The following is a 54495-nucleotide window of genomic DNA, read 5'->3' on the forward strand; positions in this document are numbered from 1 at the left end:
AGCTTCGGCTTGTCCACCCCGGCCGCGTCCAGCACGGCCCGCCGGGTGCAGCCGGGATTGCCGGTGAGCGCGGCGATGGTCCGGGCGTTGTGCCGCTTGGCCGGGGTGCTGCCGCGCAGCCGGTCGAGGCCGGCGGTCACCCGCGGCCCCGCTGCTGCGGCACCCGGGGCAGGCCGAAGAGCTGCTGCTGCTCCTCCAGCGCCGCCCAGCGCCGGGTGGTCTCCGGCGGCAGCGGCGGGACCGGGATCCCGGCGAGGGCGGCCCGGGCGGCGTCGGCGAGGGCGGCGGGAGCCTGCACCGCGTACGCCTCCGGGCCGCCGGGGACCTCCTCGGCGAGGCGGCGCAACAGGGCGGCGACCGTCGCGCCGCCGGCTTCGCGCATGGCGATGAATTCGGCTATCCGGACGATCGCCGCAAGCAGGTCGGCGGGCGGGTTGGCGACCCGGTTGGCCAGCGGCCAGGTCGAGAGCGTGAGCAGACCCCGGGCCGCGGTCAGGTCCGGCTGCAGCGCGGGACAGATCCGGTACGCGGCGCCGGCCTCGTGCCCCTTCTTCTCGGACCGCACCAGCGCGACCAGCGCCGCCACGGTCAGATCGCCGTCGAACAGGGCCCCGTGCACGTCCGCGACCAGCCGTAACGAGGCCGGCGCACCGATCAGCAGCAGGGCCCGGCGGGCCTGCTCACGGGTGCTCGGCAGCGTGCTGAGGCGGGTCATGACTGCGGCTTCCGTCCGGGGGCGTGGCGGATCGACTCTAGATCTTCGTACAGCACGCGGGCAATGTCCGGACGACTCACCACGTTTCACCCACGGGAGGCGAATAAACCGCGCGTATCGGACAGTCCCCGGGAGGCGCGCTACGTTCGGGGTATGCCGAAGGCCATCTGGAACGACGAGATCATCGCCGAGAGCGACGACACCGTGGTAGTCGAGGGCGTCTACTACTTCCCTCGCTCCTCGCTGCGTGAGGACGTGCTGCGCCCCTCGGACACCCACACCGTCTGCCCCTGGAAGGGCAAGGCGTCGTACTACACCCTGGAATCCGGTGAGAACGTCACGCCGGATGCGGTGTGGTTCTACCCGGAGCCGAAGCCCGACGCGAAGGCCGTGCGCGACCGGGTCGCGTTCTGGAAGGGCGTCAAGGTCGAGGTCTGAGACTCCCACCGGCGCGGACTCCGCGGAGTCCGCGCCGCCTACCCGATCCGCGGGTGGGCGTCCTCGATCGCGGTGACCTCCAGGTAGTCGAGCATGTCCCGCTGCTCCGCCTCGCCCAGCGCGTAGAACGCCTCGTACGCCGAGGACCGCGAGTGTGGCGTCTCCGCCGCCAGCAGCGCGATGATCGCCGACCACGCCAGCGACACCCGGTCGAAGAGCCGCGCGGTGCGCAGCGAGGTGAGCCGGCTCAGCATCGCCACCTTCGTCGCCGCGTCGTCGTCGGCCGCGATCCGGTCCGAAAGCTCGAACAGCGCCTTACCCCGGTACGGGTGCTCCGCCTCGACCAGCCGGGCCAGCTCGGCGTTGTCCATCCGGTCGACCGGCGGCGCGGGACCGCGGCGCGGCAGGCGCGGCCGGGAGTCGTCAGCGGGCACGGCTGTCCCGCCCGCTCTCGAAACCCACTCCCGGCACCTGGTGCGGCAGGGTGGGCCGGCTCTGGAAGGTGGGGAACGGCGGCGCCGGCATCACCGGGGCATCCGCCTGCCCGGAGCCGTCGTCGGCCTCGTCGGCCTCCGTGGCCACAGCGTCGACCTGATCGCGCACCTCTTCCCCCGAGTCCCTCGCGTCCTCCGCTTTCCGTCCCAGCACAGTTTGTCCTCCGTTGCCGACTTTCGCTGTGTTGGCGGTCCTATGAGATCACGCCGCGTCAACCCCGGCGAGCGCAGCGTCCGGTAACGCCCGGACATCACCCGACCCGGCGACCGCCGTAATGTTGCGGCAATACATTGATCGTTGCCGGTCGGCAAACACTGCCGACCCTGACCGAGGGTAGGTGTCCGTGGACGGGGGGACGAGCACCACCGGTGCGACATCCGAGTGGCGGTCGGCCATGGTCGACGTGTCCGGGCTGTCGCTGGCGGACCTCGCCGCCGGTCAACCTGCGGCGCCGGACGACACGGCCCTGGCCCACGCGCTGCGCCGGCTGGCCGACGACCTGGCCCGTCCCGGCGAGCCGATCGCCGGCTTCAACTCGGCGCTCTGACCCGCCCGATGACGGACACCGCGGATCCCCGGCAGGCGGTGCGGCCCACGGCCGGCGCCGGGCCGCTGCGGGTTCATTCGCTCAGCGACCCGGCCTTCGCCGCGCTCGGCGCCGGCCGGCCGGACGCCGCGGCCCTCGCCGAACTGCGCCGGGCCCAGCTCAGCCGGCACCTGCTGCTGCTCCGCGAGATCGTCACGACCGCACCGCTTCTCGGGTACGCCGAACTGGCCGCAGCCGAACGCGAGGAGCCGGAGCGGGTCCGGGCGCTGCTGGCCCGCCCGCTCGTCGGGGTCTGGGCCACGCGGTATCTGAGCGCCCTGCGGGCCGGGGCGACACCCGACGAGGCGAGCACCGGCTATCTGGCCCGGCTGGCCACCGAGGCCGGCCTGAGCCCCGAACCCGCACCGGCAGCCGCGGGTCGCGGCGGAGTGGCGGACCGCGGCGGCCGGGTACCCGGGCAGCGCAGCGGTTCGGTTGCCGGGGCGGCTCGGCGGCTCACCGCCGTCCACGGTGGGTTGTCGATCTCCGTACGCATCGAGGACCGGGATCCGCTGCGCGCCGGGCTCGGCCTGACCCCGGCGGCCACGCTGACCGACGCCGAGCTGGCCCGCTGGCAGGGCCTCCTCACCGAGGCCTGGCGCCTGCTCGTCGACCGCCTCCGCCCGGACGCCGAGGTGCTGGCCACGGTGCTGGACTGCATCGTCCCGGTGGAGCCGGACCCGGCCGCCCGCGGCATCAGCGCCACTTCGGTCGACGCGTTCGGCGCGGTGGCGATGTCCGAGCCCGCCGATGCCACCGCGCTCGCGGTCGGTCTGCTGCACGAGACCCAGCACAGCCTGCTCAACGCCGTGCAGTACCTCTTCGACCTGCACGAACAGCCGGACGCGCCGGGTTACTCACCGTGGCGGGACGACCCCCGGCCGGCCTCGGGAATCCTGCACGGCGCTTACGCCTACCTGACCGTCACCCGTTTCTGGCGGCAGACGGCCGGCGACCGGTTGGCGGCTTTCGAGTTTGCCCGGTGGCGCGCGGCCGTGCTGCACGCCGCCGAGGGGCTGCTTGCCGGGGGCACGCTCACCGCGGCCGGCACCCGCTTCGTGAGCGCGCTGCGGGCCGAGGTGCGACCGTGGCTGGACGAGCCGGTGCCGGCCGATGTCGCCCGGCTGGCCGCCGGCGCCAATGCCGATCATCACCTGCGCTGGCGGCTGCGCAACCTGCACGTCGACCCGCGGGACGCCGGGCTGCTGGCCGATGCCTGGCGGCAGCGGCGGCCCGCGCCCGGAGTCGTCGCCGAGCTGCGGCCGGCACCCCGTCGCGCGCTGGAGGCCAGCAGCCGGCTCGACCTCGTGCACGCCACGCTGGCCGGCCGGCCGGTGTCGGGCCGGGGCGCCGAGGGTGATCTTGATTACGTGCGGGGTGCCGAGGATGCGGCGCTGCGGGCGTACCGGAAAAGGGTTGTGCTCGATCCGGCGGACGACGCGGCCTGGGCCGGGCTCGCGCTGAGCGGCGGCGGGGCCGCGCTGCGCGGCACGCCGGAGGTGGTCGCCGCGCTGTATCGCACCCTGCGCGATCCCAGCGCCGACCCGCTGGCCCTGGCCCGCTGGATTTCCTCCTGACGGTTCGCTCAGGTCTGCCCGGCCCGCACCGATGAAGGTCCCTGTCGGAGGTGGGTCATGGGTCGGACCGGTAAGGCCATGGATCGAGTGCGTCGTGGTGTCGACGACATCATGATCTTCACGTCGCTGCTGCTGCTCGGGTGGCCGACGCTGTTCGACGACGCGGCCCGCGGTGACGCCGGCGTGCCCGGCCTGTTCGTCGGCATCGGCACCGTGCTGGTCCTGGGGCTGGGCGTGATCGTGCTGGCCCGGCGCTGGCCGCTCGTGCAGTACGCCCCGGTCGCCGCCGCCGTGCTCATGGCCGGCGTCTGGTCCGCCCGGTACGGCGAGATCGGCACCGAGCTGACCTGGCTCGTCATCGCCGTCGCCGCGATCATCCTGGTCCGCCAGTTCCTCGGCGCGCGCACCACCGAGGGCCTGGTCCGCGACCTGACCCGGCAGCGCGCCCAGCTCGCCCGGCAGGCGTTCCGTGACCCGCTGACCGAGCTCGGCAACCGCAAGCTGTTCATGGACCACGCCATCGACGCCCTCGCGGACGCCGACGACACGATGACCGCGGTGATCCTGTTCGACCTGGACGGGTTCAAGGAGGTCAACGACACGTACGGGCACGCCACCGGCGACGAGCTGCTGCGGACCGCCGCGGAACGGCTCAGCGCGAACGTGCGCACCAACGACACGGTGTCCCGCCTCGGCGGCGACGAGTTCGTGGTGCTGCTCCCCCGCCTGGTCGACGACCAGATCGCCGACACCGTGGCGAACCGGATCCTGCGCGACCTGTCCCAGCCGCTGATCGTCGGCGACACCGTGCTCACCATCCCGGCCAGCGCCGGCATCGCCATCACCCGCGGCAGCGGCATGGCCGTGGACGCCGTGATGCGCGAGGCCGACCTGGCGCTCTACCAGGCCAAGGCCGAGGGCAAGGGAGTGGCCCGGCGCTACGACCCGGCCCAGTTCGCCGCCGCCGAACAGCGCCGCCACGAGGAGTCGGACCTGCGCCGCGCCCTCGACGACGGCGAGTTCGAGGTGTTCTACCAGCCGATCGTCGACCTGGACGGCGAGCGCACGGTCGGCGTCGAGGCGCTGGTCCGCTGGAACCACCCGGAGCGCGGCATGCTGCCACCGGCGGCGTTCCTGGACATGGCCGAGACGCTCGGCCTGCTGCCCCGCCTCGGCGGCTGGGTGCTGGCGGAGGCCTGCCGGCAGGCCGCGGTGTGGCAGGCCCAGGAGCCCGGCTTCGAGCTGAACGTCAACCTGTCCGCCAGCCAGCTCGGCAACCCCGCGCTGATCGACGAGGTCCGCGCGGTGCTGGAGAGCACCGGCCTGCCGCCCGCGCTGCTGGTGCTGGAGCTGACCGAGTCGGTCGCGCTGCTCGACCTGGTCGAGTCGGCCCGGGTGCTGGGCGCGCTCAAGCAGCTCGGCGTGCGGATCGCGCTGGACGACTTCGGCACCGGCTTCTCGTCGCTGAGCCACCTGGGCACGCTGCCCGTCGACGTCGTGAAGATCGACAAGTCGTTTGTGCAGGCCATGCAGGAGGGCTCGGGCGCGTCGGTGGCCGAGGCCGTGCTGCAGATCGCCCGCACCTTCAACCTCTCCCCGGTCGCCGAGGGCGTCGAGGACGCGACCCAGGCCAGCCGGCTGCGCGAGCTGGACTGCGCGCAGGCGCAGGGTTACCACTTCGCCCGCCCGATGCCGGCCGGCGACCTGACCGCGCTGCTGACCCGCCAGTCCGCGCTGTCGAGCTGACCGGCGGCTACAGGGGCGGCGGCTCGATCTCCGTTTCGAGGCGCTCCCCGGCCAGGGCCCGGGCCAGCAACGGGTGCCCCTCGCCGTAGGCCTTCTGCAGCTCCTCGACCGCCAGGTGCATCGACGGCTCGTCGCCGACGTCCAGCGCGACGTTGAACGAGCAGGCCAGCGTGTCCGGATGCGAGGCGCCGCGCAGCGCCCGGGACCGCGACGCCGTGTCCAGGGCGACCTCCCGGGCCCGCTGCGCGTCGCCGGTGGCCAGCAGGTCGGCGGCCAGGCCGTTGGCGCAGCTCAGCGTGAACGGGTGGTCGGCGCCGACGCTGCGCCGCAGCCCGCCCAGCGCCTCGGCGTCGATCGTGCGGGCCTCGGCGAACCGGCCGGTGGCGCGGACCACCCCGGCCAGGTTCGCGGCCGCGGCCAGCGTGAACGGGTGCTCGTCGCCCAGCACCGCGTGGTAGCGGGCCACCGCACGCTCCAGCAGCCGGTGCGCCTCGTCCAGGTCACCGTCGTCCCGGGCGCAGTTGGCCAGCGACACCAACGCGCCGAGCGTCTCGACGTTCAGGTCGCCGAACTTCTGCCGGTACAGCTCCACGTTGGTCGCGGCCAGCGCGCGGGCCTGCGGCAGCCCGCGCCGCCGGGCCGCGATGGCCGCGAACCGGCCGGCCCACAACGCCATCGGATGGTCGGCGCCGAGCGAGTCGGCGTGCCCACCGGCCAGCAGCGCGCTGGCGCCCGCGTAGTCACCGAGGCCGACCAGGTCGAACGCCAGCCCGGCCCGCGAGGACAGCGTCTCGGGATGACCCTCCACGAAGATCATCTGCCGGTGCCGCAGCACCTGCTCGTCCAGCGCCCGGGCGCCCCGGAAGTCACCGAGCAGCCGCAGATCCACGGCCAGGTTGTTGGCGCAGCGCAGGGCGGTCGGGAAGCTCTCGCCGAACAGCCGGCGATAGCGCACCAGGTTGTCCGCGTCGAGCTGGCGGGCCTGGCCGAAGTGACCCTGCATCCGCAGGTCGGCGCCGACGCTGTTGGCGGTGGCCAGGGTGGTCTCGTCGTCGCCGCCGAGCACCTCGCGCTGGGTGCGCAGGGTCTGCGCGTTCAGGGCCCGGGCGTCCGCCGTCCGGCCGACCGCCCGCAACGCGTTGGCCAGGTGGAACGAGGCCAGCAGGGCCTGCTCGTCGGTCTCGCCGAGGCTGTCGCGCCAGCGCGCCACGGCCTGCGCCGCCAGGTCGCGGCTGGAGTCCCAGTCGCCGCGGGCGTACAGGAACCGGACGCAGTTGATGACGAGCTGGCGGATCTCCTCGGTGTCGCCGCCGAGCACGTCGGAGTGGACCAGGTGCGGGACGAGCGCCGCGTACCGGGGCCAGTGGGTGGGGTTGTCCGGGTCACCCGGGTCGGCCGCGGCGAGCATCGCCCGCACGGTCGCCAGCAGCGCGGCGTGCCGCTCCGAGCTGAGCTGCTGGCCGAGCATGCCCCGGACCAGCGGATGCACGACCACGCTGTCGCCGGGTGGGTCCAGGTCGGCGAGCCCGTGCCGGCCGATCAGCCGCAGCGCCGCCTTGAGCCGCCGTTCGATCCGGACGGTCCGGGCCAGCTCCGGCGACACCACGCCCCGGGCCGCCCAGAGCAGCTCCCACGACACCGGCGCGCTGGCCAGGAACGCACACAGCTCGAGCAGCTCGAACGCGGCCGGCGAGGCCTCGTTCAGGGCGTCGGCGGCGAGCCCCCAGGCCACCCGGATCGGGGTCGGGAAAGCCAGCTCGGCGGCCCGCTCGTCGTAACGGCGCAGGTATTCGGCGACGCTCCAGCCGGTCGCGCCCCGGACGGCGGCGGCCTGCTCCAGCGCGATCGGCACGTCACCGAGCCGCTCGGCGAGCCGCTCGGCGTCGGCCGTGGACAGCCCGGCGGCGGGCCGGCGCAGGAAGTCCACGCTGTCCGTGCGGTCGAACACCGGCACCGGCACCGCCTGCGCGACCTCGGCGGACCACCGCGGGTTCCGCGAGGTGACCAGCACGTGCCCGGCCCCGCTGGGCAGGTACGGCTTGATGTCCTCGGGCCGGTTCGCGTTCTCGAAGACGACCAGCCAGTTCCGGTACGGCTCGCCGCGGCTCAGCGCGTCCCGCACGGCGCCGAGCGTCCGGTTGATGTCGCGGGCCTCGGGCAGCTTGAGCTCACTGGCGAGCCCGACCAGCGCGGCGCGCATCCCGGCGGTCTGCTCGGCGGGGATCCACCAGACCAGGTCGTAGGTCTCCGCATACCGGTATGCGTACTCGACGGCGAGCTGGGTGCGCCCGGTCCCGCCGAGCTGATGCTCGGCGGTGGGCAGCAGCACGACCGGCCCGTTGCCGAGCAGCCCCCGCACCTCGCCGAGCAGGCCCTCCCGCCCGACAAAACGCGGATTACGCGGCGGCAACCCACCCCGGATCGGCACGCCGCCCTCCCCACTGGTGACTCGGCCATCTACTGTCGTTGTGCCGATTACCGTACGTGGAATCATCACCACAGCGGAAGCTTGGCCCGAACGGAAAGGCACCGGTGACCGACGAACCCGTAACCAGCCTCCACCGCTCCGCCGACGCCACCACCGTCCGCCTGCACGGGGAGATCGACGTCCTGAACGTCGACCAGGTGCGCGTCCGTCTGGTGGAGGCCCTGGAGAGCCGGCCCGGCACGATCGTCGTGGACCTGACGGAGCTGTCCTTCATCGACTCGACCGGGCTGGGTGCGATCATCTTCGGCTTCCAGCGGGCCCGGGACCAGGGCGTGGGGTTCCAGCTCGCCCACCCGAGCCGGGGGGTGCGGCAGATCCTGGTGCTGAGCGGGCTGCTGGAGGTCGTCGAGCTGACCGAATAGGTCGGAGCCGGGTGATCGGCAAGGTCCTTCCTGTCGGAGGTCCGGGGTACAGACCGTCGCTCATTGCTGAACCATGGCTGGTGTCCGGCCGTGAGGGGGTCGCCGATCCATGCCGAAGACTCAGCTCTTCACCCGCGCTCACCAAGATCGCAGCAGGAAGGCTCTCGGAGCTGCGATAAGCGCCGGTCCGGGTGATTTGGCGCTGGCCGTGGGTGGATGTTGTCGATGTCGGGTCAAGGTGTGGGGTCGGGTTTCCGCACCTGAGTCGATCGGTGATGTTCGATGGATAGGGGTAACGTGAAGGGGGACATGCAAGGAGGAAGGGTGCGTGACTGGCAGATCTTGTGGACTGGTGGTTCGGCTGGATCGTTTTAGCTCATCAAGGTCCGCCGGCGGCGACGTGGTGACCGATCTTGACGATCAACCCTCGCCGTTTCGCGCAGCCACAGCCGCTGGCCTTGCAGGATCAACGGGCTCCCCACTCGGACCCGCGACCTCGCCGACGGCCATCGAAACTCGTGAACAAGGCCCCTCCGCACCCACGCCCATCAAGATCCCGGCGATCGAAGGCGGCGGCCTATCAGGATCGGGCGCCAACCGCCGCTCTTCAAGATCGAAGAGCTGGCGCTCACCCGGCCGAGCACCCGCAAGACGGGTGCGGACCGCGGTCGCGGTCCGCACCCGGCAGGGACGATCGTCAGCCGACCCAGACGTACTCGCGGGCCGGAACCTCGGCCGCCGCCGCAGCCGCCGACCGGAAGTTGTTGTTCACCGTGGCCGTTTCGGTGGCGTTCGGGTTCGGGTTCCGGCACGAGACCGGCGCGCTGGATCCCGACATCAGGTCGGTGCACAGGCCGGTGCGGCGGTCCGGCAGCCCGAGCAGGTGGCCGAACTCGTGTGCCGCGATCCGGGGCTGGTAGTAGCCGTCGTTGACCGCCTCCCGGCCCATGTACCAGCGGCCGTTGCCCAGCGACGTCGTCTGCGCCCGCGGCCAGCCGTTGTCCGCGTACACCCGGATGTTGGGGGTGCGGCCGGCCGGGACCGGCTGGAGCTGGACGTTGGTGACCCGGCTGTTCCAGATCTGGGCGCCCTGGTTGACGACCGCGACGAACTCCTGCGCCTGGCTGGCGTCGTAGTACAGGATCCGGGGCGCCGCGGCGGCCGGGCCGGCGGTGATGACCTGCAGGCCGAACAGCGTCGCGACCGCGGCCAGCGCGGCGAACAGTCTCTTGCGCAGCATCGGGGGGACCTCCCTGGGGGTGGTGGGACGGGGTGTCCTCACGGTAGCCAGAGAGCGACGTCTATCGATGAGTTGCGGCCATACCTCTTCCTGCCTATGACCGTGTGATGACGGGGGCCGCGGCGGCCGGGAAGGCCAGCCCGATGCCGGGGCCCGCCGGGCCGACGTCCTTGTGGCGCTTGCCGAGCAGCAGCAGCAACGACAGCAGCGAGGCCGCCAGGGCCAGGGCGCCGGCGCCGTACCAGGCCGCGTCGTAGTCGCCGAGCCGGTCGCGGACCAGGCCCGCCGCGGTGGCCGCGAGCGCCGCGCCGAACTGGTGCGAGGCGAAGACCCAGCCGAAGACCACCGCGCCGCTCGCACCGAAGTACTCCCGGCACAGCGCCACCGTCGGCGGCACCGTGGCGACCCAGTCCAGGCCGTAGAACAGGATGAACACCACCATCGACGGGTGCGCGGCCGCGGCGAACAGCGACGGCAGCACCAGCAGGGACAGCCCGCGCAGCGCGTAGTAACCGGCCAGCAGCCAGCGGCTGTCGACCCGGTCGGTGAGCCAGCCGGAGGCGATGGTGCCGACGATGTCGAAGAGGCCGACCAGCGCCAGCAGGCTCGCGGCAGTGGTCTGCGCCATCCCGTGGTCGTGCGCGGCCGGGATGAAGTGCGTGCCGATCAGGCCGTTGGTGGTCGCGCCGCAGATCGCGAAGCCGCCCGCCAGCAGCCAGAACGGCCGGGTCCGGGCGGCCTGGCCGAGCGCGCGCAGCGCGGTGCGCACCGCGCCGCCGGGTGCCACCAGCGGCTGCGGGGCCACCTCGTCGGGTCCGGCGCCGTACGCGGTCACGCCGAGCTCGGCCGGCCGGTCCCGGAGCCGCCACCAGACCAGCGGCACCACCGAGAGCGCGACCGCCGCCACGGTGAGCGCCGCGACCCGCCAGCCGTGGTCGCCGGTGAGCCGGGCCAGCAGCGGCAGGAAGACCAGCTGCCCGGCCGCGCCGCCGGCGGTCAGCACGCCGACGACCAGCCCGCGCCGGGCCACGAACCAGCGGTTGGCCACGACCGCGACGAAGCCCAGCGCCATCGATCCGGTGCCCAGCCCGACCAGCACGCCCCAGCACAGGATCAGCTGCCAGCTCTGCTGCATGAACACGGTGAGCCCGCTGCCGGCCGAGACCAGCAGCAGCGCGCCGGCCACCACCCGGCGCATGCCGAGCTTCTCCATCAGCGCCGCGGCGAACGGGGCGGTGAGCCCGTACAGCAGCAGGTTGACCGAGACGGCCGCCGAGATCGTGCTGCGCGACCAGCCGAATTCGTCGTGCAGCGGCTGGAGCATGACCGAGGGGGTGGCGCGGAAGCCGGCCGCGCCGACGAGCGCGATGAAGGCGACGGCGGCGACGAGCCAGGCGGGATGCAGGCGGCGTGAGGTCACCTGATCATTGTGCGGAGCGGGAGCCGGACGGACGAGTGGCCGGGAGGCCATCATGCGCAAGAATCGAGCCATGGTGCATTCCGTGGCGATGCTCGCCCTCGACGGCGTGGTCGGCTTTGACCTCGGCGTCCCGCCCCAGGTCTTCGGCGCCGCCCGGGACGCCGGCAACGGCTTCCTCTACTCGGTGACCACCTGCGGCGACGGCCCCGGCCCGGTACGCCCCGAGCGCGGCGGCTTCCACGTCGTGCCGGACCACGACCTGGGCCCGCTGGCCACCGCCGACACCGTGCTGGTGCCGGGGGTGAGCGGCGGCAGCACGATGACCGACGGCCGGGTCTCCCCGGCGGTGGCCGAGGCGCTGCGGGCCGCCCACGCACGCGGCGCCCGGATCATCTCGATCTGCACCGGCGCCTCGGTGCTCGCCGCGGCCGGCCTGCTCGACGGGCGCACCGCGGCCAGCCACTGGGCCTGGGCCAAGCGGCTGCGCCGGCTCTACCCCCGGGTCGACTGGGACTTCGACGTGCTGTTCGTCGACGACGGCGACGTGCTCACCTCGGCCGGGGTGGCCGCCGGGGTCGACCTGTGCCTGCACGTGATCCGCCAGGACCACGGCAGCCTGGTGGCCAACCAGGCGGCCCGGCGCTGCGTGGTGGCGCCCTGGCGGGACGGCGGCCAGGCCCAGTACATCGAGCAGCCGGTGCCGGCGGCGGTGGGCGCCGGCACGGAACCGACCCGGGCCTGGGCGCTGAGCCGGCTCGCCGAGCAGGTGAGCCTGGAGCAGCTGGCCGGGCACGCGCGGATGAGCGTGCGCACGTTCACCCGCCGGTTCCGCGACGAGACCGGGCTGAGCCCGCGGCAGTGGCTGCTCCAGCAGCGGGTGGCGCACGCCCGGCTGCTGCTGGAGTCGACCGACCTGAGCGTCGACCTGGTCGCCCGGCGCTCCGGGCTGGGCAGCGCGACGGCCCTGCGCCAGCATCTGCAGGCGGCCATCGGGGTGCCGCCGTCGGCGTACCGGCGCACGTTCCGGCAGACGTAACCCACGTCACCAGGGGCTCAGGAACGGCCAGAAGTGTCCGATGGGACGGAGGTAGACCGAAAGGACGTCATGGATCAGACCTTCCGCCCGCTGCTCGACGCGCTCAAACAGCTCGGCATCGACCCGGTCGCGGTGGATGCCGCGGCCGACGAGGCCCAGCGCAGCGGCCGGTCCGTCCGGGCGGTCCTGATCAACGACCAGGTCGTCACCGAGGAACAGCTCACCGAGGCCGCCGCGGCCGCGTTCGGCATCAACACCCTGGACCTGGTCGGCTACTCTCCCGACCCGGTCGCGCTCAAGCGCATCCCGCTGTCGGTCGTGCTCCGGCACCGGGTGCTCGGGCTGGCGATCCACGACGGCGAGCTGGTCGTCGGCGTCACCGACCCCGGCGACGTGGTGGCGCTGGACGACATCCGCGCCTCCACCGGCATGACCATCCGCCCGGTCGTGGTCGCCCGCAGCGAGGTGCGCCGGATCATCGAACGGCTCCAGCGCGAGGACAGCGACCTGGGCGACCTGGCCGACAACTCGCTCGACGACCTGCCGGTGACGGCGCAGGCCAGCGGCGCGGACGACGCGCCGATCGTCCGGTACGTCAACAACCTGATCGAGCAGGCCGTCCAGAACCGCGCCTCCGACCTGCACCTGGAGCCCACCGAGGACGACATGCGGGTGCGCTACCGGATCGACGGCGTGCTGCACGAACTGGACACGGTGCCGCGCGGCGTGATGGCGGCGCTGACCTCGCGCTTGAAGATCATGTCCGGCGTTGACATCACCGAGCGGCGCATCCCGCAGAACGGCCGGATCACCGCCATCATCCGCGACCGGCAGGTGGACCTGCGGACGGCGACCCTGCCGACCGTCTGGGGCGAGAAGATCGTGCTGCGCGTGCTCGACACCGGCGGCATCGACCTCGATCTGGCGAAGCTCGGCTTCACCCAGCACAACCTGCAGCGCTTCTCCGAGTCGTTCAGCAAGCCGCACGGCATGCTCCTGGTCACCGGTCCCACCGGCTCCGGAAAATCCACCACCCTGTACGCGACCCTGGGCCGGATCAGCAAGCCGGAGATCAACGTGATCACCGTCGAGGACCCGGTCGAGTACCGCCTGCGCGGCGTCAACCAGGTGCAGGTCAACGCCAAGGCCGGCCTGACCTTCGCGGCGGTGCTCCCGGCGATCCTGCGGTCCGACCCGGACGTCGTGCTGATCGGTGAGATCCGGGACGGCAACACCGCCCAGATCGCCGTCGAGGCCTCGCTCACCGGCCACCTGGTGCTCTCCACCCTGCACACCAACGACGCACCGGGCGCGGTCACCCGGCTCACCGAGATGGGCATCGAGCCGTTCCTGGTCGGTTCGTCGCTGGACTGCGTGCTGGCCCAGCGGCTCGCCCGGCGGCTGTGCGACTGGTGCAAGGAGGCGTACCTGCCCGGCGCGGAGGAGCTGGAGGGCGCCCGCTGGCCGGTGCAGGACCTCAAGATCCCGGACGCGCTCTACCGGCCGGTGGGCTGCCGGAACTGCGCCAACACCGGCTACCGCGGCCGGATCGCGCTGCACGAGGTCATGCCGATCTCGCCGGAGATCGAGACGCTGACCATCCGCCGGGCCTCCTCCAACGAGATCCGCGAGGTCGCCCTCGACCAGGGCATGTACGAGCTGCGCGCGGACGGCCTGGCCAAGGCGGCGGGCGGGCTCACCTCCCTGCGCGAGGTCGCCCGGGTCGCCATCTGAGCCGGCGGAGCGCGCAGAGTACTCCGCCGCCGCGCCGCCCGCACATTTCCGCCCGAACAGGTCCTAAACCAGCCCGCCGCCGTGCCGAATTAGGGGGCGTCAGACTTCACGACGAGATTGTCGGTGCGGCTCATGTACACGCTCGACCACGAGGTACCGCTCCAGGCGGCACCGGTTGACCCGGCCGGATCCGGCCCGGGCGACCTGGCCGTGCTGGACCAGATGCTCATCACGCTCGTCGAGTCGCGCGGTTCCGACCTGCACCTGACCGTCGGCTCCCCGCCGATGATCCGCGTCGACGGCACGCTGCGGGCGCTGCCCGGCTACGGCAAGCTCAACTCCTCCGACACCGCGCTGCTGGCCCGCGCCGCCGTGAACCCCCAGCAGTGGGCGACGTTCCAGCGCGAGCAGGAGATGGACTTCGCGCACAGCATCACCGGCGTCTCCCGGTTCCGCGGCAACCTCTACATCCAGCGCAACTCCTGCGGCGCGGTCTTCCGGGCCATCCCGCACACCATCAAGCCGCTGGACGAGCTGGGCATGCCGGAGTCCGTCGCCCGCTTCGCCCACCTGCCCCGCGGGTTGGTGCTGGTCACCGGGCCGACCGGTTCCGGCAAGACCACCACCCTCGCCTCGGTGCTGGACCTGGCCAACCGCAGCCGCTCCGCGCACATCATCACCATCGAGGACCCGATCGAGTTCCTGCACCCGCACAAGCGCTGCCTGGTCAACCAGCGGGAGGTCGGCTCCGACACGGAGACCTTCCCGCAGGCGCTCAAGCACGCGCTGCGCCAGGATCCCGACATCATCCTGGTCGGCGAGCTGCGCGACCTGGAGACCACCGCCACCGCGCTGACCGCCGCGGAGACCGGTCACCTGGTGCTGGCCACCCTGCACACGCAGAGCGCCACCCAGACCATCGACCGGGTCATCGACATCTTCCCGCCGCACCAGCAGCTGCAGATCCGCGCCCAGCTGGCGGCCAGCCTGCAGGGCGTGGTCACCCAGGCGCTGGCGCCGCGCGCCGACGGCAAGGGCCGGACGGTGATCTGCGAGATCCTCACCGCCACGCCCGCCATCCGGAGCCTGATCCGCGAGGGCAAGTCGCACCAGATCCCGTCCTTCATGCAGGCCGGCGGCAACGACGGCATGTTGGCCTTCGACCAGCACCTGGCCGAGCGCGTCCGGGAGGGCCTGGTCTCGATGCAGGCCGCCCTGGAGATCTGCCACTCCCAAGAAGAGCTCAAGCGCCTGATCGGACGGATGTGACATGCCGGCGACGAAAACGTTCCACTACAACAGCATCGACGCCCAGGGTCGCAAGGCCAAGGGCACCGTGGAGGCCGCGAACGAGACCGCCGCGACGCACCTGCTGCGCCAGCGCGGCGAGGTCCCGCTCGAGCTCAGCCAGGCGGGTCAGGGGCTCAACCGGGACCTGAAGATCCCGGGCCTGGGCAACCGGACCAAGCTCAAGGACCTGGCGGTCTTCGCGCGGCAGTTCTCCACGATGACCGCCTCGGGCATGTCGCTGCTGCGCTCGCTGTCGATCCTGGAGGAGCAGACCACCGCCGCCTCGATCAAGAGGGCGACCGCGGAGGTCCGTACCGATGTGGCCGGCGGCGTGTCGCTCTCGGCGGCCATGGGCAAGCACGACAAGGTCTTCCCGCGCCTGATGATCGCGATGATCCGGGCCGGCGAGGCGGGCGGCATGATCGACCGCGCGCTGGAGCAGATCGCGGACAGCCTGGAGAAGGACACCGCGCTCCGCGGCAAGATCAAGAGTGCGCTGACCTACCCGGCGATCGTGCTGACCTTCACCTTCGTGCTGATCGCAGCCGTGTTGATCTTCATCGTCCCGGTCTTCGAGGCGATGTTCAAGAATCTCGGCGGCGAGCTGCCGGCGATCACCCAGTTCCTGGTGGACGCCAGCCACAACATGTGGTGGATCGGCCCGCTGGTGCTGACCGTGGGCATCACCTCGACCGTCGCCTACAAGCGCAAGGTCCGCCAGAGCCAGGACTTCCGGCTGGCCGTGGACAAGATCAAACTGCGCCTGCCGGTGTTCGGCCCGCTCTTCCGCAAGCTGGCGATGAGCCGCTTCTCCCGCAACCTCGGCCTGCTGCTCAACGTGGGCGTGCCCGTCATGCAGGCGCTGCACGTCGTCGGCGAGACCACGGGCAACGAGGTGATCAACTCGGCCATGCGCGACGTGCAGTCGGCCGTACGCGACGGGCAGCCCATGTCCTCCGCGCTGCGCAACCACAAAGTCTTCCCCGAGATGGTCACGCAGATGATCGAAGTGGGAGAAGAAAGCGGTCAAATCAGTCAGATGCTCGACAAGGTTGCCGACTTCTATGACAGGGAAGTCGACAGCGCCGCCGAATCCCTGACCGCTTCGATCGAACCGATCATGGTGCTCGTCATGGGAGCCGTGGTCGGCGGAATGGTGATCTGTCTGTACCTACCGATGTTCACCATCTACCAGAACATCCAGGGCAACTGACGCCCAGGAGCAGGACACGACCGGTCTCCGGTCGCGGAGTCGGGCACCCGAGCCCGGAACCACCCCATCCCCGCCCCACCCCTGACGCCACACTGGAGGCACCCCCAATGCAGGACACCATCGCCCGGCTGCGCGCCAAGAAGCAGGACGAGGGCTTCACCCTCATCGAGCTCCTGGTTGTCGTGGTCATCATCGGCGTGCTCGTCGCGATCGCCGTCCCCGTGTACCTGAACTACCGCCAGGGCGCGGCCGACAAGTCGGCGCAGTCCGACGTGCGCGGCGCGGTCAGCGCGATCGAGCAGTACTACACGGACAACGGCAACGCCTACGCCACCACGCCGACCGCGAAGCAGGTCGCCAGCTTCAACCTCGGCGCGGCCACCGGCACCACCTCGCTGGTGACGCTCTCGGACAAGACCGAGATGACCTACGTCGGCACCGTCAGCTCGTACAAGGTCTGCGCGACCAACACGGGCGGCAGCGGCAAGATCTACCTCTACGACAGCACCAAGGGCGGCTCGGTCACCGCGCCGACGCCGGCGATCAGCCTCACCACCTGCTCGTAAGCAATTTCCTCAGCGCCACTCGGGTGGTGCCGCCGTCGGGCGGCACCACCCGGCTCCCGCCCACGCCGACCAGACCGAGGAGGACCGACCATGCCGCAGCCGCTGCTGCTCAGCATCGTCGGCCTGCTCGGTCTCGCCGTCGGTTCGTTCCTGAACGTCGTGATCCACCGGGTGCCCCGGGGCGAGTCCCTGGTCCGACCCGGCTCGCACTGCCCGCACTGCGGCAACCAGGTGCGCAACCGGCACAACATCCCGGTGCTCGGCTGGCTGCTGCTGCGCGGCCGGTGCGCCGACTGCGCAGCCCCGATCAGCGTCCGCTACCCGCTGGTCGAGGCCGGCACCGCGGCGCTGTTCGTCGCCGTCGCGGCCAGGTTCGGCTGGTCCTGGGAGCTGCCCGCGTACCTGTATCTCGCCGCCGTCGCGATCGCGCTCGCCGCGATCGACCTGGACGTGCTGCGCCTGCCGGACCAGATCGTGCTGCCGTCCTACACCGTGGCGCTGGTGCTGTTCCTGCCCGCGATCATCGTCGAGGACCACTGGGGCGCCGCCACCCGGGCTCTGATCGCGGCCGCCGTGCTGTGGATCGTCTTCGAGATCATCAGCCTGTTCGGCATGGGCCGCGGCGACGTCAAGCTGGCGCCCCTGCTCGGGCTCTACCTCGGCTGGCTCGGCTGGAGCTGGGTGGCCATCGGCACGTTCGCCGCGTTCCTGCTCGGCGGGCTGGTCGGCGTGGTGCTGTTGCTGCTCAAGGTCGCCGGTCGCAAGAGCCGCATCCCGTTCGGCCCGTACATGCTGGCCGGCGCGTTCCTGGCCGTGTTCGCCGCGGCGCCGATCGCCGACTGGTACGCCGCCCTGCTCACCCCCACCGCCTGATCGAGGAAGGAAACCGATGGCTAGCGTCAATCCGATCGGGCTGGACATCGGCTCGTCGTCCATCCGCGCCGTGGAAGTGCGCCGCGCGAAGGACGACTACACCCTGACGAACTTCGGTCAGGTGCCGCTGCCGCCCGGCACCGTCCAGGCCGGCATCCTCACCGACCCGGTGGCCGTGACCTCGGCGCTCAAGCAGCTCTGGGCCGCCTGCAAGTTCGACACCAAGCAGGTGCTGCTCGGGGTCACCAACCCCCAGCTGGTGGTCCGCGAGATGGCGGTCTCCAACCTGCCCGCCAAGGAGATGCGCAAGTCGCTGCCGTTCCAGGTGCGCGACATGCTGCCGCTGGCGGTGGACCGCTCGCTGCTCGACTTCCGCCCGCTCGAGGAGCCGGGCGACAACCCGACCGTCCGCGGGCTGCTCATCGCCATGCCCAAGGACGCCGTCATGGCGCTCATCCAGGCGGTCGAGAAGGCCGGCCTGCACGTGGTGAACGTGGACCTGGCCTCCTTCGCCCTGCTGCGCGCCGCCTCCCGGCTGGACGCCCAGGTGGAGGCGATCGTCGACATCGGCGCCGAGGTGACCAGCGTGGTCGTGCACGCCGACGGCGAGCCGCTGATCGTCCGTACCGTCCCGCGCGGCGGCACCGAGATCACCGAGAGCATCGCCACCCGGCTCGGCATCACCGCGCCCGAGGCCGAGGCCCTCAAGTGCCGCTACGGCCTGCACGGCGACGGCCGCCCGGACTCCGACGCCGCCGCGGCCGACGCGATCCGCCCGCTGATCAACGAGCTGCGCAGCTCGTTCACATACCTCGCCTCGGGCGAACGGCAGAAGCAGGTCACCCGCGTCTCGCTGTGCGGCGGCTCGGCCCTGATGCCCGGCCTCGCCGAGCACATCCAGCAGCAACTCGGCGTCCAGGTGATGTACGCCGACAGCGCCGGCCGGCTGCGCGACACCCGCAAGGCCCGCCAGCGCGGCTTCGACAGTTTCCTGCCGTCGGCCGCGGTGTCGATCGGCCTCACCCTGGGAGCGGCAGCCTGATGGCGACCACCCTGATGCCCCTGGACCCGGCGGTCTCCCCGCAGCGGGTGACCCGGCTGCTGACCATCTCCGCGAGCCTGTTGCCGGACGAGATCATCGCCGCGCGCCGGGCCCGCCGTACCCGGGCCTGGGTGATCGTCGTGGTCATCCTGGTCGCCTGCCTGCTCGGCGGGTTCTTCTACCTGGTACGCCAGGACACCCGGGCCGCCGACGACGAGCTCACCGCGGCCACCGCCGAGGTGGCCGACCTGCAGCGCGCCCAGCGGGTCTACGGCGAGGTAGTCGACGTGCAGAACGACACCGCCACGCTGTCCCGGCAGCTCAAGACGGCCATGGCGAGCGACCTCGACTGGGCCTCGCTGCTGGAGCAGCTGCGCTCGATCGGCGAGACCGCCGGCGTGACGGTCGTCGGGATCAACGGCGCGCTGCAGGACGCCACCATGACGACGGCCGGCACCGCGTTGCCCAGCACCAGCGCCTCGGTGGCGATCGGCTCCGCGGTGGTGACCGGCACCGGACCGGACAAGGGCGCGGTGGCGGCCTACGTCGACGCGCTCGCCAAGCAGTCGGTGCTGGCCAACCCGTACCTGACCAACGTGACCTCGACCGAGGGCAGCGCGACCTCGACCGAGGAAAGCGTGACCTGGACGCTGCGGGTCGACATCACTCAGGCGGCGCTCTGCGGCCGGTTCGGCGACAAGTGCGAGACAGGGGGCAAGTGATGGGTGCCCGTCATGCCGACCGGCTCTGGATGATCGCCGGCGCCGCGGTCATCGTGCTGCTCGCCGTCGTCAGCTGGTTCCTGCTGATCAACCCGGAGAAGACCGAGACCGCCGACCTCAAGGCGCAGACGGAGACCGCGCGCGCCCAGGCGGTGGACATCCGCAAGCGGATCGCCACGCTGAAGAAGCAGAAGTCGAACCTGACCAAGCTCAAGGCCACCCTGGCCGGCTATCAGGACGCGCTGCCGTCGGACTCCGGCGTGCCGGCGTTCCTGCGCCAGCTGCAGGCCTCGGGCACGGACCTGAACGTGGACGTCAGCGGCGTCACGGTCAGCACCCCGGCCGAGCTGAAGGACCTGCCCGGCGTCTGGGCGCTGCCGATCCAGCTCACCGCGGAGGGCTCGGCCGACGATCTCGGCACGTTCCTGGACGAGCTGCAGGGCGCCGACCAGAAGCGCGCCGTGCTGATCGAGTCGGCCAATCTCACTTCCCCTCAAGAGGAGACCGAATCCGCCGATGGTGCCGAGAAGATGAGCGTCAGCCTCGCGGTGAAGGCCTTCGTGGCCCCGCCGGTCGGCTCCGGCGCGCCGACCGTCACCACCGACTGAGCGGACGTGGCCATGGCTGTTAGGAAAGACGACGGCTTCACGCTGGTGGAGGTGCTCACCTCGCTGGCGGTCATCGGCGTGGTGCTGAGCGCGGTCACGACGTTCTTCGTGCGCTCGATGGTGACCATCGACGTGCAGGGCGCCCGGCAGGCCGCCATCCAGGTCGCCGCCGACTCGATGGAGCAGCTGCGCCAGGTCGCGGCCGCGGACGTGGCCGGCTGGCTGAGTGCCCAGTCCGCCACGCCGACGGTCATCGTCAACTCGCTCACGTACAACCGGCTGTGGACCTCCGGGGTGACCGTCACCGACCTGCTCAACGTCACCGTGAAGATCACCTGGCGGGCCAAGAACTGCCCGAGCGCCGGCTGCACGTACGCCACCAGCACCCAGATCAGCACCGCCTCGCGCGAGCCCGTCTTCAACTCGGCGACCGGATCATGAGCCGCTCGCGGGCCGCCGGTGACGCCGGCTTCTCGCTGGCCGAGGTGCTGGTGAGCATGGCGGTGATGTCGATCGTGATGGCCATCGCCAGCTCCGGCTTCTACACCATGTTCCACACCAGCGACACCGCCGAGACCACCGCGGCGGCGCAGGCGGAGCTGCAGGCCACGTTCAACAAGCTGGACCGCGAGATCCGGTACGCCTCCCGGATCAGCGACGGCTACGCCGACAGCACCACCTTCTACATCGACTTCGTCTTCCTCGACGACGCCGGCGCCAACCAGTGCGTCCAGCTCAGCCTGCCGAAGGCCGGCGGCACCATGAAGCGCCGCCAGTGGCCGCTGCAGGGCACCCCGTCCGGGTCCGGCACGGCGGTCGCCAACAACCTCGTCTCGGCCCGGCTGGACACCAGCACCCCGAAGCAGGTGATCAACCCGTTCCTGCTGGCGGCCAGCGGTGACGGTGGCAGCGTGATGGACCGACTCAACCTGCGGGTCAACAGCGTGGTCGGCCAGGACGTCAGCAAGCAGGGCGTCCGCGAGTACGACCTGCAGTTCACCGCGATGAACACGCTGGCCCGCGCCACCTACCCGCTGGCCTGCACGCACTGATGGACGCCGGCAAGGTGGAAGGCGCGATGCAGACCCCGGACGGCGCGTGGCGGGTCGAGATCGTGCGCCGCCACCGCACCCGGTGGTACCGGATCGTGCACGGCGAGGACGTGCTCGACTGGCTCTCCATCGCCGCGGTCGAGCGCATCCTCGACGAGGCCGGCGTGGACCGGCACCTGCTGACCGAGGTCCGGATCGACCCGGGCCGCCTGACCCGGCCGCGGCGGGCAGGCTAGGGGATCTGCCAGACCGTCGTCGGGCCGGCGGTTGTCGGGCACGCCAGGTACTGGCCGCTCGCCGTGCAGCCGTACGGCGCCCCGGTCTGCATCGAGCCGACGGTGCGCGCCGTGCCGTCCCCCTCGTTCGCCACCGCCACCCAGGTCCGGCCCGGGGCGTCGCTGTCCTCGCGCAGCTCCAGCCGGCCGATCGTGAGCGTGCGGCCGAGCTTGCGCCGCACCGCGCCGGTCCGCGCGTCGAGGATCGCCGACTCCGGGACCTCCTGCTGGTCGTAGGCGAGCAGCAGGCCGTTGCCCCGGGCGAACGCGTTGCTCCAGGCCGGGTCGGACCAGCGCACCGAGCCGTCGCTCGGGTCCAGCCCGCTCACCCAGCGGGTGTCCGAGATGCAGAGCACCGGCCCGCAGTCGTGCACAAAACCGGTCGGGCCGCCCTCGGTGCGCCAGCGCCGGGTCAGTTCCGGCAGCCCGTACGCGGTCAGCGAGGCCACCCCCGCGTCCCGCCGCGACATGTAGAGCTGGTCGCCGGAGACGGTCACGCCGACGAAGCCCGCCTGGAACGAGCCGTCCAGCTGATCCGGCAGGTGCACCCCCAGCTCCCCCTCGCCCAGCACCGACCCGTCGGCGAACCGCACCGTGGTGACGTGCCCGTCGACCCCGAGCGCCACGATCCGGTCGGGGTCGGCGGTGAACAGGTCGTCGTTGAGGATCTCGCCGACCCCGTCGACCACCCGGCGCCAGATCGTCGCGCCGGTGCGGGCCGAGACCAGCCGCAGCTCGGTGCTCCCGTCCTCGGCGTCGGTCCGCAGCAGCGCCCTTCCCCGGCTCAGGGTGATCACCGTGGCGCCGGATTCCTCGAGGTGCCACAGCACCTTGCCGTCGGCGGCGTCGAGGAACGTCATCCGCGGGGCGGAGCCGGAGCGGGCCAGCAGCACCCCGCTGTCCAGCGTCAGGTTCTGTACGTTCTGCGGCAGCGAGGTGGCCCAGAGCTGCTCACCACCCGGCAGGGCGTACCGACGGATACCCGACTCGCTGTCCGGATTGGCGCCGAAGCCGGCGGTGTAGAGCGCGTCCGTCCCGAGGGTGAACGCCGCGGCGGCCGTGCCGCCGGCCGCCAGCACCGGCCGCATCGTCCGCGCCGGCGGCCCGGCCGCGGTGAGCGTGACCAGCACGGCGACCAGAACGGCGAGCACCAGGACCGGGCGCGGGGCGCCGAGCCGGGCCCGCCCGGCAGCCGCTCCCGGCGCCGCGCGCGGCGCCGCGTCAAGATCGATCAGGGGTACGGCGTCGGCCACGCGTTCAGCATGACGGGGGAAAGCGACCATGGGTACGGTCCGCTGCTCCTCATCACTGTGAGTAGGCTGCCGGTATGTCCTACACGGTGCCGCCGACGCGGACGGCCGCAGTCGTCCAACAGCTCCGTAACGAGATAGTCACCGGGGAGCTGCCGCCGGGCACGCTCATCAAGGACGCCGAGCTGGCCGCACGCCTGGGCGTCAGCATCACCCCGGTGCGCGAGGCCATCGCCCAGCTCTCGGTCGAGGGCCTGATCGACATCGCCCCGAACCGGACCCGGCACGTCACCCGGGTGACCCAGAAGAACGCACTTGAGCTGATCGATGTGATGGGCGTGCTGGCCTGCGCGGGCTTCGAGTGGGGCGTGGAAAACCTGACCGCCACCCACATCGACCTGATGCGCCAGCGGCAGAAGGAGTTCGTCGAGGGGCTGCGCACCGGCAACGTGCTGGCGGCCGGCGCGGCGGGCGCCGACTTCAGCACCATCGTCATCCTGGCCAGCGGCAACCGCGAGCTGCAGTCCATGGTCGACCTGGTGGTGGCGCGCACGCTGCGGATACTGGCGATGGGCGCGGAGAGCAACCTCTGGGAGGTCTGGATCACCGGCCACGACGAGGTGCTGGCGCAGATCGAGTCCGGCGACACGGTCGGCGCCGTGGAGCGCTACCGGCAGATCTACGCCGACTTCCGCACCCTGGTGGAGCAGTCCCTCTTCGCCGAGTAGCGGGTCACCCCTCCCGCAGCCGCGGCAGCAGCGGACCGAGCGCGTCCAGGCCGGCTCGCCGTACGGCATAGCGGGTGATCCCCCACCGCTCGCGGTGGGCGCGCACCGCCGCGACGATCTCGTCGGCCGTGCCCACCAGCACGAACGGCACCTGCCGCAGCTCGTCGACGCTCATCCCCAGCCGCCCGGCGTGCTCGGCGAGGACGGCGCCGGCATCGTCAGTGACCTCCACCAGCTGCACCAGCGCCTCCAGCGTCGCGTCGCCGCCCGCCCGCGCGAGCCCGGCCTGCGCGTCGATGTCGGCGAGCCGCCAGCGGGCCTCGTGCTGGTGCCCGTCGGACTTGGTGCGGCCGAACCCGGTCAGCCCGACGATGTCGGCGTGCTGGCCCGCCCAGCGCAGCAGCCGCGAGTTGGCCGTGCCGACCAGCAGCGGGATCCGCTCCTGCACCGGGCGCGGCTGCTCCAGCGCCGCGTTGAGCATGGTCAGCTCGGGGGTGGCGACGGTGACCCGCTCCCCCGCCAGCAGCCGGGTGGTCGCCGCCGCGACCGCGATGCACCGGTCGACCCGGCCGCGCACGCCGGGGCGGACCTGGCCGATCGCGTCCCACTCGGCGGGGGTGTGGCCGGCGCCGAGGCCGAGCAGCGCGCGGCCGCCGGAGACCACGTCCAGGGTCGCCACGTCGGCCGCCAGCAGGATCGGCTCGCGGACCGCGGCGTTGGCGACGTACGACCCGAGCCGGATGGTCGTGGTGACCGCGGCGGCCGCGGCCAGCGCCACGAACGGCGCCGCGCAGGAACCCGGGTGGTCCGCGGCGAGCAGGGTGTCGAAGCCGGCCGCCTCCGCACGCCGGGCAAGGTCGAGCCAGTCGGCGGCGTTGTCGGGCTGCGCCTGGAGCGCGAAGTCGGCCATGGCGCGATTCTGGCCCGGCCGCTCCGGCGACGACGGCCCGCGGCGGCGGGTTTCGCTGTCGGCGTACCCGCCGGATGGCGGGGAGTTCCCGCCGGTTGGCGCTCGTCGCCGGGGCCGGCACCGCCCATCCTGGTGACAGAGGTCACCCGCCGGTGATCTCCTCGACACCGGAAAGGCCTGCTCATGACGTTGTCCGTGGAGTTGACGCCCCCACCGTTCGACCCGGAGCTCGGCGCCGCCCTGCCGGCCATCACCGAGCTGCTCCCGGCCGCGCTGACCGCGGACCTGATCCCCGCACTGCGCTCGGCCGGCCCGCTCGGCAGCCCCACCGATGACGACCTGCGCCGCGACGGCCGGTTCACCGTGACGCAACGGCAGGTGCCGGGCCTGGACGGCGACCCGGACATCTCGCTGCTGATCCTCACGCCGACGGCCGCCACCGGCACTCTGGGCTGCGTCTACTTCACCCACGGCGGCGGCATGATCATCGGCGACAACCGCACCGGCGTGCTCGAGGCGCTGGACTGGGCCGAGGAGCTCGGGCTGGTGGTGGTCTCGGTGGAGTACCGGCTGGCCCCGGAGACCCCGCACCCCGGCCCGGTCAACGACTGCTACGCCGGGCTGCTCTGGACCGCCGGGCATGCGGCCGAGCTGGGCTACGAGCCGGGCCGGCTGATCGTGGCGGGCGGCAGCGCGGGCGGCGGTCTCGCGGCGGCGCTGGCGCTGATGGCCCGGGACCGGGGCGGACCCGCGCTGGCCGGGCAGCTGCTGATCTACCCGATGCTGGACGACCGCAATGACACGTTCTCGTCCCGGCAGATGGCCGGCCGGGGCATCTGGGACGCCACCGCCAACAACACCGGCTGGACGGCCCTGCTCGGGGAGGCGCGCGGCGGGCCGGATGTGTCCCCGTACGCGGCGCCGGCCCGGGCGACGGACCTGTCCGGTCTGCCGCCGACGTTCATCGACGTGGGCTCGGCGGAGACGTTCCGCGACGAGGACGTGGCGTACGCGTCCCGGATCTGGGCCGCGGGCGGGCGCGCCGAGCTGCACGTCTGGCCCGGCTGCTTCCACGGCTTCGACGCGACGGTCCCGCAGGCCGCGATCTCCCAGGAGGCGCGGGCCGCCCGCGTCCGCTGGCTGCACCGCGTGCTGGACGTCTAGCCTCGGGGCATGAAGGACCTCGCCGTCCGGCTGGCCGCCCTCGACGCCGACGCCGGCGCGGCCCTGCGGGTCATCGCATACTTCGACAGCCTGGTCGAAGCGCGCGCCGGGCTGCAGTCGATCGTGCGGGGCGCGGCGGTGCTCGCCGACTGCCCGGCCCGCCTGCGCGACGACGAGCGCCGGGTGCGGATCCGGGTCACGGAAACCGGGATCAGCGCCTGGCAGGACGGCGCGGCGGCACCGGACTGGATGTCCACCGCGGCCGGCTCGGCGACGTTGTGGCTGGAGCGGGCCGGCCCGCCGGGCCCGGTCGAGGCGATGATCCTGGAACGGGCGGCGGGCGCGGCCCGGGCGGTCCTGGACCGGACCCGCGGCCGCGCGCCCGCGGCCGACCCCGCGTCGGCCGAGCTGATCGTGGACGCGGCGGCTCCTCCGGACGTACGCCGGCAGGCAGCGCGCCGCCTGGGGCTGACCGGATCGGCGTACGTGATCGCCCGGCCCGCGGAGCTCCAGGTGCGGTCCGGACCGGTGCCGGAGCTGCCGGGGCGGGCCGGGATCGGCCCGGCCGTCGAGATCCTGGAGCTGCCGGCCTCCTGGGCGGCGGCGAAGGTGGCCCTGCGCTTCGCGGCGGAGGGCACCGACGAGGACCCGGGCCCGCGCGTGGTGCACGCCACCGAGCTGGGCACGCTGGCTCTGCTCGCCGAGGTGGGCGACCAATCCGCGGCGCCGGACGTCAAGGCGCTGGAGCACGCGGCCGCGGCGGCGCCCTGGATGCTGACGACCCTGCACACGACGGCGGCGAGCACCAGCCTGCGCGCGGCGGCGACGGCGTTGCGGGTGCACCACTCGACGCTGCAGGACCGGATCACCCACGCGGAGCAGCTGCTCGGCTGGAACGTCCGCGAGCCGCAGGGCCGGCTGCGGCTCCAGCTCGCCCTGGCCCTGCGCCGCTTGCACCGGCACCCGTGATGCGGCTCCAGCGCCTGACCGGTGCCCACGCGACGGCGGTGCTCCGCTTCGAGCAGGAGAACCGGGAGTGGTTTGCCCGCTCGGTGCCGGACCGCGGCGACGACTACTTCGCCACCTTCCCGGACCGCCACGCGGCCCTGCTGGCGGAGCAGGACGCGGGCGACTGCCACTTCCACGTCCTGATCGACGAGGACGGCGCGGTGGTCGCCCGGCTCAACCTGGTGGACGTGGCGGACGGCCAGGCGGAACTGGGCTTCCGCGTCGCGCAGCGGGCCGCGGGCCGGGGCGTCGCGACCGCCGGGGTCCGGCAGATCTGCGCCCTGGCCCGCACCGGTTACGGCCTGCGCCGCCTGATCGCGGACGCGGACCGGGACAACGCGGGATCGCTCACCGTGCTGCGCCGTACGGGATTTCGGCCGGTGGGCGCGGTGCTGCTGGCCGGCCGCCCCGGCATCCGCCACCGCCGCGACCTGATCGAGCCCTGACACACGGCACCGCATCGCCTCGCGCCCAGCCGTGGTCACCGCGCACGAATCGAGTAGCGCCGATGGACTGTCGGTGATCCGACACCTCCGGCGGGCCGGCCGTCCCGACGCCACCCCGCATCCCGGCGAAGCGGAACTAAGCTTGCGAACCGGTGTCACGTTCCGTTGAATGGACGTTACTCAGCCAGTGACCCCGGCGGCGGACGGTGCCGGGGAGACGGGAGAACATGGATGAGCTCAGCACCCGCCGACGAGGAGCCGCTCCTCATCGACGTGTCACAACTCCCGCTGGCCGAGCTCCTGGAAAGCGCCGATCCCGCCATCGTCGCGGCCGCTCGCCGCATCCTGGAAGGCCTGCCCCCCGCCACATCCGATGATGTCGTCGCGGGATTCCAGAGCGCAATCTGACACCGTCCCGGGGGGACAATGCCGAAGGAATGGCCTCTGACGGGACTCGACCGCGCAGAACTCGCCGCCGCCGGCCGGCGCCCGGTGCCCTTCCGGCAGTTCATTCTCAAGCTGACCAGCGGCTGCAACCTGGCCTGTGACTACTGCTACATGTACACGATGGCCGACCAGGAATGGCGGACCCTGCCGCGCGTGATGGCCCCGGCGGTGGTGCGGCAGTCGGCGGCCCGGATCAGTGAGCACGTCAGCCGGCACGGCCTGGACCGCGTCGAGGTCGTGCTGCACGGCGGCGAACCGATGCTGGCCGGCGTGGCCCGCCTGACCGAGGTCACCCGGGTCATCCGTGCCGCCGTCCCGGCGACGACCGCCGTCGACTTCGTCATGCAGACGAACGGCACCCTGCTCGACGACACGGCGCTGGCCGGCCTGACCGCGGCCGGCGTCCGGATCGCGGTCAGCATCGACGGCGACGACCGGCACCGCCGCGGCCCGGACGGGGCTTCGAGCGAGGTGGCCCTGCTTCGCGGCATCAAGCTGCTCGGATCCGGGAAGCACCGCGCCTGGTTCGCCGGCATCCTCTGTGTGGTCGACACCGCCCTGGAGCCGGCCGCGGTCTACGCACGACTCTGCGCTCTCGACCCGCCGATGCTCGACTTCCTGCTGCCGCACGCCACCTGGTCACGGCCCCCGCCGGCCCACTCCACCGCGGCGGCGCCCTACGGCCGCTGGCTCGCCGAGGTCTTCGACCTCTGGTACGGGTCCCGGTCCACCCGGCCCGGCATCCGCCTGTTCCGCGAGATCATCCACCTGATCCTCGGCGGTCGCAGCGCCTCGGAGCAGATCGGGCTCAGCCCGGCGGCGCTGGTCGTGATCAACGTGGACGGTCGGCTGGAGCAGGTCGACACCCTGCGGGCCAGCTATCCCGGCGCCCCCGCCACCGGCATGACCGTCTTCGCCGACGATCTGGAGGCGGTGCTGGACCACCCGGCGATCGTGGCGCGCCAGCTCGGCATCAGCGGCCTCTGTGACACCTGCCGCGCCTGCTCCCTGGTCGAGGTGTGCGGGGGCGGGCACTACGCCCACCGGCACCGGCCCGGCCGGGGTTTCCTGAACCCCTCCGTCTACTGCGCCGACCTCGCCTTTCTCATCCGGCACGTCCGGGCCCGGATCGGGCGGGACGTCGCGGTCCTCGCCGAGGTCGCGGGGTGACAGCTGTCATCAAGCTCTCCCGCCCGTCGCTGGACGCCCTGGCCGCGGGCGGCGCCGACGCCGCCGGCCTGGCCACCCTGCGGTCGGCCCAGCTGAGCCGGCACCTGCTGCTGCTGCGGCTGCTCGTCGAGCAGACCCCCGAGCGCGACGACGTCCGGCCGGCCATCGAGCTGCTCCAGGAGGCGCAGCGGGCCGACCGGGAAGCCGCGGAGCTGGTGCTCGGCTACCCGTACGTGGGCGCGACCCTGACGGCCGCGATCCGCAGACTGCGCGCGCGCGACGCGAGCCCGACATCCGCCGGCACGCTGACAGCGGTCGCCGCCGCCGCCGGGATACGGGCCGGTCTCGACTTCACCGTACGGGTGCCACTGCCGGACTCCTCGGACGTGCTGCACCTGCCCACGGTGGGGTCGGCGCGGGTGCGACCCGGCGGGCCGGAGAACCCGATCACGGTCACCCGGCTCCACGACCGGGTGACCGTCGGCGAGGTGGAGCTTCCCGGTGATCCGGAGCTGGACGGCCCCGGCTGGCAGGGACTGCGGAGCCTGGATCTCTCCCCGGGGCGGACGGCCCTCGACGACCTGCACGCCCAGCGCACCCCGGCGACCGTGGCGACCGCCGACCGGCTGGACCCGGCCGAGTTCGAGCGCTGGCGCCGGCTCTTCCGGGAGGCCGTGCAGAGGCTGAGCCGGCGCCACGACGGCTGGTCCTGGCAGACGGCGTCGCTGCTGCGGGCCGTGACCCCGCTGCCGCCCGGCCCGCCGGGCCACGGCATCAGCTTCACGTCCCGGGATGCCTTCGGCGCCATCTGCCTGACCTGGCCGGGTGACCCGGAGTTGTGCTGCTCGACCATCGTCCACGAGCTGCAGCACGGAAAATTCAACGCCTTGCTGGACGTCGTGCGCCTCGTTGACGACGAGGGCGAGCAGACTGAGTACGCGCCGTGGCGCGACGATCCGCGTCCCCTGACAGCGTTGACGAACGGGTGCTACGCCTTCCTCGGCGTGACCACCTTCTGGGCCGCGGAGCAGACCTCCGACTCGGGCGACCAGCGCCGGGCGACATACGAGTACGCCCGTGCGCACCTCCAGGTGTCTCGAGTCATCGACACCTTGTCGGACAGCAAGGGGTTCACCGTGGACGGCCGGCGGTTCGTCGCGGGTATGCGTACCGCGTTGGAGAAGTTGCCCGACCCGGCCGGACCCGGCCCGGCCTACCGGATCGCCCGCCTGGTCTCCGCCGAGCACCACATCAACTGGCGGCTGCGCAACATCCGCGTCGACTCCCGCTTCACCACGGCCGCGGCGGGCGCGTGGCGCGCCGGGCAGCCACCTCCGGCGATCCCGCCCGGTGCGGTCGCCCCCGGCCGGGACCGGTTCACCGAGGGCGCCCGATCCCGGCAGTGGAGCGCCTGGGGCCGCCGCCCCGAAGAGCTGGCCTCGCTCCCCTGGCCGCAGGCTTCGGAAACCCCCGAGTTGGTGCGCGCGGCCGACCAGCTCCTGGCGGTGGGCGACACCGCCGCCGCCGCGGAACGGTACCGGGCAGCCCTCCTGCTCGACCCGGCAGCCGACGACGCCTGGGTCGGCCTCGCCCTGGCCCGGCGATCACACGCTGACCGCGACGCCCGGGTCTGGCGGGAACGGCCCGAGCTGCCGAAGGCTGTCTGCCTCGCCCTGCTCGACGGCGACGGCGAGCCACCCGACCCCGTGGAGCTGGCCGGTTGGCTCGCCGTTGCCGTTCGTTGACCGGATCAGGTCGGCGGCGGCTCGATGTCGGCCTCGAGCCGGCGCTGAGCCCGCGCGCTGAGTGAGTCCGGGTGGTCGGCGCCGAGCGTCGCATCAAACTGCTGAATCACCTCGGCGTGCATGGTTCCCCCGGCCGCCTCCCGCCCGGTGAGGATCAGGTTCAGCGCGTGGTTGTGCTTGACGCCGAGCGTGTACGGATGCATCGGACCCCGGACCTGGGGTTTGTTGGACCGCTGCAACACGGACTCGGTGAGGCGGTAGGCGCCCTCGTAGTCGCGCCCGGCCGCCATGTCGTTGCTCAGGTTGGTGGCACAACAGAGCACGTACGGATGCTCCTTGCCCAATTTGGCATCCAGCGCCGTCAGCACCCGCTCGTTCATCTCCCGGGCCTGCGCGACCTCGCCCAGGTGCCGGAGGACGATCGCGTAGTTCGCCTGGCAGACGAAGTTGAACGGGTGGTCCGGGAAGCGGGCCTGATAGAGCGCGACGGCGGTTTCCATGTGGTGCCGGGCGCTGTGGAGCTGCTCGCGATCCGGATTGCCGTCCCGCAGGGCGTTGCCGAGGCTCATCCGCGCCGACAGCGTGTTCTCGTGGGATTCGCCGAAGAGCGTCAGGTAGGCCTGGAAGTTCTGCTTGGCCAGTTCCAGGGCCGGCTCGTAGCGACCGAGCTTGCGGAGCAGGGTGGCGACGGTGCGGCGGCCCAGGATGACGTCCGGGTGGCCCGCACCACGCACCGCCTCGTGCAGCGTCAAGGCGTCCTGCTGCACCTTCAGCGCCTCTTTGTACTCGCCGCGGCCGTAGAGGTCACGCGCCAGGTTGCTGATCGCGAACAGGGTGAACGGGTGATCCGACCCGTAGCCCAGCGTGCGCAGCCGCACGGACGACCGGTCGAGCTCCTCCGCCTCCCGGAAGCGGCCGAGCAGCCTGAGGTCGACCGCGTAGTTGTTCGCCGTCCGCAGGGTGGCCGGGTCGTCGTCGCGCAGGATCCGGCGGTGCCGCGCCAGGTTGGCCTCGTCGAGGTCGTGCGCGGCCTGCCAGTCGCCGGTGGCGCGCAGGTCGGCGCCGAGGCTGTTCGCCGTGGCCAGGGTGTGGTCGTTGTTCTCACCCAGGGTCTCCCGGAACGCGGCCAGGATCTCCTCGTCGATCGACAGCGAGAGATCCGAGTTGCCGAGCGCCCGGACGATGTTCGCCTGGTGCCGCCGGGCGACCAGGGTCAGCTCGTCCTGCGGGCCGAAACGGTCGTGCCAATCGGCCACCACGGCCTCGGCGAGCTCGTTGCCGCCGCTGTAGTCACCGGCGAGATAACGGAACCGGATCTGGTCGAGCACCAGCGTGCGGACGTCCCGGTCGTCGGAGGTGACCGCGCCGGAGGGCACGATGTGCGGTGACAACTCCGCGTGCCGGCTGGACGCGCTGATGTCCACCTCGTCGGGGTTCCCGGGGTTCGCCAGCGCCAGGATCCGTTGCGCCTTCGCCGCGCCGACGAACTCGCTCGTGGCGCCGCCCCGGGTGCGCAACAGAGCCTGCACCAGCCGGTGCAGCTGGAACCGATCGCGGGCCTGGTCGAACCGGAGCAGCTCGTACCGGTCGATCTCCCGCAGCTCACGCCGGATGGTGCTGCGGTCGAGCACCACGCGCGACAGCTGCGGCGGCAGATCCCGGACCAGGCGGCCCCACCAGAGCATCTCCACCGAGATCGGCTCGGGTCCGAAGTGCGAACACAGCTGCAGCAGCTGGGTGGCCGCGGTCGACCGCTCCTGGAGCTGGTCGTAGGAGACACCGAAGCTCGCGGCCACCGGTCTCGGATAGGTCGACTGTGGATCAACGTCGCCGAGCAGCTCCACCTGGTGGTCGTAGCGCCGGAGGTATTCCGCCGCCGAGAGCTTCGTCTCGCCGTGCCAGGCGGCGGCCTGGTTGACGGCCAGCGGCAGGTCCTCGACCAGCGCCGCGAGCCGGTCCGCGTCCTCCTCGGTGAGGTGCGGCGCTCGCCGGCGGATCAAGGCGATGCTCTCCGGCCGGGCGAACACCCCGACCTCGAGCTGCGCTCCCACCAAGGCCCACCGGCGGTCCCGGGAGGTGATCAGGACGTGGCCGTGCCTGCTGGGCTTCGGGAGGAAGGCGGCCAGCCGTTCCGGGTCGTCGGCGTTGTCATAGATCAGCAGCCAATTCGATTTCGCCGAGCCGGCGGCGAGCTTCACCAGCACATCGGCCACGGCCTTGGCCGCGTCCAGCATCTCCGGCAGCTTGAGGCGCTCCCGCAGGGCGATCAGCGACCGGCGGACGTCGGCCGGATCCTCGGCGGGGATCCACCACACCGCGTCGTAGGCGTAGCCGTAGCGGTGCGCGTATTCGTTCGCGAGCGCCGTCTTGCCGACCCCGCCGAGGCCGAAGATCGCGCGCGGGATCAGAACGGCGGCCCGGCCGCGCGTATCCAGCAGTTCCTGGCGGAGCTCCCCGAGCATGTCTTTGCGCCCGGTGAAGTAAGGGGTCCGCCGGGGCACTTCCCAGACCTCGGCTCGCGGCGCGTCTCGTGGGCTGTCGTGGATTGCCGTGGCCGGTTGGCCGGAGGTCGTCACGACGGGGTCTCCCTCTTCTATCGATGGTGCGGCGATCACGGCGGCGATAGCCGATGGGGCGGGCGAAGTCTCGTCCAGCGCATTCTGCCCGGATTCCGGGCTTTTCCTCAGCATTTTGGAGATAATGTCCGCTTTTTCGGCGTAGGTACCGCCGAGAGCGCGCAGCACGTGCACCGCCACGCGGGCAAAGGCGCGATTCCGCAGAACGTGTTCGAGCCCGTCCTTGCCGGCGGTCAGAATCGCCAGGAAATCGACACTCGATTCCCGCTGAGAGTCGATGATCTTCCATACCTGGTGCAACACCCGGACGGCCTCGCCCCGGCTCAGGCTGCTGAGCAGGACCGGGCGGACACCGTCCTGGAACTCGAACTCAGCCTCTCCTTCCGGCGCCTCGGAGAACTGCCGGTCGACCAGGCCGCTCAACAGGACCTCGGCGAGGTGGGCGGGGCGGGGATCGTTGAACATGGCATGTTGCACCAGCCTGATGACCGGCAGCTGGAGGGGGGCCGCGGCGAGCAACGCGGCCAGCCGGAAAGCCTGCGGTGAGGCAGCCGCCCGGAAGCGCCGCACCCTGGTGCGGACGTCGACCGCGATCTCCGCGCTGTCGCTGGACCAGATGTCCGAGGCCGGTGTGGACCGGGCGAGCGGGCCGCCGGTGAACAGCGCGACGCCGTCCAGCCAGCTGCCGCTGTCCCCGGCCACCAGCCGGGACCACTGCGACATGGCCAGCCCGGTCATCTCGACGATCGGGATCGGGGTGCCGACCGCGCCGGACGACCGCAGCGACGACTTGCCGATCAACCGGTCGAACGGCTGCCAGTCGAGCACCGCGTTGCTCGTGACGGGCACGGAGGAGCGCCACTTGACCTGTTCGAACCGCGGTGCGCACCGGGCCCACAGCCGCTGCGGCAGCAACTGCACGACGGCGACCGGGTGGACGGCCGCCCACCCGCCCAGCAACGCGGAAGCCCGGCCGTCGCTCCAGGCCGCACCGACACAGTCGCTGATCACCAGGACCGCCCGGCGGCCCACCGCGCCGATCAGCTCCTTGGGATCCCGGCCGCCTGAGGCCTCCGGCGTCTCGCCCCGCAGGGTCAGCCGACACCCGGCCGGCGCCCCGGTGTCCACCCGCCACACCCGGATGGTCCGGAAGACCCCGGCCTCGTTGAGGACGGCGAGAAAGTCGCGGACCGTGCGATGCCAGACCGGGCCGGAGCCCGCATCGTCGACGACCACCGCCAGATCCAACCATCTGTCCCGGGACGGGACCAGTACGGGAGACCACAAATCGGCATCAGCGGCCTGGCGCACCGTCGCCGACTCGTCCATCTCCACATCGGTCAACGACCACGTGGTGCGTTTCAGTGGCCGCAGCGCCCGGGCCAGCGACGCCTTGACCAGCGTCGGAGCGCCGGCGACCCGCATCGGCACGGCGCCGTCCGGCGCGAGGTGACCGATCGGATGGGGCCGCAGGTCCGCGACCCGGTCGGGAGATCGCGACGGCGGCCGCGCCGACGGCACCTCCCGAAGTGGAGGGTGGTCGTGCTCGGTGGCCGGCAGCGGCGGGTCGGGCTCCCGCTCCCCCTCGGCCGACGTCTCCGACGGTTCCGGCGAGACCGGCTCCAGGTGCCGGGCCATCCAGCAGATCTCGGCTAGTTCCTCCGCGTTGAGGTCAAGGCCCGCTTCGCGGGTCGCCCTGATGAAGCCGTCGAGAAACGTCATGAGGATCTACGATCCGGTGGACGGGCCGAGGTCATGGAACAGCCGCTTGACCATCCGGAGTCTTTCCTCGGAATCGGGCTGCAGGCCGGACATCGTGAGGTAGGCCGCGTTCAACAGCTGATCGGTCGCCAGATCCACGACCTCGCGCCGCCGGGTGAACAACTCGAGCACGTCGGTGGAGTCCTGCAGGGCGGCGTCGCCGAGCTGGTTGGCGACGATCCGGGCCAGTTTGCGGGCGTCCGGCGGCGGGATCGTCACCCGCACGCAGCGCCGCAGGAACGCGGGCGGGAACTCACGCTCGCCGTTGCTGGTGATGACGACGATCGGGAACGCCCGGCATTCCACCATGCCGTGCTCGACGTCCGCCCAGCCGTTCGGATCCGCGGTGAGCACCCGCGCGATGCCGTCCTCGGACTGCCGGCTCAGCTCGGGCATCGGGAACTTGCCCTCCTCGAAGACGTTGAGCAGGTCGTTCGGCAGATCGATGTCGCTCTTGTCAAGTTCGTCGATCAGCAGGACCCGCGGCTTGTCCCGGGCGACCAGCGCCGTGCCGAGCGGTCCGAGCTGGATGAACTTCCCGATCTCGGGTACGGCGGCGGCCCCGTTCGCGCGGGCCAGGCTGGCGTCCTGCAACCGCCCGATGGCGTCGTAGCGGTACAGCGCCTCCTGCAACCGCGAGCGACTGGTGACCGGCCAGTACAACAGCGGGCCGAGCTTCAGCTCCTGCGCGATGCTGCGGGCCAACGAGGACTTCCCGGTGCCCGGTTTCCCGGTGACGAGCAACGGCCGGCGCAGCAGCAGAGCGACGTTGGCCATCTCGATGGCCTCGCGCTCGGGAAGGTACATCGCGCGCCGTACGCCGTTCGGCGCGCCGCCCCCGGCCGCCGGCACGTCGGGCACGAAGTGGTCGAGCACCCGGCCGCCGAAGGTCCGCCACGGCGGCGGGTCCGGCAGCGCTGCGATGCCGTCGTGTTCCTCACCCGTACCCCGATAGATGAACCGCACCTGTGCCTCGGTCATGAACCGTTCCCCCCTCTGGAGAGTGGTACGCGCAGCCGGGAACGGGGCCGGTAGGCCTCGGGAATGCGGTCGGCGTCGTCGAACAGCAGGCTGGCATGCCGCCCGGGATGATCGACGGAGACGTCCTGGAGGGCGGCAAGCCGCATCTTGAAGATGTGGTCGACGATGCGCGGCGCGCCCCCGTCGGAATCCGCCGCGGTCAGCACGGCATCCTCGATCGCCGCCGCGTGGCACGGCTCGCGACTCCACACCACCACCGGCGCGCCGCCGTAGAGCGCCGCGGTGAAGCCGTCGGCGGCAAGACCGTTGCTGTACGGAACCGGGGTCTTCATGATCACGGCGACCGGTGGCTCGCCGGCGAGCAGCGCGCCCCGCAACGCCTGCGCCTCGGGCTCACTGTGCCCGGAGATCGTCCGGAAGGCCGTGGCGCCGGCGAGCCGGCCGTGGTCCATCAGCCATTGCCACTTCACCGCCCACTGGCCGTGCAGGTTGAGATCCTCGAGCCGGTCGAGGCTTCTCAGCACCAGCGGGCGGCTCGTGCCGATCTCGTGCGGCAGCACCTCGTCGATGCGCCACTGGTCGACCGGGAGCGTCACGAGCGACCGCGGCAGATACACCTCGATGACCAGCTCCTCCACCTGTTCGTCCAGGGAGGAGGGCAGCGCGCGGAGGTGGAAGTAGAGCTGCTTGACCACGTCGTCCAGCGGGGCCGAGTCGTCCGCGCTGTACATCGGCTGCTCGGGCTCGTCGCCGTGCTGCGCCCAGATGCTCAGGAAGAACCGCTCCGCGGACATCTTGTCGGCGACCAGCTGCGCCGCGAAGTAGAAGGTCCGGATGCTGTGCAGCCGCAGCCGGGTTCTGCTGCACAGGGAGTCGACCTCGTCGCCGTTGCGGTAGCCGAGCCGGTGGCTGACGTCGTCCATCCAGGAGTGCAGGTCGGCGGAGAGGCCGGCCGGCACCCGGTGCCCCACGTGATCCACGAACGTGAACATCGACGGAAGGCGATCGGGGCTGGCCGCGATCGACTCGATCCGGCGGATCATCGACGGCAGGCCCGGCGGCTCCGCCCAGCCACCGTCGGCCGTGACCCGTGCCGCGTACCGGTAGGCGGTTCTCAGCACGGCGAGGTCAACCTCCTGCAGCATCTCCTCGAGACGGTCGCGTTCGCCGATCAACAGGGGACGCCCGGGATCCAGCAGCTCGACGATCTCCTCGATCTCACTGGTCAACTGGCTGTCCGAGTGGAACGACTTGACGATGACCCACAGCTGGCGGATCGCCCCTGGATACGCATAGCACCGCTCGACCAGTTCAAACACGTCCGAGAAAGGATCGGGATGGCGTTCGGCGTGCAGGACCGCGGGGACCTCTTTGCTGAGCTGCCGCACGTACATTTCCCGGCGTCCCGGCTCGGTCATTCCGGAGAGCTGGACGAGAAGATCACACAACTTTTTCTGCGCCTGGAAAGGGGGTGCGCCGCCAGCGATCCTTCTGTCGGTCAACGCCTCTCGCCCGCCTTCCGCCTCCCGTTCGCCGGTACGCCACCCGACGAGACGAACGGCGCGGCAATATCCGCAGTCCAACGACCGCGAACGCCATCCGTCACCGACAGCGTTGAACTCACGCGTCGTGACGCGCTGGTGACTACACATTTCCGTTCACCCGCCGCCGTGTCAAACCGAGAGCCCAGCCCTCAGCCGGGCCCGGCCCGGCGCAGGATCTCCAGGACGCCGCGCAGCTGATCGGATTCGCCTTCGTGCAGCACCAGCAGCTCGCCCAGCTCGCGCAGGCCGGCCGGGCGGGTGCTCATCGCCCGGACCACCGCGACCGTGTCGCCGTAGGCGTTGCCAGCTCTAGGGATCCGGGCGGCGAGCCGGTCCGGCAGGTCGTTGATGAGCGCCTGGCGACGCCGCGGATCGGTCAGGGTCGGCAGCGTGAGCAGCGCCGTCACGACCGGCGCCAGCCTGGCGATCGGCAGGGCCGCGGCCGTCGGCGGAGTAGATCTTGTCGGATAATTGTCGGCGTTCGAGGCCGGCAGCCGCCGCAACAATGCCCTTGTGTAGGCCGCGGCAGCCCATGCGGCATACCGCTGCCATTCGTCATTCTTCCGCACCCCGTAGTCGGACGCCGCGCGAATCATCCACCAGTCCACCGACTGCAGATACGCGGTCTCGGAGACGCCGTCGCCCTCCATGTCGAACCCGATCAGGCGGTAGGCCGAGGCCAATCGGTCCCGCTCCGCACCACTTCTGATCAACTTGCCCCCACTGCCCAATCGTCCATAATGGACAAGAGGCTGCCCGGGCCGGCGGTGCGGCTGCACGGGATGCGGCACGAACTCGTCCGATTCCTCGTCGACGTAGACGACGTCGGTGGCCGGATCCGGCCGCCGGTACTGCCGCATGGCAGGTCCGCGGCCGCGCAGGAATTCCTCCCACGGCCGGGCGCCGGACTCCTCCTCGGTGCGCAGCCGGGCGACCGCACGCTTCAGCCGGGCCGAGGGCAGCGACGCCTGGCGCCGCAACTCCTCGCCGTCGGCGTAGACCCGCAGGTGGCCGTACGGCACCACCCCCTCGCTCGCGACCAGGATGTCCCCGAGCCGGACATGCCGGGAGGGGTCGCCGGGGGCGGGAACACCGAGGGCGATGCCGCACATGATGATCACCTCGACGCCCCAGCTGCGCTCCATGTTCGTGCAGGCGTTGGCGGCGGCGATCCCGGCGTCCTCGGTGAGCACGGTGACGACGATCCGATGGGGCCGCCCGGGGGCGAGGCTGGGCAGCGTGCCGGCGTAGTAGACGGATTCGTCGCGGCCGTCGGGGGCCTCGACCTCGACGACGTCGTCGAGCATCTGCAGCACGGCGAAGCACTCGACCGGCAGCGCGGTGACGATGCCCAGCGCCGGGCCCGGCTCACGGTCAGTCGCCATCGCCGGCGCCCACCCGGAGGTCCGCCTGCACGGCGAACTGGATCATCAAGCCGACGACGACCACCAGTTCGACGACCGACAGCATGATCAGCAGCGGGGTGCGCGGCCCGATCGTCAGGAAGGCGATGATCGCGGTCAGCCCGGACATGCCGAAGAGGAGGAGCTCCACACCCAGCTGCATGAGCTTGCGCGCCCGCCGGCCGGCCTCGGCACGATGCACGGCCTCCCAACCGAAGATCGGCACGCCGTCGGGCACCAGATCCGCCATCCGGGGCGCGAGCCCGTGGCGGATGTACCGCCCGATGGCCGAGACCTTCTGGTCGTTCATGAGATAGGTCCACCCCAGCACCAGGCACACCGGCGGCAGAAGCAGCAGCACTCCGGCGCCCCCGATGCCGCGGAACGAGGCTGCGGTGGTCGCGGCCATCGCGGCCAGGGTGGCGTAGATCAGGTTGTCCCGCACCCCGATGCGCTGCCGCTGCTCCTCCTTGAGCACGTGGAACTCGGCGAGCAGAAGCTGTCCAGCGCTGAGTTCCACATCCCGAGCCGCATCCGCCACGCGTCCTCCCAGAGTTCGGTGAACCCATGGTTACCGATTGCGACAACAGTCGCACTCCACGAACGGATGGTCCGCACAAAATCGGAGGCGGACGCCGACGACAGCAAAGGCCCGGACGTCAGTCCGGGCCTTTCGCAAGGGTGGAGCTGAGGGGACTCGAACCCCTGACCCCCACACTGCCAGTGTGGTGCGCTACCAGCTGCGCCACAGCCCCTTGCCTGCCCCCGGGGTGTCCCGGGCACTCACGGAATAGTACACACCACCCGGCCCCCCGCGTGCGGAGGGGCCGGTCCGCGTGTCAGTTCAGCGAGACGTCCGGCGGGAAGTGGGCCACCGCCGCCAGGATGTCGCCCTGGCGGCGCAGGACCATCGCCCACAGGTCGTCCGGGCGGTTCACGAACGGGTCCCCCGGCAGCGCGTCGAAGACGAACCAGGAGCCGGCCGCGATCTCCTCCTCGAGCTGGCCCGGCGACCAGCCCGAGTAGCCCGCGAACACCCGGATGCCCGCCACGCTCTCCCGGAGCCGGTCCGGGTCGGCCGACAGATCCACCGTGCCGAGGGCGCCGGCCACCTGGTGGAAGCCGGTCACTCGCTTCTTCACCTGCGGGCGGGTGCGGGCCAGGCAGATCGCCGACTCGGGCTGCACCGGGCCGCCCTCGAAGAGCACCGCCGGGTCGCCGGCCAGCTCACCCCAGTTGCCCAGCACGTCGGCCACCGGCACCTCGGTCGCCCGGTTCAGCACCACGCCCAGCGCGCCGCCCGTCTCGTGGGCCACCAGCAGCACCACGGTGCGGTCGAAGTTCGGGTCCTTCAGGGTCGGGGTCGCGACCAGCAGTTGCCCGGTCATCGACTCCATTGACCGACCTCCGATGCGCTGCTCTTCACTGAACACGGCAGCCCCACCTTCGCCCCAGGAGGCCATCGGTCAACGCCATGCTTGGACATTAGCCTGCGATTCCAGCCACCGATAAGGTCTGGCGCATGAACGAGCGACCCGCGGCGGCGGACATCGGTGTCATCGGCGGATCGGGCCTGTACGCCCTGCTCGACGGAGCGACCGACCATCACGTGTCCACGCCCTACGGTCCGCCCTCGGATCCGATCACCGTGGCCGAGGTCGGCGGGCGGCGGGTCGCCTTCCTGCCGCGGCACGGCCGGGACCACCGGTTCCCGCCGCACAAGATCCCGTACCGGGCCAATCTGTGGGCGCTGCGGTCGCTGGGCGTGCGCCAGATCATCGCGCCCTGTGCCGTCGGCGGGCTGCGGCCGGAGCTCGGCCCCGGCACCTTTGTGGTCCCTGACCAGCTCATCGACCGGACCAGCGGCCGCGAGCAGACGTTCTACGACTCCGGCGCGGTGCACGTGTCGTTCGCCGATCCGTACTGCCCGGACGGCCGGCAGGCGGTGCTGCGCGCCGGGGCCCGGATCAACCCGGTGGACGGCGGCACCATGGTCGTCGTCGAGGGCCCGCGGTTCTCCACCCGGGCCGAGTCGCGCTGGTTCACCGCGATCGGCGGCACCGTGGTCAACATGACCGGGCATCCCGAGGCGGTGCTGGCCCGCGAGCTGGCGCTCTGTTACACCGCGATCGCGCTCGTGACGGATCTGGACGCCGGCGTCGACGGCGACCACGGGGTCACCCAGGAGGAGGTCTTCGCGGTCTTCGCGGAGAACACCGCGCGGCTGCGCGAGGTGCTGCTCGACGCCGTGCGGGCCCTGCCCGTCGAGCGGGGCTGCGCCTGCGGCAACGCCCTGGACGGGATCAAGCTTCCCTTCGCGCTGCCCTGAGGCGCTTGGCCTCGTACATCTTGAGGTCGGCCGCGTGGATGAGGTCGTCGGCGGCGTCGCCGACGACCATGCCGACGCTGGCGCGTACCGCGATGGTCCGGCCGTCGATCAGCGCGGGCAGCGCGATCTGGTCCAGGAAGCGGTCCGCCACCCGGCGCGCGGCGAGTTCGTCACCGGCCGGAACCAGCACGGCGAACTCGTCGCCGCCGAGCCGTGCCACGACGTCGTCCGCCCCGGCCGCCTCGCGCAGCCGCGCGGCGACGAAGAGCAGCACCTCGTCGCCGGTGTGGTGCCCGTGCGTGTCGTTGATCCACTTGAAGCCGTCCAGGTCGATCAGCAGCACCGCCGCCCGGCAGTGCTCGACGGCCCGCATCCGCTCGGCGAACAACCGCCGGTTGGCGAGCCCGGTCAGCGGGTCGTGGTCGGCCTGGTGGCGCAGCCGCTCGTGCAGCTCGCGGGTCTCGGTGACGTCGCGGGCGTTGGCCACCACGCCGTCGATGCCGGGTTCGCCGACCAGGTTGGTGGCGATGACCTCCAGCCAGCGCCACGACCCGTCGGCGTGGGAGAACCGGGTCTGATAGGTGAGCGTGGCGCCGACGGTGGTCACCAGGTGCGTGAGCTGCTGGTGCAGCCCCGCCAGGTCGTCCGGGTGCAGGAAATCGATCATGCGCCGGCCGACGATCTCCGCGACCTCCAGCCCGAGGGTACGGCGCAGCGCCGGGCTGACGTACGCGAGCCGCCCGCGCCGATCCGTGATCGAGGTGATGTCCGAGGAGTGCCGGACCAGCGAGTCCAGCCGGCGTTCCCGCAGGGTGATCTCGAGCAGGCTCTCGTCGAGCTTGTCCAGCAGCCGGGCGTTCTCGGCGAGGGCGAGCACCTGCCGGACGACCACCAGCGCGACGTTGATCACCAGCCCGACCAGCGCACCCCAGGCCTGGTACGCCAGCCCGGAGTCGAGCAGCACAGCGACCAGCGCGGCAAAGGTGACCAGGGTGGCCGAGTAGGGCAGCACGCTGTAGCGGTGCCGCTGTTGCCGGCGGGACACCCCACGGTTGTGCCGGACCTGCAGGGCGTGGATCCGGGGCCCGAGCAGGAACAGGAACGACGGCCCGACCAGCAGGATCAGCTGCCACGACAGCGGCGCGGAGTCGGCCCGGGTGGGCAGCACGGTGGTGGCGAGTCCCTGGATGCCGGCGGCGGCGAGCATCGGCAGGGCCGCGCTCACGGACATCGGGCTGGCGCCGCTGAGCGAGAGCTTCACCGCGGCGAAGACCCCGGCCATGATCAGGCCGGACCCGAACACGGCGGTGACCAGCGCGTCGGCCTCGGCGACCGCGGACCGGGTGACCAGGCACCAGGACACCACGGCGAACGCGGTCATGGTGGTCGCCGCGTCCAGCAGGAAGCGGACCCGGGCGCGCCCCGAGCCCAGCCCGGTCGGATAGCACAGCGTGGCCGCCACCATCGCGGCCGTGCCCACGAGCGTCGCCACGGACTGCACCGCACCGGGAGTCATACCGTCGCTGGCCGGCCGGAGCAGGATCTGCCCGAGCTGGAAGCTGTCACCGACACCGAAGACCGCCGCGGCGGTCGCCGCGGCCCACCAGAACCGCCGCGGCGCGGCCGCCGTCTCCGGCATCCGGGCCACCCGCCGGGCCAGCACGAACAGCGCGGCGTCGGTGCCCAGCAGCGCCAGCCACCCGACGATCACCTGGACCCGGTCGCCGCCCACACCGAGCGCGAAGAAGCCCAGCAGACCGACGGCGACGGACACCAGGGTCCGCAGCACCGGATCACGCGCCAGCAGAGGGCCTTCCACCTCAGGACGATCGACGAAAATGACGCCGGGATGAGGGGATCAGCCGACTGTCACCCCGGCGCCGGGCTCGGGGGCCGGCAGGTCGAGCACGTACGACTCCCCTTCGCGGCGGAAGCCCAGCTTGTCGTAGTACGGGGAAAGCATGCCCGGCGGCGTGATCACGGTCCGGCAGCCGTGCTTGCGGAAGTACTGGCTCTGCCGGAAAACGAACTCGCCGGGGGTGAAATCCCGGTACCGCTGCGTGACGTAGTCCAGCTGCACTCGCGCCACACCGTCCCCGGTGGCCCGGAACAGCACCATCCCGACCACCTCGGCGCCGTTGACGATGAGAAAGGCGGCACCGTCCGGGGCCGCGGGGTCCCAGACGAAGCCGGGGTTGAAACTCGCGATGTCCCGGCTGTGCAACCGCAGCGTGTACGCGAGGAACTCGTCGTCCGGGCGCACCTCGACCGCCTGATAGGCCTTCGCGTCGTGGCGGGTGGCGAGCATCCTCGACAGGTACCAGACGTTGATCACCGTGAGCACGATGTTCAGGCCGACCATCGGCCACACCGCCAGCGCCGCGTTGAAGCCGATGAGCACCAGGCACCCGACCAGGTTCAGCGCGCGCAGGCGCAGCAGGCGGGTCTGCAGCAGCGACCACACGAGCAGGGCGGAGCCGGTCCAGCCGATCACGTCGAGCCACGTCATGTGCTCACCATATGAGACGACGACGCCGGCACCGCGCCGATCAGCGAGCCTCGGCGCCCGCCACCGGCCGGTTGTTGCGAGCGCCGGCCGACGACCGGGTGCGCCGCTGGCCGTCCGGCTTGGCCAGGTACATCGCGGCGTCCGCCCGCTCCATGACCTCGTCGGGAGTCCAGCCGGGTTCGGCCACGGTCAGCCCGACCGTGCCGTGGCCGTGCAGCGGACCGCAGCTGAGCTGCAGCGGCGCGGCGAACGAGCCCCGGACGGCCTGCGCGGCGGCCTCGGCATCGGCCGTGGTCGCGTGCGGCAGCAGCACCGCGAACTCGTCCCCGCCGAGGCGGGCGACCGTGGCGGACTCGTCCACCGCCGTCCGGATCCGCTCGGCGATCCCGGCCAGCAGTTCGTCACCGATCCGGTGCCCGAGGGTGTCGTTGACCGCCTTGAAGTCGTTCAGGTCGATCAGCAGCATCGCGTACGGCATGGCCGTGCTGTGCGCCAAGTGCAGCCGTTCGAACAGCAGGCGGCGGTTCGGCAGCCCGGTGAGCATGTCGAAGTACGCGGCCTGCTGCAGGTGCTGCTCGTACAGCCGTTCCGCGGTGACGTCGAGCAGGGCGAGGATCATGCCGGAGCCCGCGCCGAAGCCTTTGGCCATCGGCACGGTCTGCACCTTGATCTGCCGGGTGGCGCCGGCGGTGCGGATGAGCCGCACCTCGAGCTCGGCCCGGCCGGCGGCCGCGCCGGAGGCCGCCACCACGTCGTGCAGGTTCACCGGCCGTTCCTCCAGGTCCTGCAACCGCAGCTCACCGAGGTACGGCTCCCCGGTACGCGGCCAGCCGACCAGTTCCCGGACCGCGGGGTTGGCCAGCACGACGGTGCCCTCGGCGTTCGTGACCACCACGGGGAACGGCAGCTCCCGCAGCACGCCGGCCAGCAGCGCGTTCTGGGCTTCCTGCTGTTCCTGGATGCGCAACATCAGCACGCGCATGCCGTACACGAGCAGGCTGGTCAGCGGCAGCGAGGTCATCGCACCGGGAATCGTGACCACCGTCGCGGGGAACAGCACCGCGGCGAGCAGCCACACCGCCAGGTAGCCGACCTGGGAGAGGATCAGCCGGGGCAGCCGCCCGACCGCGGCGCGGAAGAACACGGCCATGAAGAACGCGCTGATGACCGGGTGCACCGCCGTCACCTGGGAGAGCACGAGGAACACGCCGGCCAGCTCGAGGACGTCCACCCAGATCGGCACCGGACGGACCCGCCGGAACTCCGTCACCCGCAGGCCGAGCCCGGCCAGCAGCACGGCCGCGCACGTCACGGTGGAGCCGAGACCGACGCCCATCCGCGCGACCTGCATCGTCAGGCCCACGGACGTGACACCCAACGCCAGCAGGAAGAGCAGCCGTACGGACCGCATGAGGTCCCGCCGGACGTATGCACGCACGCGTGCGTAGACGGTGCTCAGCGAGTCTCGAACCATGACCAGGACGATCGCCGACGCCGGGCACCGTTCGGGTACGCGTTCGGTTGCAGGGCCGGTGCCCGGTTTTGCTGAACCGCGCCGCGACGCCATCCGTTACAGCCGCAGATCCGACGCCCGCCACCCGCGGCGCCGGACCCGGCGAGCTACGGAGGACCCGAATGACCTGGCAGCACCTGCGCCGCAGCCGGCTCGGCCGGAGCGTGCTGATCGTGGCGTCGCTGCTGGCCGTGCTCACCGCGGGCCTGGCCGCCGTGCCCACCGCGCGGGCCGGCAGCGGCACCGCCGTCGTCGGCGCGGCCGGCAGGTGCCTGGATGTGACCTGGTCGCAGACCGGCAACGGGACGCCGGTCCAGCTCTACGACTGCAACGGTACGGGCGCCCAGAACTGGACCGTCCCCGACAACCAGGGTCCCGTCCGCGCCCTCGGCAAGTGCCTCGACGTGGCCGGGGCGTCATCGGCGGACGGCACCCCGGTGCAGCTGTTCGACTGCAACGGCACCGGGGCGCAGCAGTGGCGCCTCGCCGACAAGCGGCTGATCAACACCGGAAGCGGCAAGTGCCTGGACGCCCACGGCGGTTCCGGCTCCGGCACGCCCCTGCAACTCTGGGCCTGCGCCGACAGCGCGACGCAGGCGTGGTCCGTGCCGGCGCCCGCCGTCAAGAAGGGGGTGAGCACCTGGGCGTTCCCCCGGCTGGCCGACAGCATCCGCGACGTGCGCGCCGGCTGGTACTACGACTGGTCGGCCGGCAACGAGGACGTGCCGGCGCAGGCCGAGTTCGTCCCGATGATCTGGGGCGCCGCGGCGGTCAACGACGCCGACCTGGCCACCGCCCGCCGGTCGGGCACCACTTTGCTCGGCTTCAACGAGCCGGACCTGCACGACCAGGCCAACCTGACCGTCGAGCAGGCGCTGGCGCTCTGGCCGCGCCTGGAACAGACCGGCGCCCGCCTGGGCAGCCCCGCGGTCGCCTTCGGCGGCGACACCCCCGGCGGCTGGCTGGACCGCTTCCTGACCGGGACCCGCGAGCGCCGGCTCCGCGTCGACTTCATCACCGTCCACTGGTACGGCTCGGACTTCGGCGAGGCGGCCGCGGACCAGTTCCTGGGCTACGTGCAGGCGGTGCACGACCGCTACGGCCTGCCGGTCTGGGTCACCGAGTTCGGCCTGATCAACTTCACCGGCACCCCTCGCTACCCGACCCCGGACCAGCTGACCACCTTCATCACCAAGTCCACGGCCGGCCTGGAAGCGGCCCCGTACGTCGAGCGCTACGCCTGGTTCGCGCTGCCGGCGACAGGCGACTCGACCGCGTACGGCCTGTACCGCGAGGACGGCACCCCGACCGCGGCAGGCCAGGCCTACCGCAACGCGGGAACCGTGCCGAACGGCGTACCGGATGACGGCCCGGAGCAACGCATGATCGACCTGATCAACGAGGAACGCGCCCGAGCCGGCTGCCCGGCGGTGACCAGGAGCGATCCCCTGACAAAGGCGGCCCGGGCCCATTCCCGGCTGATGGCCGACCGCGCCGACCTGACCCACCGCTTCCCCGACGAACCAGACCTCGGCGACCGCATCACGGCCGCGGGCTACCGCTGGGCGGCCCTCGCGGAGAACATCACCTCAGGAGCCTTCCGCACCCCGGAGACAGCGATGTACGGCCGCCACGACGCGACGACGAACTTCGTCGGCTTCATGGAGAGCGAGGGCCACCGCGCGAACATCCTGAACTGCGGCCTGCGGGAGGTGGGGGTCGGCGTGGCCCGCGACCGGACCGGCGCCCCGTGGTGGACTCAGGACTTCGGCAAACCCGTCTGAGAGCCACCCCGGAGGAAGACGTCAGGCCGTGGTGGGCTTCGCCTCGGCGAGCGCCTCACGGACGACCTGCGCGCTCGCCGGCGTGCCCGGAAGCACCCCGTAAGCGCCGTACGGGGTCACGTAGACCGGGGTGTCCCGCTGGGTGCGCCAGTTCTCCGCGAGCGGGCCCGCGTCCACGGTGTCGAAGCCGAGGCTGTCGAAGAGCTCCGTGACCGCCTGCTTGGCGGCGGCGTCGTCACCGGCGATCGGCAGCGCCGTCCGGTCCGCGCTGCCCGCCGACCGCGCCAGGGTCCGCAGGTGCTCGAACCAGATGTTGTTGAACCCCTTCACCACGCGGGCCTCCGGGAGGTGCTTCTGCAGCAGCTCACCGGTGGTGCCGGAGCCGTCCTCCAGCTCGGCGAAGACGCCGTCGCGCTCCGGGTAGTAGTTGTTGGTGTCGATGACCACCTTGCCCGCCAGCGGCGCCACCGGCACCTCCCGGTACGCCCGCAGCGGCACGGTCACCACCACGATGTCGCCGGCCGCGGCCGCCTCCTCGGTGGTAGCCGCGCGCGCCTTCGGTCCCAGCTCGGCCACCAGGTCCTGCAGGGTCTGCGGGCCACGCGAGTTGCTGAGCACCACGTCGTGACCGGCGGCGACCGCCAGCCGCGCCACGGTGCTGCCGATGTTGCCACTGCCGATGAGTCCGATTGTCGTCATGTCAGCGGGAACCCCGGTGATCCCCGGCCGATTCCGGCCGCCGGCGCACCGTGACAGGCGGCACACCGGCCGAATCGGACGGCCCGACCGGAGGCGCCGCTCAGCCCCGGAAACCCGGGAGGGTGAGCGCCGAGTGCTCGGGCCGCCCCTCGGCGGGCGGAAGGGAGTCGAGGCCGCGCAGCATCTCGTTGCGCTTGGCCAGGGCTTCCTCGGTGCGCGGGAAGAGGGTGGAGTCGCCCTCGCCGACGAGGTTCTGGTTCAGCTCGACGAACGGCCGGGTGGCGTTCTCGAAGGCCGCGAAGGCGGTGCCATGGTCCGCGCCGGTCGCCAGGGCGTCGGCGAGCAGGTAGGCGCCGACCAGGCCCAGGCTGGTTCCTTGCCCCGTCAGGAACGACGGGGCGTAGGCGGCGTCGCCGACCAGGGCGACCCGTCCGGTGGACCACCGGGGCATCCGGATCTGACTGATCACGTCGAAAAAGAGATCGTCGGCTGAGCGCATGGCGGCGACCATCCGGGGGATCTCCCACCCGTCATCGGCGAAGACCGAGGCGACGAGCTCGCGTTGCGCCTCGGGGTCGCGGAAGGCCTCGTACGGCGGTTCCTCCCGGGCGAAGGTGAGGAAGCCGTGCACGGTCTCGCGGTCGCCGACCGCATAGAGGGCCGCGCCCCGGCCGGGGCGGCTCCAGGCCAGGCCCTCGTGCGAGAGGCCGCGCTCGTTGGGCATGGTGAAACCGGCGAAGCAGTGGCCGAGGTACCGGTGAAACGGCGCCTCGGGCCCGAAGGCCAGGCGCCGGGTGTTCGAGTGCAGGCCGTCCGCACCGACGACCAGGTCGAAGGTTTGCTGCGCCCCGCCGCGGAAGGTCACGTCGACCCCGTCCGGGCGCTGGTCGAGGGACGCGATGCTGTCGTCGAACCGGAACTCCACATCGTCGCGGACCGTGGCGTACAGGATCTCGGTGAGGTCGCCCCGCGGGATCTCGATGTCCCGGCCCGCCACCCCGCGGACGACGACCTCCGGCTTGACCGAGGTGATCACGCTGCCGTCGGGGTTCAGGAAGGTGAGCCGCCGGGTGTGGATGTGGGCCTCCCGCAGCTTCGGCAGGATCCCCATCCGGTCGGCGACCTCCAGCGCCGTCCCGCGGATGTCGATCGGATAGCCGCCGCCGCGGACCGCGCCCGCCTTCTCCACGACCGTGACATCAAAGCCGTATCGCCGCAGCCAGTACGCCAGTGTGGGACCCGCGATACTCGCGCCGGAGATGAGTACCCTGCTCATGACTTGCCTCCCAGATAGGTACCTCAGGTATCTGACCCGGAAAACTATATACCTAACTTAGGTATCGAAACGAGCGTGATGACCGACACCACCGACGACGGAGAGTTCGACCTCCTGGCGGTGTTGCCCCGCCTGAGCCAGCTCGGCGCGGTGATGAACCGGAGCCGGCTCATCGAGCGCGCCACCGAGAGCGCCGGCGCCGACCTGGACCGCCCCGCGATATCGGTGCTGGTCACGCTGCACATGGGAGGCAGCCCGCTCCGCGTCGGCGAAATCGCCAAGCGGATGCAGGTCGTCGGGCCGCACGTCACCCGCCAGGTGCACGAGCTGGAACGGCGCGGCCTGGCCCGGCGCATCCCCGACCCGCTCGACCAGCGGGCCCGGCTGGTCGAGCTGACCCCGGACGGAACGGCGGCGGTGGGCCGCTACCTGCAGACCGCGCTGAGCCTGCTCGGGGACGTTCTCGCGCACTGGTCGCCGGAAGACCGCCGAACCTTCGGACGCCTGCTCGACCGCTTCGCCACCGACCTCACCACCCGCCTCCGCGCCCTGGACGACGAGTAGCCGCCGGCGGATTGACATCGTCGCATGCTATGACTCATCGTGTTAAGACAAAGCTTGCGACATTGTGAGGTGATGGCATGCGCCAGGCGGATCTCATGGAGGCCGGGCGGTGGCTGGAGCGGCACGGCCTGGCCGACGCCGAGCCGACCCCGCTGCTCGCGGCGCGGCTGGCGGTGCGGCGCCGAGCCAAGCTGATCGACAGCGTCCTGCTGGCCGCGTTCCTGATGGGCGCGGCACTCACGCACGTGCTGGGGCTGCCCACCGAGGGCACGTCCTCGTGGCCGCGGCTGCTGGTGCTGGCGGCGTTGGTGGCCGGGCTGCTGGCGGCGCAGCGGCTGCTCGGCTGGTGGGTGCGGCGGACCGACCGGCGGGCCGGCGCGCGACTTACCCGCCGGGTGGCCCACCCTGCCGAGCTCGGCTGGCCGGCGGTCCTGGGCCGCCCGCATGCCGTCTTCGCGGTCGCCACCTTCACCGGCGCGGTGCTGCTGGCGGTGAGCGTCCTCCCGGTTCCGGACTCCGACCTGCGGAACGGGGCGATCGTCGTGCTGATCAGCCTCGCCGGCGCCGGCGTCGGCGTCGTCATGCAGCTGCGCCAGGTGGTGGCGAGCCCGGCCGTCGCGGACGACGAGGCGTCGCTCACGGCCGACGTCATCATGCGGGTCGAGGACGCCCGCGCGCTCGTCACACCCAGCCTGGTGTGGTCGCTGCCGGCCATCTTCCTGTACGGCGAGTCGCTCGGCTGGTGGAACGCCGTCGCCATGGCGCTCGTGGTGGCGGGCGCCGTCGCGTTGTGCCTGATCCAGCTGCGCACGGCGGGTGTCGGCACGGCAGCCCGACGAGCCCTGGCGACCCGATGATCGTCATCGACGCGGCTTCGCCGATGCCGCCGTACGAGCAGCTCCGGGCTCAGCTCGCGCGGCAGATCCAGGACCGCTCGCTCGCCGTCGGCGCGAGACTGCCGACGATCCGCCGGCTCGCGGCCGACCTCGGCCTCGCCGTGAACACCGTCGGCCGGGCGTACCGGGAGCTGGAGGAGGCGGGGCTGATCGAGACCCGCGGGCGGGCCGGCTCGTTCGTCTCGGCCGCGGGAGAGCAGGCCCGCGAGCGGGCCCACCGCGCCGCCCGCGACTACGCGGCGGTCATCGCCAGCGTCGGCATCGACCCCACCGAGGCGGTCCGGATCGTCGAGGCAGCGCTGGGTCATGCTTCGCCATGATCCGGCTTCGGCTCAGTTCACCCGGGGTGCTTCCATCAGGTCCCGGGCGGACAGGCCCTCGACCGTGCCGCCGTCGGCGAGCCGAAGCGACAGCGACGTCGTGTTGCTGCTCGATTCGTCGAGTTGCTCGGGATACCAGGCCAGGAAGTAGCCCCCCTCGACGGTGGCCCGCACGGTCCGGGAGCGGTCGCCGGAACGGGCGCGAACCGTGATGTCGACGCCGACGACCCGGGAGCCGACGTGCCCCGTCATCAGCCGGCAGTAGCCCTCCTCCGTCCGCATCTGCGGCCAGCCCTGCATCTCGACGCCGGTGCCGCCCAGCGTCGCGGCGTTGACGGGCTCCATCATGATGCTCGCGTTGCGGAGCTTCCCGTCGTGATCACGGAAACACGACGCGCTCCAGCCCGGAGTGACAACACTGACGTACGCGTAGTCGCCGCGCCGCTCACCATGGACGACGCGGGCGGCTCGGTCCGGCTCGCGGTAGGAGTACTCGCCACCCACCTGCGCGACGCACCGGTCGGCGAGTTCGTCCCGATCGGCTGCCGCAAGCGGGCTGGGCTGCGGCGTCCAGGATGCGTACGCCGCGGCGGATCCCAGGTTCGGCAGCGTCAGCACGGCGGTGGCCGCGACCGCGGCGGCCGCGAGGACCGCGACCGCCGCCTTTCGGGGGCGCCAGGCGGCCCGTCCGAGGCTGGCCGGAGCCGGTACGGGATACGTCGACGAAGCGACGATGCGGTCAAGCAGAGCCTGCGCCGGCGCCGCTGCGACACGTGCGGGCACCGGTTCGGCGGCGTCCCGAAGTGCTTGGTCAAGGTTCATCGGGAGGTTCCGATCTCGGTGGTCGTGGTGGTGGTCGAGCGACGAGTGGAGATCACGGGAACGGCTTCCAGGTGCAGGTGCCGGCGCAGGCGGCGCCGGGCCCGCAGCAGCCGGAGGCTGAACGCGGGCCGGGAGACGCCCAGCACCCGGGCGGCCTGCGGTCCGGTGAGATTCTCAAAAGCGGTGAGAGTGAGCACCTGCTGGTCGTCGGGGGAAAGGCGCTGCCACGCCCGCGTCAGGTCGATGCGGGTCGCCACGCCTTCGGCCTCGGCGCCGACGTTCGTGACCGGCTCACGCAGGATGCGCAACGCCAGGCTCTGCTGCCGGCTGTCGCTCCGGTACCTGTTGCGCAGCATGTTGTGGGCGACCGCGAACAGCCAGGCGCGCGCCTCGTCGCGCGGGACCGGTACGTCCGCGAAGCGGCGCCATGCGGTCACGAAGACCTCGGCCACCACGTCGTCCGCGACCGCCAGGTGGACCCGGCGCTCGACGAAACACAACAGGTCGTCGTATGTCGCCTGGTACAGCTCGCGGAAGGCGGCCTCGCGATCTTCCGTGCTTCGGTTCATACCCCTGGAATGTCCGGCACGGCACCTCCTGCTACCGGTCGCGTCGCAGATGATCCGGGCGGCCGAGGATACGTCGCCTCAGCAACGGCGCGAGCGGACGTTCGACCAGGCGGTGCACCAGCCACGCGGCCGCCAGCAGGACGACGACGGCACCGGTGATCAGCACCCAGGCGGGTAGCCCGGTGTGGGCGTGGGCGGTGCGGATCAAGCTGTAGCCGATGCGCTGGTGCAGCAGGTAGAACGGATAGGTCAGGGCGCCGGCGGTGGCCATCCAGCGCCAGTCGAGCCGGTCGGTGGCGCCCAGTGCGATGGCCAGCAGAAGCGCGTACGCGATGGTGAGCAGGACCATCGCCGGCCAGACGGGCACGGCGAAGCCGGGTTTCAGGTCGAGGGCGCGCACCTCGACGCGTTGCAGGCTGACCAGCCAGCAGCAGGCGAGCAGCGCCCACAACCGCCAGTCGGAGGGAGACCGGCGCAGGAGGAACATCGTCATCCCGGCGATGAAATACGGCGCGAAGTCGGGGATGACGATCTCCGCCAGGAACGCACCGGGGAACGCGGGCAGGACGACGGCCACAATCAGCCATCCCGTGCCGAACACCCGCATCCGCCGGTCGGTCAGCCCGGCGCCGATGAGGCAGGCGACGATCAGGTAGAACCGCAGCTCCACCCACAGGGTCCAGTACACCGTGTCGACCAGTGGCGTGTTCAGCGGCTCGGCCAGCATGGTCAGATTGACCGCGACGGCGCGCACGGTCGGCACGCCGGAGACGGGAACCCCGGCGGTCACCGGCAGCACCGCGACCACGACGGCCGTCCCGACCACACCGATCCAGAACGCGGGATACAACCGGGCCACCCGGGAGGCCACGAACCCGCGTACGGTCTGCCCCCATCCGCTCATGCAGATCACGAAACCGCTGATCAGGAAGAAGACCTCGACCCCGAGGAAGCCGTAGATCAGCACCGGAGCGGCGTCCGGGAGAAAGTGGGCGGGCGGGCGCACCCCGTCCAGCCGCCACGAGTCGCCGAAGTGATAGCCCGCCACCGCGAGCGCACACACCAATCGAAGTCCGTCGAGCGCGAGCAGGCGCGTGGGCCGGTGTTCTGCGGCAGGGCGGACGGGAATCGCGGCATCCGCCCGGTCTTCGATGGCCAGCGCCATGGGCAAGCTCCTGTCTCCGGGATGCAGGGGGCATCCGGGAGATACATGTGCGGCGCGGCGGGATCGGCTACACCGGGAGCAGTGATCCGTCGAACCACCCGGCCGGGTCACCACACCGATCGCGGCGCCGAGCAGACGTGACGAGGCCCCCCGGTCCGCGCTTCCGCGGACCGGAGGGCCTCAGAGACCTCAGGAGCTGCTGTCGCTTACTTGAGCTCCGCGCCGCCTTCACGGGGGCCGTTATCCGGCAGTCCAGAACCTCCAGTGCGGCCATCGACCGCGAGGCTCGACGCGAACCCTTGCTCAGTAGTGATAGCGCGCCTGAACGATGATCAGGTTCTCCCCGCGGACGGTGTAGACGAGCCGATGCTCGTCGGTGATCCGCCGCGACCAGTATCCGCTGAGGTTCTCGGTCAGTCGCTCCGGCTTCCCGATCCCCTGCCCCGGGTCGCGCAACGCTTCCTCGATCATCCGATTGACGCGGCGAAGCATCTTGGGCTCACCTGCCCAGGATGTGTAGTCCTCCCAACCGGTCTTGTCGAATGCGACGTTCACGACACTCGACGCTCCGTCTCTTCCGCATCAGAGATCAGATCGTGCCGCTGGAACTCTCCAGCCTCAACCCTGGCCACGCTGTCCAGCAGCCGCCGCGCGTTTGCCGGCGATCTGAGCAGATACCGCGTCTCCACCAATGACCGCCACAATTGCTCAGGCACAAGAAAGGCCGTGCCCGACTTCGAGACGATCTCGACTGCCTCTTCGTCGTCGTTGACCTGCTCGATCAACGGAAAGAGTCGCTTCCGCGCCTCACTCGCAGACAGCGCCATCGCCAGACTCCCCACGGTTGTACCAAAACCTGGTACCACCTTACCCTCGTCCGCGTCCCTTGCCATCCAACCTTCAGGATCACGACGCGAGCGAGCCACCGAGACCGGCCCCCGGATCCCGAGAAAACCTCCGAGGTGGACATGGACAAAATCCCGCCCGGCAGCGCCCGAGACGAACGGGTGGCGCTTCTTCAACGGCGCCGACGGACAGTCGATCGACCGAAACCGTCGACACCGGCCCTGACGCCGCTGCACATGGATGTGGCGCCGACCTTCTGTCGGCGCCACATCCATGATCTTGCAGTGGCGGTAACGAGGGCTTACTTGAACCTCGCCGGCCAGGTCACAGAGCTGCGGGCCGCACTCGCCAAGCTCGTCCGACACGATGCGCCAACCGATGAGCCTGACCTCGGCGGGTGTGACTTGACGGGCTACAACGACCGCCGCCGACTTGAACCCTGCGGACGGTGTACGCAGACTCCGTGCGGCCTCAGCGAGTCGGGCCCGGCCGACCCGAGCAGTTTACCCTGACGTACGCTCAGACGTACGCTCAGACGTACGCTCAGACGTACGTCATGCCGGAGCTTGAGGAGCCACCATGAAGGTGCTGA

Annotated in this window: 55 protein-coding genes and 1 tRNA gene (2 of these 56 cut by a window edge); 30 read left to right on the forward strand and 26 right to left on the reverse strand. The window is 71.7% G+C overall.

The features are described from left to right. Together ACIBQZ_RS10240 and ACIBQZ_RS10245 are read right to left on the reverse strand one after the other, a co-directional pair. Positions 1–140: the start of a hypothetical protein gene (locus ACIBQZ_RS10240; protein ID WP_396088212.1), read on the reverse strand. The gene continues 922 nt to the left of window position 1, outside the view; the window shows 140 of its 1062 coding nt (coding positions 1–140); it begins with the start codon at positions 138–140; the stop codon falls past the left edge of the window. Beyond that, positions 137–715 carry a hypothetical protein gene (locus ACIBQZ_RS10245; RefSeq protein ID WP_396088213.1) on the reverse strand — a complete coding sequence of 193 codons (579 nt, stop codon included), beginning with the start codon at positions 713–715 and terminating at the stop codon, positions 137–139. Before ACIBQZ_RS10245 ends, ACIBQZ_RS10240 begins: the two co-directional genes overlap by 4 nt. A gap of 153 nt (positions 716–868) precedes the next feature. Between ACIBQZ_RS10245 and ACIBQZ_RS10250 the strand changes: the two genes are divergently transcribed. Beyond that, a complete protein-coding gene (locus ACIBQZ_RS10250; RefSeq protein ID WP_396088215.1) occupies positions 869–1153 on the forward strand; it encodes a DUF427 domain-containing protein in 285 nt (94 codons plus the stop codon). A 38-nt stretch (positions 1154–1191) separates the two neighbouring features. Here the strand turns inward: ACIBQZ_RS10250 and ACIBQZ_RS10255 are convergent, their stop codons facing one another. Together ACIBQZ_RS10255 and ACIBQZ_RS10260 are read right to left on the reverse strand one after the other, a co-directional pair. Further along, positions 1192–1587: a hypothetical protein gene (locus ACIBQZ_RS10255; protein WP_239130694.1), complete on the reverse strand. Its 396-nt coding sequence runs from the start codon at positions 1585–1587 to the stop codon at positions 1192–1194. Then, positions 1577–1801: a hypothetical protein gene (locus ACIBQZ_RS10260; RefSeq protein WP_396088216.1), complete on the reverse strand. Its 225-nt coding sequence runs from the start codon at positions 1799–1801 to the stop codon at positions 1577–1579. Before ACIBQZ_RS10260 ends, ACIBQZ_RS10255 begins: the two co-directional genes overlap by 11 nt. 241 nt (positions 1802–2042) lie before the next feature. Between ACIBQZ_RS10260 and fxsA the strand changes: the two genes are divergently transcribed. From fxsA to ACIBQZ_RS10275, 3 genes are all read left to right on the forward strand, one after another. After that, positions 2043–2195 (forward strand): FxSxx-COOH cyclophane-containing RiPP peptide, encoded by a 153-nt coding sequence (gene fxsA / locus ACIBQZ_RS10265; RefSeq protein WP_396088217.1) that lies wholly within the window; start codon positions 2043–2045, stop codon positions 2193–2195. Positions 2196–2203: 8 nt separating this feature from the next. Continuing rightward, a complete protein-coding gene (locus ACIBQZ_RS10270) occupies positions 2204–3811 on the forward strand; it encodes an aKG-HExxH-type peptide beta-hydroxylase (RefSeq protein ID WP_396088218.1) in 1608 nt (535 codons plus the stop codon). Positions 3812–3889: 78 nt separating this feature from the next. Beyond that, positions 3890–5557, forward strand: coding sequence for a putative bifunctional diguanylate cyclase/phosphodiesterase (locus ACIBQZ_RS10275; RefSeq protein WP_396088219.1), 1668 nt, complete (start codon positions 3890–3892; stop codon positions 5555–5557). A 7-nt stretch (positions 5558–5564) separates the two neighbouring features. On the opposite strand, the gene fxsT (ACIBQZ_RS10280) is transcribed toward ACIBQZ_RS10275, so the two are convergent. After that, on the reverse strand, positions 5565–7985 hold the full coding sequence (gene fxsT, locus ACIBQZ_RS10280; RefSeq protein WP_396088220.1) for an FxSxx-COOH system tetratricopeptide repeat protein: 2421 nt from the start codon (positions 7983–7985) through the stop codon (positions 5565–5567). Positions 7986–8089: 104 nt separating this feature from the next. Between fxsT (ACIBQZ_RS10280) and ACIBQZ_RS10285 the strand changes: the two genes are divergently transcribed. Then, the gene (locus tag ACIBQZ_RS10285) at positions 8090–8407 is read left to right on the forward strand and encodes an STAS domain-containing protein (protein ID WP_396088221.1); all 318 of its coding nucleotides are present in this window, start codon (positions 8090–8092) and stop codon (positions 8405–8407) included. A gap of 697 nt (positions 8408–9104) precedes the next feature. Here the strand turns inward: ACIBQZ_RS10285 and ACIBQZ_RS10290 are convergent. Next, the gene (locus tag ACIBQZ_RS10290) at positions 9105–9647 is read right to left on the reverse strand and encodes a snapalysin family zinc-dependent metalloprotease (protein ID WP_396088222.1); all 543 of its coding nucleotides are present in this window, start codon (positions 9645–9647) and stop codon (positions 9105–9107) included. Between the two features lie 94 nt (positions 9648–9741). Next, a complete protein-coding gene (locus tag ACIBQZ_RS10295; RefSeq protein WP_396088223.1) occupies positions 9742–11067 on the reverse strand; it encodes an MFS transporter in 1326 nt (441 codons plus the stop codon). Positions 11068–11137: 70 nt separating this feature from the next. On the opposite strand from ACIBQZ_RS10295, the gene ACIBQZ_RS10300 reads away from it, so the two are divergent. The 12 genes from ACIBQZ_RS10300 (at position 11138) to ACIBQZ_RS10355 (ending at position 21439) form a co-directional block, all read left to right on the forward strand. Then, entirely contained in the window at positions 11138–12103 is a 966-nt protein-coding gene (locus ACIBQZ_RS10300) for a GlxA family transcriptional regulator (protein WP_396088224.1), read from the forward strand. A 69-nt stretch (positions 12104–12172) separates the two neighbouring features. Next, positions 12173–13837, forward strand: a complete 1665-nt coding sequence (locus ACIBQZ_RS10305) for a GspE/PulE family protein (protein WP_396088225.1) — start codon at positions 12173–12175, stop codon at positions 13835–13837. Between the two features lie 132 nt (positions 13838–13969). Further along, positions 13970–15106 (forward strand): type IV pilus twitching motility protein PilT, encoded by a 1137-nt coding sequence (locus tag ACIBQZ_RS10310; RefSeq protein WP_396088226.1) that lies wholly within the window; start codon positions 13970–13972, stop codon positions 15104–15106. Position 15107: 1 nt separating this feature from the next. After that, positions 15108–16340, forward strand: a complete 1233-nt coding sequence (locus ACIBQZ_RS10315) for a type II secretion system F family protein (protein ID WP_396088228.1) — start codon at positions 15108–15110, stop codon at positions 16338–16340. A 107-nt stretch (positions 16341–16447) separates the two neighbouring features. Next, positions 16448–16906 carry a prepilin-type N-terminal cleavage/methylation domain-containing protein gene (locus tag ACIBQZ_RS10320; RefSeq protein WP_396088229.1) on the forward strand — a complete coding sequence of 153 codons (459 nt, stop codon included), beginning with the start codon at positions 16448–16450 and terminating at the stop codon, positions 16904–16906. Positions 16907–16996: 90 nt separating this feature from the next. Continuing rightward, complete coding sequence (locus ACIBQZ_RS10325; protein WP_396088231.1) at positions 16997–17779, forward strand: prepilin peptidase; 783 nt, start codon at positions 16997–16999, stop codon at positions 17777–17779. Positions 17780–17795: 16 nt separating this feature from the next. Beyond that, positions 17796–18821, forward strand: a complete 1026-nt coding sequence (gene pilM / locus ACIBQZ_RS10330; protein ID WP_396088232.1) for a type IV pilus assembly protein PilM — start codon at positions 17796–17798, stop codon at positions 18819–18821. Continuing rightward, positions 18821–19543 (forward strand): hypothetical protein, encoded by a 723-nt coding sequence (locus ACIBQZ_RS10335; RefSeq protein ID WP_396088233.1) that lies wholly within the window; start codon positions 18821–18823, stop codon positions 19541–19543. The genes pilM and ACIBQZ_RS10335 overlap by 1 nt, the downstream gene beginning before the upstream one ends. Beyond that, the gene (pilO, locus tag ACIBQZ_RS10340) at positions 19543–20151 is read left to right on the forward strand and encodes a type 4a pilus biogenesis protein PilO (RefSeq protein ID WP_396088234.1); all 609 of its coding nucleotides are present in this window, start codon (positions 19543–19545) and stop codon (positions 20149–20151) included. Before ACIBQZ_RS10335 ends, pilO begins: the two co-directional genes overlap by 1 nt. Before the next feature lie 12 nt (positions 20152–20163). After that, positions 20164–20592 (forward strand): prepilin-type N-terminal cleavage/methylation domain-containing protein, encoded by a 429-nt coding sequence (locus ACIBQZ_RS10345; RefSeq protein WP_396088235.1) that lies wholly within the window; start codon positions 20164–20166, stop codon positions 20590–20592. Then, positions 20589–21203 carry a type II secretion system protein J gene (locus ACIBQZ_RS10350; RefSeq protein ID WP_396088236.1) on the forward strand — a complete coding sequence of 205 codons (615 nt, stop codon included), beginning with the start codon at positions 20589–20591 and terminating at the stop codon, positions 21201–21203. The genes ACIBQZ_RS10345 and ACIBQZ_RS10350 overlap by 4 nt, the downstream gene beginning before the upstream one ends. Before the next feature lie 26 nt (positions 21204–21229). Continuing rightward, positions 21230–21439, forward strand: coding sequence for a hypothetical protein (locus ACIBQZ_RS10355; RefSeq protein WP_396088237.1), 210 nt, complete (start codon positions 21230–21232; stop codon positions 21437–21439). Here ACIBQZ_RS10355 and ACIBQZ_RS10360 read toward each other — a convergent pair. Then, positions 21436–22731 (reverse strand): PQQ-binding-like beta-propeller repeat protein, encoded by a 1296-nt coding sequence (locus ACIBQZ_RS10360; protein ID WP_396088238.1) that lies wholly within the window; start codon positions 22729–22731, stop codon positions 21436–21438. The two genes, ACIBQZ_RS10355 and ACIBQZ_RS10360, sit on opposite strands and share 4 nt — an antisense overlap. 74 nt (positions 22732–22805) lie before the next feature. Here ACIBQZ_RS10360 and ACIBQZ_RS10365 point away from each other — a divergent pair, with 74 nt between their 5' ends. Next, positions 22806–23456 (forward strand): GntR family transcriptional regulator, encoded by a 651-nt coding sequence (locus ACIBQZ_RS10365; RefSeq protein WP_396088239.1) that lies wholly within the window; start codon positions 22806–22808, stop codon positions 23454–23456. Between the two features lie 4 nt (positions 23457–23460). Here the strand turns inward: ACIBQZ_RS10365 and ACIBQZ_RS10370 are convergent, their stop codons facing one another. Next, the gene (locus ACIBQZ_RS10370; protein WP_396088240.1) at positions 23461–24366 is read right to left on the reverse strand and encodes an LLM class flavin-dependent oxidoreductase; all 906 of its coding nucleotides are present in this window, start codon (positions 24364–24366) and stop codon (positions 23461–23463) included. Positions 24367–24549: 183 nt separating this feature from the next. Between ACIBQZ_RS10370 and ACIBQZ_RS10375 the strand changes: the two genes are divergently transcribed. From ACIBQZ_RS10375 to ACIBQZ_RS10400, 6 genes are all read left to right on the forward strand, one after another. Next, positions 24550–25530: an alpha/beta hydrolase gene (locus ACIBQZ_RS10375; RefSeq protein WP_396088241.1), complete on the forward strand. Its 981-nt coding sequence runs from the start codon at positions 24550–24552 to the stop codon at positions 25528–25530. A 9-nt stretch (positions 25531–25539) separates the two neighbouring features. Next, positions 25540–26499, forward strand: a complete 960-nt coding sequence (locus ACIBQZ_RS10380; RefSeq protein ID WP_396088242.1) for a helix-turn-helix domain-containing protein — start codon at positions 25540–25542, stop codon at positions 26497–26499. Continuing rightward, entirely contained in the window at positions 26499–26984 is a 486-nt protein-coding gene (locus tag ACIBQZ_RS10385) for a GNAT family N-acetyltransferase (RefSeq protein WP_396088244.1), read from the forward strand. Before ACIBQZ_RS10380 ends, ACIBQZ_RS10385 begins: the two co-directional genes overlap by 1 nt. A 231-nt stretch (positions 26985–27215) precedes the next feature. Continuing rightward, positions 27216–27392, forward strand: coding sequence for a hypothetical protein (locus ACIBQZ_RS10390; RefSeq protein WP_396088245.1), 177 nt, complete (start codon positions 27216–27218; stop codon positions 27390–27392). 18 nt (positions 27393–27410) lie between these two features. Then, positions 27411–28601 (forward strand): FxsB family cyclophane-forming radical SAM/SPASM peptide maturase, encoded by a 1191-nt coding sequence (locus ACIBQZ_RS10395; RefSeq protein WP_396088246.1) that lies wholly within the window; start codon positions 27411–27413, stop codon positions 28599–28601. Continuing rightward, complete coding sequence (locus ACIBQZ_RS10400) at positions 28598–30346, forward strand: aKG-HExxH-type peptide beta-hydroxylase (protein WP_396088247.1); 1749 nt, start codon at positions 28598–28600, stop codon at positions 30344–30346. The genes ACIBQZ_RS10395 and ACIBQZ_RS10400 overlap by 4 nt, the downstream gene beginning before the upstream one ends. A 5-nt stretch (positions 30347–30351) precedes the next feature. Here the strand turns inward: ACIBQZ_RS10400 and fxsT (ACIBQZ_RS10405) are convergent, their stop codons facing one another. The 7 genes from fxsT (ACIBQZ_RS10405) to ACIBQZ_RS10435 all read right to left on the reverse strand — a co-directional run bounded on the left by fxsT (ACIBQZ_RS10405) (position 30352) and on the right by ACIBQZ_RS10435 (position 40008). Next, positions 30352–34644 (reverse strand): FxSxx-COOH system tetratricopeptide repeat protein, encoded by a 4293-nt coding sequence (gene fxsT, locus ACIBQZ_RS10405; RefSeq protein ID WP_396088249.1) that lies wholly within the window; start codon positions 34642–34644, stop codon positions 30352–30354. A gap of 6 nt (positions 34645–34650) precedes the next feature. Further along, positions 34651–35664 (reverse strand): AAA family ATPase, encoded by a 1014-nt coding sequence (locus ACIBQZ_RS10410; RefSeq protein WP_396088250.1) that lies wholly within the window; start codon positions 35662–35664, stop codon positions 34651–34653. Next, positions 35661–37316 (reverse strand): hypothetical protein, encoded by a 1656-nt coding sequence (locus tag ACIBQZ_RS10415; protein ID WP_396088251.1) that lies wholly within the window; start codon positions 37314–37316, stop codon positions 35661–35663. The genes ACIBQZ_RS10410 and ACIBQZ_RS10415 overlap by 4 nt, the downstream gene beginning before the upstream one ends. Before the next feature lie 41 nt (positions 37317–37357). Continuing rightward, positions 37358–38593: a hypothetical protein gene (locus tag ACIBQZ_RS10420; RefSeq protein WP_396088252.1), complete on the reverse strand. Its 1236-nt coding sequence runs from the start codon at positions 38591–38593 to the stop codon at positions 37358–37360. Further along, positions 38583–39152: a hypothetical protein gene (locus tag ACIBQZ_RS10425; RefSeq protein ID WP_396088253.1), complete on the reverse strand. Its 570-nt coding sequence runs from the start codon at positions 39150–39152 to the stop codon at positions 38583–38585. Before ACIBQZ_RS10425 ends, ACIBQZ_RS10420 begins: the two co-directional genes overlap by 11 nt. 141 nt (positions 39153–39293) lie before the next feature. Further along, a tRNA-Ala gene (locus ACIBQZ_RS10430) sits at positions 39294–39366 on the reverse strand. Between the two features lie 84 nt (positions 39367–39450). Beyond that, a complete protein-coding gene (locus ACIBQZ_RS10435; RefSeq protein ID WP_396088254.1) occupies positions 39451–40008 on the reverse strand; it encodes a YqgE/AlgH family protein in 558 nt (185 codons plus the stop codon). A gap of 125 nt (positions 40009–40133) precedes the next feature. Here ACIBQZ_RS10435 and ACIBQZ_RS10440 point away from each other — a divergent pair, with 125 nt between their 5' ends. Beyond that, positions 40134–40940, forward strand: coding sequence for an S-methyl-5'-thioadenosine phosphorylase (locus ACIBQZ_RS10440; RefSeq protein ID WP_396088255.1), 807 nt, complete (start codon positions 40134–40136; stop codon positions 40938–40940). Here ACIBQZ_RS10440 and ACIBQZ_RS10445 read toward each other — a convergent pair. Genes ACIBQZ_RS10445 through ACIBQZ_RS10455 form a run of 3 tightly spaced genes read right to left on the reverse strand, consistent with a single transcriptional unit; the run spans position 40915 to position 44923 of the window. Further along, positions 40915–42759, reverse strand: a complete 1845-nt coding sequence (locus ACIBQZ_RS10445; protein WP_396088256.1) for a diguanylate cyclase domain-containing protein — start codon at positions 42757–42759, stop codon at positions 40915–40917. The genes ACIBQZ_RS10440 and ACIBQZ_RS10445 overlap by 26 nt on opposite strands. A 39-nt stretch (positions 42760–42798) precedes the next feature. Beyond that, entirely contained in the window at positions 42799–43449 is a 651-nt protein-coding gene (locus ACIBQZ_RS10450) for a hypothetical protein (protein ID WP_396088257.1), read from the reverse strand. Positions 43450–43489: 40 nt separating this feature from the next. Then, entirely contained in the window at positions 43490–44923 is a 1434-nt protein-coding gene (locus tag ACIBQZ_RS10455) for a diguanylate cyclase domain-containing protein (protein ID WP_396088258.1), read from the reverse strand. 161 nt (positions 44924–45084) lie between these two features. On the opposite strand from ACIBQZ_RS10455, the gene ACIBQZ_RS10460 reads away from it, so the two are divergent. Continuing rightward, positions 45085–46746: a glycosyl hydrolase gene (locus tag ACIBQZ_RS10460; RefSeq protein ID WP_396088260.1), complete on the forward strand. Its 1662-nt coding sequence runs from the start codon at positions 45085–45087 to the stop codon at positions 46744–46746. Positions 46747–46767: 21 nt separating this feature from the next. On the opposite strand, the gene ACIBQZ_RS10465 is transcribed toward ACIBQZ_RS10460, so the two are convergent. After that, entirely contained in the window at positions 46768–47466 is a 699-nt protein-coding gene (locus ACIBQZ_RS10465; RefSeq protein ID WP_396088395.1) for an NADPH-dependent F420 reductase, read from the reverse strand. A gap of 79 nt (positions 47467–47545) precedes the next feature. Further along, the gene (locus tag ACIBQZ_RS10470) at positions 47546–48721 is read right to left on the reverse strand and encodes an FAD-dependent monooxygenase (protein ID WP_396088261.1); all 1176 of its coding nucleotides are present in this window, start codon (positions 48719–48721) and stop codon (positions 47546–47548) included. A 78-nt stretch (positions 48722–48799) separates the two neighbouring features. On the opposite strand from ACIBQZ_RS10470, the gene ACIBQZ_RS10475 reads away from it, so the two are divergent. From ACIBQZ_RS10475 to ACIBQZ_RS10485, 3 genes are all read left to right on the forward strand, one after another. Beyond that, on the forward strand, positions 48800–49285 hold the full coding sequence (locus ACIBQZ_RS10475; RefSeq protein ID WP_396088262.1) for a MarR family winged helix-turn-helix transcriptional regulator: 486 nt from the start codon (positions 48800–48802) through the stop codon (positions 49283–49285). 77 nt (positions 49286–49362) lie between these two features. Beyond that, a complete protein-coding gene (locus tag ACIBQZ_RS10480) occupies positions 49363–50142 on the forward strand; it encodes a hypothetical protein (RefSeq protein WP_396088263.1) in 780 nt (259 codons plus the stop codon). After that, on the forward strand, positions 50139–50501 hold the full coding sequence (locus ACIBQZ_RS10485; protein WP_396088264.1) for a GntR family transcriptional regulator: 363 nt from the start codon (positions 50139–50141) through the stop codon (positions 50499–50501). The genes ACIBQZ_RS10480 and ACIBQZ_RS10485 overlap by 4 nt, the downstream gene beginning before the upstream one ends. A gap of 12 nt (positions 50502–50513) precedes the next feature. Here the strand turns inward: ACIBQZ_RS10485 and ACIBQZ_RS10490 are convergent, their stop codons facing one another. The 5 genes from ACIBQZ_RS10490 to ACIBQZ_RS10510 form a co-directional block, all read right to left on the reverse strand. Further along, positions 50514–51323 carry a hypothetical protein gene (locus tag ACIBQZ_RS10490; RefSeq protein WP_396088265.1) on the reverse strand — a complete coding sequence of 270 codons (810 nt, stop codon included), beginning with the start codon at positions 51321–51323 and terminating at the stop codon, positions 50514–50516. Further along, entirely contained in the window at positions 51320–51892 is a 573-nt protein-coding gene (locus tag ACIBQZ_RS10495; protein ID WP_396088266.1) for an RNA polymerase sigma factor, read from the reverse strand. Before ACIBQZ_RS10495 ends, ACIBQZ_RS10490 begins: the two co-directional genes overlap by 4 nt. Positions 51893–51923: 31 nt before the next feature. Next, entirely contained in the window at positions 51924–53057 is a 1134-nt protein-coding gene (locus tag ACIBQZ_RS10500; protein WP_396088267.1) for an acyltransferase family protein, read from the reverse strand. A 303-nt stretch (positions 53058–53360) separates the two neighbouring features. After that, positions 53361–53612 carry a Txe/YoeB family addiction module toxin gene (locus ACIBQZ_RS10505; RefSeq protein ID WP_396088268.1) on the reverse strand — a complete coding sequence of 84 codons (252 nt, stop codon included), beginning with the start codon at positions 53610–53612 and terminating at the stop codon, positions 53361–53363. Beyond that, positions 53609–54268: a type II toxin-antitoxin system Phd/YefM family antitoxin gene (locus tag ACIBQZ_RS10510; protein ID WP_396088269.1), complete on the reverse strand. Its 660-nt coding sequence runs from the start codon at positions 54266–54268 to the stop codon at positions 53609–53611. The genes ACIBQZ_RS10505 and ACIBQZ_RS10510 overlap by 4 nt, the downstream gene beginning before the upstream one ends. Positions 54269–54482: 214 nt before the next feature. Between ACIBQZ_RS10510 and ACIBQZ_RS10515 the strand changes: the two genes are divergently transcribed. Next, positions 54483–54495, forward strand: the beginning of a protein-coding gene (locus ACIBQZ_RS10515) for a type II toxin-antitoxin system Phd/YefM family antitoxin (protein WP_396088270.1). It continues 278 nt past the right edge of the window; 13 of the gene's 291 nt are visible here — the first part of the coding sequence; the start codon lies at positions 54483–54485; its stop codon lies off the right edge, out of view.

It is taken from the genome of Actinoplanes sp. NPDC049599 (assembly GCF_044465625.1).
Classification (GTDB): Bacteria; Actinomycetota; Actinomycetes; order Mycobacteriales; family Micromonosporaceae; genus Actinoplanes.

What these genes read in the sequence shown, in the direction of transcription:
- ACIBQZ_RS10480 (WP_396088263.1), top strand. Translation starts at nt 49,363, where the DNA reads ATGCGCCAGGCGGATCTCATGGAGGCCGGGCGGTGGCTGGAGCGGCAC.
- ACIBQZ_RS10310 (WP_396088226.1), top strand. Translation starts at nt 13,970, where the DNA reads ATGTACACGCTCGACCACGAGGTACCGCTCCAGGCGGCACCGGTTGAC.
- ACIBQZ_RS10455 (WP_396088258.1), bottom strand. Translation starts at nt 44,923, where the DNA reads ATGGTTCGAGACTCGCTGAGCACCGTCTACGCACGCGTGCGTGCATAC.
- fxsA (WP_396088217.1), top strand. Translation starts at nt 2,043, where the DNA reads ATGGTCGACGTGTCCGGGCTGTCGCTGGCGGACCTCGCCGCCGGTCAA.
- ACIBQZ_RS10390 (WP_396088245.1), top strand. Translation starts at nt 27,216, where the DNA reads ATGAGCTCAGCACCCGCCGACGAGGAGCCGCTCCTCATCGACGTGTCA.
- ACIBQZ_RS10305 (WP_396088225.1), top strand. Translation starts at nt 12,173, where the DNA reads ATGGATCAGACCTTCCGCCCGCTGCTCGACGCGCTCAAACAGCTCGGC.
- ACIBQZ_RS10335 (WP_396088233.1), top strand. Translation starts at nt 18,821, where the DNA reads ATGGCGACCACCCTGATGCCCCTGGACCCGGCGGTCTCCCCGCAGCGG.
- ACIBQZ_RS10370 (WP_396088240.1), bottom strand. Translation starts at nt 24,366, where the DNA reads ATGGCCGACTTCGCGCTCCAGGCGCAGCCCGACAACGCCGCCGACTGG.
- ACIBQZ_RS10410 (WP_396088250.1), bottom strand. Translation starts at nt 35,664, where the DNA reads ATGACCGAGGCACAGGTGCGGTTCATCTATCGGGGTACGGGTGAGGAA.
- ACIBQZ_RS10415 (WP_396088251.1), bottom strand. Translation starts at nt 37,316, where the DNA reads ATGTGTAGTCACCAGCGCGTCACGACGCGTGAGTTCAACGCTGTCGGT.
- fxsT (WP_396088249.1), bottom strand. Translation starts at nt 34,644, where the DNA reads ATGACGTTTCTCGACGGCTTCATCAGGGCGACCCGCGAAGCGGGCCTT.
- ACIBQZ_RS10420 (WP_396088252.1), bottom strand. Translation starts at nt 38,593, where the DNA reads ATGGCGACTGACCGTGAGCCGGGCCCGGCGCTGGGCATCGTCACCGCG.
- ACIBQZ_RS10450 (WP_396088257.1), bottom strand. Translation starts at nt 43,449, where the DNA reads ATGACGTGGCTCGACGTGATCGGCTGGACCGGCTCCGCCCTGCTCGTG.
- ACIBQZ_RS10470 (WP_396088261.1), bottom strand. Translation starts at nt 48,721, where the DNA reads ATGAGCAGGGTACTCATCTCCGGCGCGAGTATCGCGGGTCCCACACTG.
- ACIBQZ_RS10460 (WP_396088260.1), top strand. Translation starts at nt 45,085, where the DNA reads ATGACCTGGCAGCACCTGCGCCGCAGCCGGCTCGGCCGGAGCGTGCTG.
- ACIBQZ_RS10380 (WP_396088242.1), top strand. Translation starts at nt 25,540, where the DNA reads ATGAAGGACCTCGCCGTCCGGCTGGCCGCCCTCGACGCCGACGCCGGC.
- ACIBQZ_RS10275 (WP_396088219.1), top strand. Translation starts at nt 3,890, where the DNA reads ATGGATCGAGTGCGTCGTGGTGTCGACGACATCATGATCTTCACGTCG.
- ACIBQZ_RS10270 (WP_396088218.1), top strand. Translation starts at nt 2,204, where the DNA reads ATGACGGACACCGCGGATCCCCGGCAGGCGGTGCGGCCCACGGCCGGC.
- pilM (WP_396088232.1), top strand. Translation starts at nt 17,796, where the DNA reads ATGGCTAGCGTCAATCCGATCGGGCTGGACATCGGCTCGTCGTCCATC.
- ACIBQZ_RS10300 (WP_396088224.1), top strand. Translation starts at nt 11,138, where the DNA reads ATGGTGCATTCCGTGGCGATGCTCGCCCTCGACGGCGTGGTCGGCTTT.
- ACIBQZ_RS10490 (WP_396088265.1), bottom strand. Translation starts at nt 51,323, where the DNA reads ATGAACCTTGACCAAGCACTTCGGGACGCCGCCGAACCGGTGCCCGCA.
- ACIBQZ_RS10485 (WP_396088264.1), top strand. Translation starts at nt 50,139, where the DNA reads ATGATCGTCATCGACGCGGCTTCGCCGATGCCGCCGTACGAGCAGCTC.
- ACIBQZ_RS10325 (WP_396088231.1), top strand. Translation starts at nt 16,997, where the DNA reads ATGCCGCAGCCGCTGCTGCTCAGCATCGTCGGCCTGCTCGGTCTCGCC.
- ACIBQZ_RS10365 (WP_396088239.1), top strand. Translation starts at nt 22,806, where the DNA reads ATGTCCTACACGGTGCCGCCGACGCGGACGGCCGCAGTCGTCCAACAG.
- ACIBQZ_RS10250 (WP_396088215.1), top strand. Translation starts at nt 869, where the DNA reads ATGCCGAAGGCCATCTGGAACGACGAGATCATCGCCGAGAGCGACGAC.
- ACIBQZ_RS10435 (WP_396088254.1), bottom strand. Translation starts at nt 40,008, where the DNA reads ATGGAGTCGATGACCGGGCAACTGCTGGTCGCGACCCCGACCCTGAAG.
- ACIBQZ_RS10395 (WP_396088246.1), top strand. Translation starts at nt 27,411, where the DNA reads ATGCCGAAGGAATGGCCTCTGACGGGACTCGACCGCGCAGAACTCGCC.
- ACIBQZ_RS10375 (WP_396088241.1), top strand. Translation starts at nt 24,550, where the DNA reads ATGACGTTGTCCGTGGAGTTGACGCCCCCACCGTTCGACCCGGAGCTC.
- ACIBQZ_RS10385 (WP_396088244.1), top strand. Translation starts at nt 26,499, where the DNA reads ATGCGGCTCCAGCGCCTGACCGGTGCCCACGCGACGGCGGTGCTCCGC.
- pilO (WP_396088234.1), top strand. Translation starts at nt 19,543, where the DNA reads ATGGGTGCCCGTCATGCCGACCGGCTCTGGATGATCGCCGGCGCCGCG.
- ACIBQZ_RS10245 (WP_396088213.1), bottom strand. Translation starts at nt 715, where the DNA reads ATGACCCGCCTCAGCACGCTGCCGAGCACCCGTGAGCAGGCCCGCCGG.
- ACIBQZ_RS10290 (WP_396088222.1), bottom strand. Translation starts at nt 9,647, where the DNA reads ATGCTGCGCAAGAGACTGTTCGCCGCGCTGGCCGCGGTCGCGACGCTG.
- ACIBQZ_RS10495 (WP_396088266.1), bottom strand. Translation starts at nt 51,892, where the DNA reads ATGAACCGAAGCACGGAAGATCGCGAGGCCGCCTTCCGCGAGCTGTAC.
- ACIBQZ_RS10355 (WP_396088237.1), top strand. Translation starts at nt 21,230, where the DNA reads ATGCAGACCCCGGACGGCGCGTGGCGGGTCGAGATCGTGCGCCGCCAC.
- ACIBQZ_RS10315 (WP_396088228.1), top strand. Translation starts at nt 15,108, where the DNA reads ATGCCGGCGACGAAAACGTTCCACTACAACAGCATCGACGCCCAGGGT.
- ACIBQZ_RS10440 (WP_396088255.1), top strand. Translation starts at nt 40,134, where the DNA reads ATGAACGAGCGACCCGCGGCGGCGGACATCGGTGTCATCGGCGGATCG.
- ACIBQZ_RS10350 (WP_396088236.1), top strand. Translation starts at nt 20,589, where the DNA reads ATGAGCCGCTCGCGGGCCGCCGGTGACGCCGGCTTCTCGCTGGCCGAG.
- ACIBQZ_RS10500 (WP_396088267.1), bottom strand. Translation starts at nt 53,057, where the DNA reads ATGGCGCTGGCCATCGAAGACCGGGCGGATGCCGCGATTCCCGTCCGC.
- ACIBQZ_RS10475 (WP_396088262.1), top strand. Translation starts at nt 48,800, where the DNA reads ATGACCGACACCACCGACGACGGAGAGTTCGACCTCCTGGCGGTGTTG.
- ACIBQZ_RS10345 (WP_396088235.1), top strand. Translation starts at nt 20,164, where the DNA reads ATGGCTGTTAGGAAAGACGACGGCTTCACGCTGGTGGAGGTGCTCACC.
- ACIBQZ_RS10320 (WP_396088229.1), top strand. Translation starts at nt 16,448, where the DNA reads ATGCAGGACACCATCGCCCGGCTGCGCGCCAAGAAGCAGGACGAGGGC.